The following is a 55,498-nucleotide window of genomic DNA, read 5'->3' on the forward strand; positions in this document are numbered from 1 at the left end:
TACGCAAGTATATGGCCGAGCACCCCCAGGTAACGCTGCCCCAGCTGATGGCTGAGACCGACGCCCAGCGGATCCTCACCGCCTCCAAGTATCGCCCCAAGCGGAAATAATTAGTAATTAACAATTAGCAATTAAGAATCGCCTGGTCCGAATTGTCGGATCAGCTGTATCTGTAGTCTCAATTCTTAATTACTAATTGTTAATTCTTAATTGACTTCAGGTGCACATTGCCGTTTTCAGCCAGTATCACACGAATCCTGATTGCCCGGCCACCAGCCGGCACTATTCGTTGCTGACGCACCTGGCCCGGCGGCACCGCGTCACACTTATCACCAGTCGGGCCTGGGAAGGGCAGCGCCTGACCGCATCCTTCCCCTGGCTGCCGGAGGGTGTGGAAATGCGGGCAGCGGGTATTGCGTATGGCAATCAGATGGGCGTGCCGCGCCGCCTGCTGGCGTTCGGACAGTATGCCGCCTTCGCTCTACGGGAAGGAATGCGCATCGAGCGTCCGGATGTTGTCTGGGGCATTTCAACCCCGCTCACGGCGGCCTGGGCCGCCGCGCAGGTAGCCCGCCGCCGCCGCGTGCCCTGGGTGTTTGAGGTGCAGGACCTCTGGCCTTCCTTTCCAATTGCCATGGGCGCAGTGCCCACGGCCTGGGCCCGGCAGCGGCTGTATGCGCTGGAAAAAGGGCTCTACCAAAGTGCGGCCCACATCCTGCCGCTTTCACCCGACATGACCAGCTACGTGGCCGGGCTGGGTATTGCTGACAGTAAGATTACCACCGTCCTCAACGGCACCGACTTGGACTTAGCCGCTCAGGTCACTACCGGAGCAGTAACCCAGCTGCGGCAGGAGCACGGGCTCGATGGAAAAAGGATAGTGCTGTATGCCGGCACCTTTGGCCGGGCCAATGACATTCCGACCCTGGTAAAAGCCGCCGAGCTGCAAACCAGTAGCAATCCCGATACGGTCTGGCTGTTTATGGGCCATGGCTATTTTGAGCCGCTTATCCGGGAAGCAGCTGCGCGCACGTCCGGCATCCGATTGGTTGCCCCGCGGCCCCGGCACGAGGTGTTTCGCTGGTTTGCGTTGGCGGATGTATCAGTTGTTTCCTTCCTGGACCTCCCGGTGCTGGACGCCAACTCACCGGCCAAGCTCTACGACAGCCTGGCAATGGGCACGCCCGTAGTGGTGACCAACCAAGGCTGGACCAAAAAGCTCGTTGAGGAAAATCAGTGCGGATGGTTTGTGCCGGCCGGGCAGCCCGAGCAGCTGGCTTACCGTCTGACCGAGCAGCTCTCTGATCCGCTGGCGCTGTTAGCGGCCGGGAAGCGGGGCCGGCAGCTGGCCTTTAATGAATTTGACCGCACTCAGATTGCCGAAGTCATAGAACAGGTGCTGCTGGATGTGGCCCAGTAGTCCACGAGCTTAGTACCGACTAGTACCAATTTTGTACTGTGGTATACTCTCTGGTCTAAGGGGCTCAAGAAATTGCCTGTTACGCGTCGGTAGACGCATCGGCTGCAGGGCCCTGGAAGTTTTGGGCGTAGAACTTACAGAAATCGGTGAGGGGGCAGATGCTGCACTTGGGCTGCCGGGCCACGCAGATGTAGCGCCCGTGCAGGATCAGCCAGTGGTGGGCCTTGGCTACTTTCTCTTCCGGAATGTATTTCAGCAGCTCTTTTTCCACGGCCAAGGGCGTCGTGGCCTGCCGGCTCACGAGTCCAAGCCGGTGCGAGACCCGAAACACGTGGGTATCCACCGCCATGGCGGGCAGATTGTAGATAACCGACATGACCACGTGGGCCGTTTTGCGCCCTACGCCCGGCAGGCGCTGCAGGTCTTCTTCCTGGCTGGGTACTTCGGAGTCGAACTCTTCAACCAGCACCCGTCCCAGGCCCGCCAGGTGCTTGGCCTTGTTGTTGGGATAGGAGATGCTGCGGATGTAGGGAAAGATTTCTTCGGGTGTGGCCGCCGCCAGATGCGCCGGGGTCGGGAACTGCCGCAGCAGCTCGGGCATAATCAGGTTTACCCGCTTGTCGGTGCACTGGGCACTGAGAACCACCGCCACAATCAACTCATAGGCGTTGGTGTAGTGCAGCTCGGTCTGGGGCTCCGGAAAGTGGGTGGTAAAGTAGTCGAGAAAGCGGCGGAACCGTTCGGGCTTGCGCATAGAAGCAGGCATAAGCAAGCCCGCCGGTCAGCAACTGCCGGATGAAAGACTCATCGGGGCAGGCGCTAACCGGCGGGCACTGAAAAAAGTCAGGAAGCCTTTAGGAAGGTCCGGGAGTATTGTAGAATTGAGCTGGTCGTGCGCTCACTGGGGCCGCGGTTGAGGCCATCCAGGCAGCGCTGAGCCAACAGCAGGTCGGCACAGCAGGAGGCCAGTTCCGGGTCGTGCACCAGGGCCTGCTCCAGCTCGGCCTGTTCGTCAGCCGGCAATTCGTTGTACACGTACCGGAGCAGCTTCTCTTGGGTAAAGGTTTTGATCATAGAAAACGGGTTGCGCGGCCATCTTCTTCCGCAGGTTGATCAGGGCGTAGCGCATCCTGCCCAACGCCGTGTTGATACTAACCCCCGTGGCGTCCGCAATCTCCTGGAAGCTCATGTCGCCGTAGTGGCGCATAACCAGAACTTCCTTTTGGGCCGCCGGTAGGTCTTGTATTAACTCCCGAAGACGAGCATAGGTTTCCTCCCGCGTCATTGCGGCTTCCACTCCTTCCTCGGCCAGCGAGAGAGAGTTGAACGCATAGCTGCTCGTATCGAGGTTTTGGGTGGGGTTGCGCTTCTCCCGTCGGAAAAAGTCGATGGCCAGGTTGTGGGCAATGCGGCAGATCCACGAAGAAAATTTCCCCTCTTCGTTGTAGCGGCCGCTTTTCATGGTGTGAATAGCCTTGATAAAGGTATCCTGCAACAGATCTTCGGCCACGTCCTCATCGCGCACGATTAGCATAATCGTGGTGAAGACACGGCTTTTGTGCCGATCCAGCAAGAGTGCGAAGGCATCTTCTTTGCCGGCAATGTAGAGCGAGATTAAAGCGGAGTCGCTCGGCTGCATGGTTTCCATAAAGGCTACGGGTTAAAGGAACGTAGAGCTTTAGGCCATATTGTGCAGTTGCCGGTGAACAGGAATTTTCCTGTAGAAAAAAGAGAAGGGAGGGAAGAACCAAATGTAAATAAGTGCCGCATCAAACACAATACTGAACAAAGAAAAAATGACAAAATTTTTTAGTCGCAATTCCCCCGGCCAGAAGCCGGTTGGACGAGCACTATAAAAATGAAAAGGCCAGCCGCAGCTGACCTTTTCTGATCTGGGAACGTGCTTTCTTCAGCTCAGCGGCGCAGCTGAGCGTCAAGGTCCCGGAGCTGGGCATCAATAGGAGCGGTGCCGGGGGCCGAGCCTGCCGTGGCAGCGGCCCGCTCTGCCAGCAGGGCTGCTGCCTGCTGCAGAAAGTCCAATCGCTGCTCGGCCCGCAGCAGCTTGGTGGTAAGGCTACTGGGCACTGTGCCGTAGCCGGGCAGGGCAATGCGGGTTTCGGTTTCGCCGGTTACCTGCTGCCTTCGTGCCCGGATGGCTTCTTCAGAGCGCATATCATCACTGAAGCGCACCACGAGGCCCTGCTGGTTTACGGCCTGCCCTTCGCGGAGCTGCTGCCGGGTACCATCCCGGCCCACCAGGTTGCCATCCGGATTGACAACCAGGCCGTTTTCCATCGTAACAGGGGTCAGCAGAGGCGAGGCTTTGCCCCCCTGCATGCGCATTACCTTGCCGTTTTGCAAATACACGCCATCCCGGAATGCGGGCGTTGCACCAGCCCGGTTCTGGGCCAGCCCGGAGGAAACCTGGAAAAGAAGGAATAGACAGAGAAGCAGAGTGCTGCGCATGGCGGTGAAAGCTGGGAAAGTGAAAAAGATGGGCTAGGCGCCATTCCGCTTCTACGCAAAACCGGTGCAGGATGCTGAATCTGCAACAGGAGTTACCTGTCCGGACGGCTTGCCTGAACCTGCCGGGCACCCGCTGCGGCCGGCAGCCCGCGGAAGGCGTTTCACGTACCTGGTCCTACCTTTGCCCGTTCCAGTCTTTATCTGCCCGCATGTCTGCAATTGCTACTCCCCACGACCCGTACGCCGCGCTACGCCTTCCCGAGTTTCGCCGCCTGATTTCGGCCCGGGTGTGTCTTACGGTTGCCACGCAGATGCAGGGAGTGGTTGTAAGCTGGCAGATCTTTCAGCTGACCAAAGACCCCCTGGCCCTGGGCTTGATTGGGCTGGCCGAGGCTATTCCCAGCATTGTGGTGTCGTTGTACGCCGGGCACGTGGCCGACTCAGTGAGCCGAAAGAAGATTATCGTGGCCGCTGTAGGCGTGCTGGCGCTGTGCTCGGCCGCCCTGCTTTGGCTGTCGATGCCGGCGGGGTCCTGGCTGCTGGCCCGGGAGCAGTTCCACACCCTGCCCTTATACATGGTTATTTTTCTAAGCGGCATTGCGCGGGGCTTTCTGGGTCCGGCGCTGTTTTCGTTTATGCCCCAGCTGATGCCCGACCGGGAGCGGCTGGCGAATGCCATTACCTGGAACAGCACTACCTGGCAGGCTGCCGCCGTACTGGGTCCCGCTATTGGCGGACTCGTGTTTGCCAAAGCGGGTATTACCACGGCCTATGCAGTGGATGCCGTGCTGATGACGTTGTCTTTGTTGCTGTTCACCAGCATTGCGGCCCGGCCCCTGCCCCCGGTGGAGGGAGAGCGGCTCACGCTGCGGGAAAGCATCCTGTCGGGGGTGCAGTTTATCTTTCATAACCAGATTGTGCTGGCGGCTTTGTCCCTCGATTTATTTGCGGTGCTCTTTGGCGGAGCGGTGGCGCTGCTGCCCATCTTTGCCAGCGACATTCTGCACACCGGGGCCGACGGGCTGGGTTATCTGCGGGCGGCCCCGGCGGTGGGCTCGGTGCTGATGGCCGTTACGCTTACCTACTTCCCGCTGCGCCGTAAGGCCGGCCGCAAGCTGCTCTGGGCCGTGGCCGGATTCGGCCTCGCCACCATCCTGTTTGCCCTCTCGCGCAATTTCTGGCTTTCCCTGTTCCTGCTGTTTCTGACCGGGGTGTTTGACTCAGTTTCGGTAATTGTACGCTCCACGCTGCTGCACACGTTCACGCCCGAGTATATGAAGGGGCGGGTATCGGCTGTCAACAACATCTTTATCGGGTCCAGCAACGAAATCGGGGCGTTTGAGTCGGGGGCCGTGGCCAAGCTGATGGGGACGGTGCCGTCGGTGATTTTCGGGGGACTCATGACCATGCTGGTAGTGCTGGTAACCGGGCTGAAAGCCAAAAAGCTGGCGAACCTGGATCTGACCCCTAAGCCAGCAGAAGCAGAAAAGACCAGTTAGCGTACCCCTTTTCTTTACTTGCCGAAAGGCAGGCCGGATTCATCGGGCCTGCCTTATAGCATGTCATTTTATTTCGTGAGGGCAACCTTTCGACCCGATCCGGACTCAGGTATGCAACCAAAAGTTTGGTGGGGTAGAACAGACCTACCGTTTGTCATATATGCGCTTATTCACCCTAAACGCGGTTTCTGCGCTTGGTTAGAAACGCAGAAGCAGATACGATTAATTGCTTACATTGTGTCTTCAGGAACGCTGAGATTGTTCGGGAAGTAAGGAATTTAAGTAGTTGTCTAATAGTCAGTAGTTTGTAGTTATCAGCCCTCCTGCTTTCCGTATGCACCTGCCGCTTTTCAACCTCACCGCCCAACCCGGTTCCGCTCAGTGGGCGCTGCTGCTGTGGGCGGTGTTGTTGTCCGGAGCGGTGGCCGGCCAGCAGCCGAAGAAAAACACGGTGTCGGGAGTAGTAGTGGAGGCGGCCAATGGGGAAGGTATTCCGATGGCCAGCGTGTATTTCCGTCAGACGCCCCAGAAGGGAACCAGCACCGCGGTAGACGGGCAGTTTGTGCTGGAACGCAGCGCCATTCCCGGCGACACGCTGCTGATTGTCTCCTCCATTGGCTTTAAGCCCGAAACCCTGGCGGTAAGCCGGCACACGACTCGCCTGGCTAAAATCCGGCTTAAAACCACCGCTACCGAGCTAAAAGAGGTTGTGGTAAAAGCGGGCGAAAACCCTGCCTACGCCGTAATCCGCAACGCCGTCGCCAACCGGGACCGAAACCACATTGAGGCCCTGGCCTCGTACGAGCTCGAAAGCTACAATAGCCTGGCCGTGTACCTGACCAATGCCGAGAAGGTCCAGAACTCCTCGGCCATGCGGGAAGTGAAGAAGCTGATGCAGCGCCAGGGCAAGTCGTTCCGGGACCGGCAGGGCCGGGTCATCATTCCGCTGACCGTGACCGAAACGGTGTCCAACAACTATTACCTGCGGCAGTCCCGGGCCCGGAAAGAGCAGATCGTACGCACCAAAACGGCGGGCATTGGGCTGGAAACCGATGATGGCCTAACCCAGCTGATGAGCGGCAACGGGTTCCGCGACTACAACTTTTACCAGAACCGGCTGCGCATTCTCGACAAGAGCGTGCCCTCGCCGCTGGCCGACGGCTGGCGCTTCAACTACGAGTTCTGGTTGGAGGACAGCGTGCGAATCGGTAACGATGAGTGCTACCGGATTGCCGTCGTGCCGCGCCGGGCCACCGATATAGTTTTTCAGGGCACCATCTGGGTGAGCCGGGACGGCTTTGGCCTGCGGAAGGTAGACCTGCGCTTGGCCCCTGACGCCAACATCAACTACGTGCAGTCCCTGCACATCCGGCAGGAGGGAGAGCACCAGGGCAGCGGCGTCTGGCTGGCCAAGTGCACCGACTACGAGGTAGAGCTGAACCTGGCCAGCATCAACCCGTCGATGCCCGGGGTGCGGCTAAACCTGCGGACCATCAACACCCACCTCGTCGCCAAGCCGATTGACGCTTCGTTTTTCGAGGAAAGCCGGCCTACGCTGCCACCGATCCTGGCCGCGCCGGCTGTTGCAGCGGTGGATACCGCCTACTGGCGCTCCTTCCGCACGGTGCCTTCCGACAGCATTCCCGCGGAGCCGGCTCCATACGAGCTGATTGACTCTATCAAGCAGCTGCCTTCCATCCGAAAATATACGTTCTGGGGGCGGGTACTGGCTTCCGGTTACGTGCCCATGGGTAAGTTAGACTTTGGCAACATCCTGAACACCTACGCCTGGAACAACGTGGAAGGGCACCGCATCGGGGTGGGGCTGCGCACGAACGAGACCTTCAACCGCAACCTGAACCTGGACGGAATGGTGGCTTACAGCACCCAGTTGCGGCGGTTCAACTATAACGCCTCGGTAGCGCGGGTGCTCAGCCGGGAGCATTTCACCCAGGTGGGAGTACGGACCCGCTCCGACGTCGAGCCCCTGGCATTGCTGGCCTCGGGATTGTCGCCGACGGCCGGGCTGCTGGCGTTCAACCACATCGGCAACCTACGGCGGCGCAACCCTTTCGACTACTCCGAAACCTCCGCGTGGCTGGAGCGGGAAGTCCGGCCCGGCCTGACAACCCGCCTTGCCGGCAACTATCGGTCCATGACCGGGCTGTACCGCCGGGGACCAGTGTTTGACGACGATGAGCGCAAAGGAGAAGAGCGCAGCAGCACCGTTACTACCACCGAGCTGGAGCTCGGTCTGCGCTTCAACCAGCAGGAACGCAGCATGCGCACCAAGAACAATAAGCTGAGGATGATGCGCCGGCAGGTAGCTCCCACGCTCAACGTGGTCGGCGTAGTAGGCTTCCGCAACGGCCGGGGAGATGGCCCGGTACACTCTTACCAAAAGCTCCTGGCTAGCCTCACGCAGCGGCAGTTGTCCGTTTTCGGCTTTGGCACGGCCGACTACGTGCTGCAGGCTGGCTACGTATTCGGCCGGGTGCCGTACTCCTTACTAAAGATCCACCAGGGCAACGGCACGCCGTTCCTGTTCCGCAACGGCAGTCAGACGATGCGGAGCTTCGAGTTTGCCAGTGACCATTTCATGGAGCTGCATTACACGCACTACTTCAACGACCTGATTCTGGGTCAGATTCCGGGGGTGCGCACCGTCAACAAATTTCTCGACTGGCGCCTGTTGGCCACCACCAACGTGGTCTGGGGCGGTATGCGGGAAGAAAACGTACGACTCAATGAACTCACGCTGCCTTCGGGCCGGGTAATCACGCCCTTCCGGACGCTGGGCCTGAAGCCCTACGTGGAAGTCGGCTACGGCGTGGAGAACATCCTGCACATCCTGCGCGTCGACTTTGTACACCGCCTTACCTACCGCGACCTGCCCGAAGGGGCCAGTCGTAAGATGGAGACCGGCAACTTCGTGGTCAAGGTATCGGCAGCCTTCAAGATGTAAGCAGCTTTTCATTCCGCTTAACGCAAACGGGGCCCGGCAGAATCTCTGCCGGACCCCGTTGCTTTTTCTAGAGTAAAAAAGCGCTTAGCGTGCACTGCCTTTGGCCAGCACCGGGCTGCCCGCAGGGGACGGTGCCTTTTCTACTTTGCAGGTAGCTGCCAGCCATTCCTGAATGGTAACCAGGGCCCGGGGCGAAAAAGTCGGCTGGCGCTGCCCGTCCACAATCGTCCATTCCGACGGGTCGGGCTGAAACCAGTGGTTGACGCCGGGCAGCTTCTGGCTTGCTACGCGGCGGTTGGCCCGCAGGCCACGCTTCAGGAGCGGCAGGTTCTTGCTGGCACCGACCTGCAGGTCAGCCAGGCCATTGAGTACCAGTACCGGGCATTTTACCTGAGGCAGGGTGCGCGTCGGGTCAAAGTCAAGGAAATAGCGGTACCAGGGCGAAGTCAGCTGATTGGCGCGGGCCTTTACCATCGTATAGTCGATGTCGGTGTTGTTGCGACGCAGCAGTACGCCCACCTTGGCGCGGGCCAGGTCGTTGTTAGGCGTCTGGCGAATGATGTTCACCATCTCATTGTGCAGCTTCAGGGCCGCTGCCACCTGAGTTGGGGTTGCGCCAATCAAGCGCATGATTTCGCCCTGCTGCCGGCGCAGCACTTCCACACCCTGCAGGCCGTAGCCGGCCAGAGAAACCACGAAGTCGGGGCCTTTCGAGTGGGCCGCAGTCAGCAGCGCTACGTTGGCCCCTTCGCCGTGCCCGATCATCCCCACCTGGGACCGGGTAACCCGGGGCTGCAGCCGCAGCCAGTTCAGCGCGGCCTGGGCATCGGTGGCCAGGTCGGCGGTGGTGGCGGCGGCGTAGTGCCCGGTCGACTTGCCGGTACCCCGGTCGTCGTAGCGCAGCACGGCAAAGCCGCGGCGGCTGAGGTAGTCGGCCAGGGTGCCAAACATCCGGTAGCCTTCCACGGTCACGTCGCGGGTATGAGGGCCGGCATCCGACACCAGGACCACGGCCGGAAACGGTCCGGGGCCATTGGGCACGGTGTAGGTGGCACTGAGCTTCAGCTTGCCGGCCCGGTTGGGAATCGTAACGCTGTGCTGCTGATACGGGCCGGTGGGTTTGCTGCTGCCCTGGAAGCTCACTGCCGGGGCCGCGGCGCTTTTCTCGAGCAGGAGGGGCGACGTCAGCCCCGGCTGCTTCCAGGTGCCCTGGAGCTGCTTGCCATTGCTGCTGAGCTTGCCGGCAAAGCTGCTGCCGGCCTGCTGAATGCTGAAGCTGACATCGGAGCCGGCTACCGTAACCTGCACCGGCATCCGGCTTACTTTCTGCTGCGGTACGTCGAGGGCGGCGTAGAACGTGCCGTTAGACAGGGGTACGATGGTAATGAAGATATTCAGGCTGCCACCCGGCACCTTCAGGGGACCTTTCCACTGCCCGTTCAGCGGAGATTCCGCCGCTCCGCGCTGACCTATCGTCAGCAAGGGGAGCAGCAGGAAAAAGAGAAAGGCCAAAAGTGAAGAGGGTAAATATTTCTTCATAAAGTTTAAATATGTGCTTGTCTGGGAAAGGGTGTTATACAAAAATGCTATAAAAAGTCATAAAATGCTATAGTACGTTGGCTTAAATTTTATCTCGGGCGCCTTTGCCCGCAGGGCTGATAATTTGGCCGTTGCGGTAGGCGCCCCCGCTTCGGTCGTCGTACCTTCGTAGCCGCATCCGCAGCCCGCCGAAACCTTACCGGGCGGCTTCGGTGTTACTCCACTCTATGGCCTCCAAGAACACCCTGCAAGTAGCTGCCCCCGCGGCCGACCCGATTGACCAGCTGGATCCGCGCGAGTTTATTCTGATTAAGAACGCCCGGGTGCACAACCTGAAAAACCTGAGCGTGGCCTTGCCCCGCAACAAGTTTATCGTCGTCACCGGTCTGTCAGGCTCGGGGAAGTCGAGCCTGGCGTTTGACACGCTGTATGCCGAAGGCCAGCGCATGTACGTGGAAAGCCTGAGCTCCTACGCCCGGCAGTTCCTGGGCCGCATGGACAAGCCTGACGTCGACTACATCCGGGGTATTTCGCCGGCCATTGCCATCGAGCAGAAGGTCAGCATCAAGAACAACCGCTCTACGGTTGGCACCAGTACCGAAATCTACGACTACCTCAAGCTGCTCTTTGCCCGGGTCGGCCGCACGTTCTCGCCCGTATCCGGGGAGCAGGTGCGCAAGGATACCGTGGCCGATGTAGTGGATTTCTTGTTCACCCTGCCCGACGGCACCCGGGCCATGATTCTGGCCCCGCTGCTGCCGTCGGAAGACGGCCGGCCGATGAGCAAGGAGCTGGACCTGCTGCTGCAGAAAGGCTATTCGCGGGTGGTGGTCGGCGGAGAAACGTCGTTTATCGAAGACCTAATCGGGGAAGGCAAGCCGGAAGTGAAAGGTGACGTCTACATCATGATTGACCGCGCCGTGGTGCATCCCGGCGACGAAGATCTGCAGTTCCGTCTGTCGGACTCGGTGCAGACGGCGTTTTTCGAAGGCCACGGCACCTGTATCGTCCGGCTCGACAACGAGACGCGCACGTTCTCGGACCGGTTTGAGCTGGACGGCGTGAGCTTCGAGGAGCCCAGCGTCAACTTCTTCTCGTTCAACAACCCCTACGGCGCCTGCCAGACCTGCGAAGGATTCGGCTCGGTGCTGGGCATTGACGAGGACCTCGTTATTCCCGATAAGAGCCTGACGGTGTACGAGGGCGCCATTGCCCCCTGGCGCACCGACAAGCAGAGCGAGTGGCTGAAGCCCCTGCTGAAAAACGGCATCCGCTTCGACTTTCCGATTCACCGGCCCTACAACGAGCTGACCGAAGCCGAGCGCAGCCTGCTGTGGAAGGGCAACAAGTACTTCGAGGGCCTCGACGACTATTTTAAGTGGGTGGCCACGCAAAGCCACAAAATTCAGTACCGGGTGCTGCAGAGCCGGTACCGGGGCCGTACCACCTGCCCCGACTGCCGCGGCACCCGCCTGCGCAAGGACGCGCAGTACGTTAAGATCAACGACCACAGCATCACCGACATCGTGCTGCTGCCCGTGAGCAAGGCCCTGGAGTTTTTCGAGACGCTGACCCTGACCGAACACGAGGCCAAAGTGGCTGACCGCCTGAGCACTGAAATCACCAACCGCCTCGGCTACCTGCACCGCGTGGGCCTGGGCTACCTGACGCTGAACCGCCTGAGCAGCACGCTTAGCGGGGGCGAAAGTCAGCGCATTTCGTTGGCAACATCCCTGGGTTCGGCCCTGGTCGGCTCCATGTACATCCTCGATGAGCCCAGCATTGGCCTGCACCCCAAGGATGCCGAGCAGCTGATCGGCGTGCTTCGCTCCTTGCAGCAGCTCGGCAACACCGTCATTGTGGTGGAGCACGAGGAAAAGATGATGGAACAGGCCGACCAGATTATCGACATCGGGCCCGAAGCCGGCTCCGGCGGCGGCCATCTGATGTTCCAGGGCACGTATCCCGAGATTCTCAAAGACACCAAAACCTACACCGGGCAGTACCTGAGCGGCAAGATGGAGGTGAAGGTGCCCACGACCCGCCGCCCCTGGCGCAACGCCCTGGAAATAACCGGAGCCCGCGAAAACAACCTGAAGAACGTCAGCGTCAAATTCCCGCTCGACGTGATGACCGTCGTAACCGGCGTATCGGGCTCGGGGAAGTCGACGCTGGTGAAACGGATTCTGGCTCCGGCCCTGGCCAAGCAGCTCGGCGGCGGGGCCGGCGAAGCCACCGGCAAGTTTGACCGCCTCACCGGCGTAAACGGGCAGGTGACGCACGTGGAGTTTGTCGACCAGAACCCGATTGGCAAAAGCAGCCGCTCGAACCCGGTCACCTACGTGAAGGCCTATGACACCATCCGCAGCCTGTTTGCCGACCAGCCGCTGGCCAAGGCCCGGGGCCTGAAACCCTCGCACTTCTCCTTCAACATCGAGGGAGGACGCTGTGAGGTTTGTCAGGGCGAAGGCCAGGTCAAGATCGAGATGCAGTTTATGGCCGACATCTACCTGACCTGTGAAAGCTGCAACGGCCGCAAGTTCAAGCAGGACATCCTCGACATCAAGTTCCAGGACAAAGGCATCGACGAGGTGCTCGACATGACCATTGCCGACAGCATCGAGTTCTTTAAGGGGCAGCCCAAGGTGGCTGAGCGTCTGAAGCCCCTCGACGACGTGGGCCTGGGCTACATCCGGCTGGGGCAGTCGGCCAATACGCTTTCCGGCGGCGAGGCCCAGCGCGTAAAGCTGGCTTCGTTTCTGACCAAGGGCGCGACGCTACAGCAGGACAAGATTCTGTTCATCTTCGACGAGCCTACCACCGGTCTGCACTTCCACGACGTGAACAAGCTGCTCAAGGCCCTGAATGCCCTGATCGAGCAAGGCAACTCGGTGCTGATTATCGAGCACAACACTGAAATCATCAAATGCGCCGACTGGATTATCGACCTCGGCCCCGAGGGCGGTACCAACGGCGGCCACCTGCTGTTTGAGGGCACGCCCGAGGAGATGGTGAAGCTCAAGGATACCAACCACACGGCCCGCTTTCTGGCCGAGAAGTTATAAGCTAAACATTAAGCACAAAAAAGGCCCGTGACAGATGCCACGGGCCTTTTTTTGTGCTGTCGGTCTACTGGCCGTCGGTGGTCGTCGTGGTCGTGGTACCCGTGTTGGTGGTGCCGTTGGTGGTCGTGGCGGGCTTGGCTTTGCGGCCCCGCATCTGAGCGCCGGCGCCAGCCTGCTGGGCGCTACGCTTGCTGGTCGGGTCTACCGGGTTGGCCGTAGTGCCGGCTGTGTGGTTGCCGCTGGGCGTACGCGGGGTCGTATGGCCCTGGCCGCCGCTGTGGGCCCGGCCGCGGGTGTCGCCGGTACCGCCGGGGTTAGCCGCGCGGCCCTTTCCTCTGCGGAGCTGGGCACCGGCATCGGCCCGCTGGGTGCTGGTCTTGCTGGTAGGGTCCACGGGCTGGTCGGTGGTACCGGCCGTGCGGTTACCGCTGGGGGTGCGCTGGGTGGTGGGAGTGGGGGTGTTAGCCGGCGTGGTCTGGGCCTGGGCAGCAACAGAGAGCACGAGCGAAAAGGCGAAAACGGAAAGCAGAGGCTTGAACATCGGAGTGGAAGTGAGAGATGAAAAACAATAGAAGTCAAGGGTATACGACGGAGTGGCAGCGGTGTTTTCAAGCTGAGCAGTAGAATAGTGGGTTTTCACGCCGGGCCGGGCCGCTTTCTTTCGCGTAGAACGGGCAGGACGGCGCCGGGCGGTGTCGCCTTTTAAGTTTGGAACTATGATCCTAGGAGCCGAAGAGCAATTCCGGGTGGGCGTACCCGCCAAAGGCCAGGAAAACCGCCTGATCAGCAGCGTGGCGGCCAATAACGAGTTTCAGGTGCTGTTTGAGGACGACGGCACCACCGGCTACTTCTATGCCCTGCGCGACGCCGGGGAACTCGAACTGCTCGACGCCCTGCACGTCTACAACGTGGCCGACATCGAGGACCGGGCCATTCCGGTGTCCCTGCAGATCTTCTGGGATGCTCACCAGACCACAGCGGTGCTGCTGCTCAACGGGCAGAGCCACGCCCTCTATGATTTCCCGCGCCAGGCCGGCTTTTGCCGCAATGCCTTTCCTCCCGCGAAAAACGGCCAGCCCGGCTCTCGGGAGCTGACCGATGAGCTGGTAGAGAAATACTTTGCGGCCTGAGCCGGGAAGAAAACGATGCTGCGCGGTTGCTCTGAGATGGAAACCCCTGTTGCTCCAGCCCCCACGTCCGCATTCCCTTTTTGGCGCTGGTTTGCCAGCTTTGCCATCGTGGGCAACATCGCCCTGAACTACTGGGCCAACACCCATCCGTTCAATGGGCAGACGATGGGCGAGGTATCAGCCCGCTACCCGACGCCCCTCACCCCAGCCGGCTATGCTTTCAGCATCTGGGGACTGATCTTCCTGACCCTGACCATCTACGCCGTCTGGCAGCTGCTGCCCGCCCAGCGCGCTTCTCCGCTCCCGGATGCCATTGCCCCGCCGCTTACCCTGGCCAGCGTGGCTACCGCCGGCTGGGTGGTGCTCTTTGCCTTCGAGCTGATTCTGCTCAGCGTACTGGTGATGCTGCTGATTCTGGGTTGCCTGATAGTGGTGTATGGGCGCAGCCGCCGCCTGGTGCTCTGCCGGCAAGTGCCCGGCTGGACGAGCGTGCCGTTTGCGCTCTATTTGGGCTGGATTTCGGTGGCTACGGTTATCAATGTCACTATTGGCCTGCGCGTACTCGGCTGGCAGACTTCCGCTGGGGTAGCCTCCGGGCTGGCAGTTGGGCTGCTGATCGTGGTCGTACTGCTGGGGCTGGTCATCAGCCGCAGATTTTCGGAAGCGGTATTTCCGCTGGTTGTAAGCTGGGCGCTGGTGGCCATCTGGATGGCCCAGCGGGGCCAGTACCCGGTTTTGGGCTGGGCGGCAGTGGCCGGGGCAGTGGTCGTCGGGGGCGGGGGCGTGCTGCTTAGCGTTCGGGCTTCCCGACAGCTTCTCTGAACGTGCTCTTAGTGGCTGTGTCTGCGCGGATAGCGCGTGAGCAGGTTGGGGCGTGGGAATGGGTGTTACCTTGCAGGCGCTTTTCCCAACCCAACCCCACTTTATATGCGCAAGAATATCGTCGCCGGCAACTGGAAGATGAACCTTACCCTTTCGGAAGCCCAGGCGCTGGTCACTGAAATTACGAGTCTGGTTGCTGCCGAAGCGGCCGGTTCCACCGTCGAAGTAGTTGTATGTCCGCCGTTCCCGCTGCTTTCCGCAGTTGGGCAGCAGCTGCCCCAGGGCGGCATGCTCCACCTGGGCGCGCAGAACTGCCACCAGAAGGAGAGCGGTGCCTACACCGGCGAGGTGTCGGCCCGGTTGCTGGCCTCGGTCGGCTGCGAGTACGTGATTCTGGGCCACTCCGAGCGGCGGCAGTATTTCCGCGAAGACGACGAGCAACTCAGCCAGAAACTGAAAGCTGCCCTGGCAGCCGGCCTGAAGCCAATCTTCTGCGTGGGCGAAAGCCTGGAAACGCGCGAGGCCGACGACACCTTCGACTACATCGGCCGCCAGCTGAAGGATGGCTTGTTTCACCTCTCCAACGAGGAGTTTGCCCAGGTCGTAGTGGCGTATGAGCCCATCTGGGCCATCGGTACCGGCAAAACGGCCACCAGCCAGCAGGCCCAGGAAGTACACGCCTTTATTCGGGAGCAGATTGCCCGCGCCTACTCGGCTGAGGCCGCGCTGAACACCACCATTCTCTACGGCGGATCGGCCAACGCCCAGAACGCCCGGGAACTGTTCGGCCAGACCGACGTCGACGGCGGCCTTATCGGCGGCGCCTCGCTGAAAGCCCGCGACTTCACCGAGATTATCAAGTCATTCTAACGCTTCGGTCAGCTGCGGGCGGGCAGTGCTTTTCCCCCGAACAGGGGAGAAGACCAGCCCGGCCGTAACTGAACTAAAAGGGGCACTCTATTTGTCAGGCAGGCGGGGCCCGGTGGGCGCCATTTCCCGTTCCCATGTTCTACTCCCTGATCCTCGCCGGCCTGCTGGGCTGGCTGCCCGCTGCCCCGGTTGCCAATCCGTTCGCGGCCGCTCCGCTGGTACGTCTGGTGGGCTCTGTTGAGCCCTGCCGCATCTACGGCTCCGTCTATCTCGAAACCGACCCGCGCCGCCGGGGCCTTTGCTTTGCCACCGTATATGTGGAAAAGGAGGAGGCATTTGCTGATGTCGTCGTCTTTCGGGAAGACAACAAGCTCTTCGCCGACAAGGCCGGGCTCTGGTACCTGACGCCCACCCGCGACTTTGCCGATTACACCTTGTTCGTGACCACGAACCGCGCCCTGGCGGACTTCGCTATTACCTATTCCGACATCCGTTCCTTTGCGGGCTGCCGGCAGCAGTAGGCACATACGAAAATTGTCGTACTCTTCGTTGGTAACAGCCCGGCGTCTGGCTTATTGCGGAAGCAGGCTGGTCGGCCGGGCTTGCCTGATTAGGCCGGGCGCTTTTTTCCGGCGGCAGAACCGCTGCATCTTTGCAGTTTGATTGACTGTTGATTTAACGTTCCGAAAATGGATTTTGTAGAAGTACGCGTGCAGGTTGCTCCTGAGCTGGCGGATATCCTGGTGGCCGAGCTGGGAGAAGTTGGGTTTGATACGTTCGAGGACAACGACGAGGGCTTCTGCGCCTACATCAGCGAGCCGGACTTCAACCCGGAAGCGGTGCAGGAGGTGATAACCCGGTACGCAGGCCTGGGTGAAATCCGGCACGAGCACCGCGTGATTACGCGCCAGAACTGGAACGCCGAGTGGGAAAAGAACTTTCAGCCCCTCATCATTGCCGACCGCGTGTCGGTGCGGGCCCCGTTTCATCCCAAGCCCGAGGGCATGGACTACGACATCGTGATTATGCCACGGATGTCGTTTGGCACCGGCCACCATGAAACCACGGCGCTGATGATTGAAAATCAGCTGACCCTCGACCACCAGGGGTTGCGCATTCTCGATATGGGCTGCGGCACGGGCATCCTGGCCATCATGGCGGCCCAGCTCGGTGCCCGGGAGGTGCTGGCCGTGGACGTGGAGCCCTGGACGGCCGAGAATGCCGCCGACAATGCCGCCGAAAACGGCTGCGCCAACATCGAGGCCCGCCTTGGTGGGGTGGAGGTTTTGGCGGGAGAAGCTCCTTTTGATATGATTCTGGCCAACATCAACCGCAACGTGCTGCTCGAGGATATGGGGGCCTATGCCCAGCTGCTGCCCGTCAGCCGGCCTATCCTGTTCAGCGGGTTCTACCAGGAGGATCTGCCCAAGATTGACGCCGAGGCCCAGCGCCACGGCCTGCGCTACCAGTCGCATCGGACAAAGAACAACTGGGTATCAGCGATTTTTACGAAATTGTAGGCCTATCATCAGGTCCTGACAGAGTTAGTATGAAGCACTTTGCTTTTCGATGGGTTTGCGCGGTACTGCTGGGACTGAGTATGCCCGCGTGGTCCCAGACCAAACCCCAGCAGCAGCCACCCGCCGGCACGCCCGCGCCGCCCCCCAAATACCAGGGTAAGCTCTCCAAGGAGCCGGCCCAGTTTATGGTGGACGTGCAGTCCATGATGGCCAGCATCAACAGCGCCGCATCCCGGCAGCTGGGCACCAAATTCCAGCAGCTCTGGGCCAGCAACAAGCTTACCGCTACCCAGCAGGGACGCATCGTTGAGCTGTCGCAGCAGATGCTGGCCCGCAAGTTTAAGCCCCGGCCGCACTTCGAGTCCCTGTTCCGGAGCGTGGTGGCAGGAGCCACCGTGCAGGCCTTCACCGACCAGCAGATGGACGAGTTCCTGACGGTGGCCGGAAAGTCCATTGCCCGGGACCAGTACAAGGAAGTAGAAGAGTTTCTGGCATCGTCGGCGCAGTTTCTGGACACGAAAGTTCTTTACAAGTCGGGCTACAGCCGGCTGCGCGTGCTGCGCGGCACCTTCTCGTTTGCCTACAACGAAACCGACCAGCCCTTTCCGGCCCCGGTAGCAACTCCCAAGCCCGCCGACCCGGCCCCGGCGGCCACCGGCGCCACGCCCGCTAAGCCCGCCGCTAAGCCGGCTCCCAAAAAGAAAAGCAGCGACGGTTGGGATACCGGTGACATCTGGAGCGGAGCGGACGACGGCTGGGGCAACACCGGCAAGAAAACGCCCGGCAAAACCACGCCCGCCGGTACTGCTCCGGCGGCACCTCAGTCGGGGGGCTTCAGCTCGGCACCGTCCTATGGCTACTACCAGTCGCCGCCCACGCGCGGCCCCGTGCTGCTGCTTAAAGACGCGGACCTGTTCATTTCCACGGCAGCCGACTCGGCTCTGATTCAGAAAACCAACGGAATTGTAGTAGCCAGCACCAAGCGGTTTGTGGGGCAGGGCGGGCAGTTTGCCTGGAACGTGAGCGGCAACCCCGTCACGGCCGACCTGACCAGCTACGACTTCGACATGACGAGGCCGGAGTTTACGGCTCAGCCCGTAACGCTCACTTACCCGGCTGTACTGGAAGCCCCGATTCAGGGGGCGGTATCGTACAAGAGCGTGCGCAAAAAGGCCGGCTCCACCGATTCGGGCTACCCGCGCTTTATTTCCCTGACCAACGACGCCCGCGTCAAGAACATTGGCGAGAACATCCGCTACCAGGGGGGCTTCTCCCTGGCCGGCGCCCGGATGCTGAGCGCCAGCCTCGATGGCAGCCTTTCGCGCATTACGGTGAATGTAGACGGCAAAACCAAGTTCCGGGCTACCTCGGGCGCCTATGTGCTCGGCGACTCCGTGATTACGGCCGCGCGGGCCGCAGTAACCATCTTCGAGGACAAGAGCGACTCGCTGACCCATCCCGGCGTAAAGCTGAAGTACTCCAAGCCCCGGCAGCTGCTGCAGCTGGCCCGGGAAGAGGGCCTTTACAAGACCACGCCCTACTACGACTCCTACCACCAGATGGAAATCACGACCGAGCTGCTGACCTGGCCGCTCCGGACGCCCTACATCAACTTTTCCATCATCACGGCCAAAAACCAGGTAGCCGCCAACTTCGAGTCCCGGGAATTCTACACCAACACCCGCTACCAGCAGCTCAAGGGCATCAACCGCCTGCACCCGCTGCAGATGGTCGTAGGCTACAGCAACCTGCACGAGGGCCGCAAGACATTTACCGTTAACGAGATTTCGACGGAGCTGAAGGTAAACCCCAACAACGTGCGCTCGGCCGTGGCCGGCCTGGCCCGGGACGGCTACGTGAAGTGGAACCCCGATACCGAGCAGATTACGTTGCTGCCCAAGGCCTCGCACTACGTGAACTCCTCCCGGGGTAAAAAAGACTACGACCACATTGCCATCAAGTCGTTGTCGCCAAGCGGTAAGAATGCCACGCTCAACCTGGCCAGCAACGATTTGATTGTGCGTGGGGTCGAGCGTTTCAACTTCTCCGACGACTCCGTCACGGTGTTTGTGAAGCCCGACAGCAGCATTATCCGGATTCAGAAAAACCGGGCTGTTACCTTCAACGGAACCGTGGTGGCCTCGGCCTTTATCTTCAAAGGCAAAGAGTTTAAGTTCGACTACGACGGATTCTACGTGGATCTGGTCAAAATCGACTCCATCATCGTGCGGGGCAAGGGCACCCGGGGCAACGCCCTGCGGGCCCGGCGCAACACCGACTTCGCGCTGACCAACAAAAACAAGACCTCTACGGGCCGCCTCTACATCAACGCGCCCAACAACAAGTCGGGCCGCAAGAAGCTGGGGGCATACCCCACCTTCGAAGCGTCGACGGGTGCCTACGTGTTCTTCAACAAGCCCGAAGTGCTGGGCGGGGCCTACGACACCACGGTGTATTTCGATATTCCGCCCTTCAAGCTCGACTCGCTGAACAACAAGAACCGTTCGGCGGTGGGCTTCAAGGGTACCTTCATGTCCGGAGATATTCTGCCGCCTTTCCAGACCAAGCTTTCCTTGCAGGACGATGGGTCGCTGGGCTTCGTGTACAACCTGCCCAAGAGCGGGGTGCCGGTGTACGGGGGCAAGGGTCGGGTCTTCAACCAGATCCGGATGAGCAACCGCGGTATTCAGGGCGTGGGGGAGATGAAGTACCTGACCGGCACGTTTGCCAGTGAGCAGTTTATCTTCTACAAAGACTCGGTAGTAACCATCGGCAAGAGCGCCGACATTGCCAAAGGTCCGCTGAATGGGGTCGAGTTTGCGGCCGTGTCGCTGCAGCCGGGCTACGGGATGAAGTGGGTGGTGAAAGCGGACTCCATGTACCTGAGCACGCCCAATGCCAGCACCATGAAGTACTACGCGGGAGCTTACACGTACCGCGGCACCACCATCCTGACGCCGGGCGGCCTGTACGGCTCCGGCACGCTCGATGGCCCGCAGTCGTTTATCCGCTCCAAGCTGTTTGTCTTCCGACCCGACAGCTACTCGGGTAAGCACGCGACGATCAACATTAAGTCGGCGGAGGCCAACAAGCCGGCACTGACCGCGAACGATGTCTCCTTCGACTTTGAGGTGAAGAAGGGCTACGCCGACTTTGCCCGGGAAGAAGGCAGCAAGGCCAGCATTGAGCTGCCTTACACGCAGTACCGCACCACGCTGAGCGGGGGGCACTGGGACTTCAAGAAAAAGAACGTGCAGATGAAGGTGGCCGCCGGCGCCGACTCCACCAAGGCATTCTTCTACTCCACCAAGCCCGATCAGCATAACCTGCGCTTTCCGGCCACCAACGGCAGCTACGACCTGAGCCGCTACCGCCTCATTGCCACCGGCGTGCCCCGCATTGCCTCGGCCGATGCCTGGATTGAGCCCGACAGCAACAAGGTGTACGTACTGCCCAATGCCCAGATGAAGACCTTCCAGAACGCGGGTATCATTATGGACACGCTCACCAAGTTCCACCGCCTCTACAAAGGCGAAATCAAGGTGCTGGGCCGCACGGCCTTTACCGGCAATGCCCTGCACAGCTACAAAAACGCGTCCGCCGACTCGTTCGCCATCAAGTTCTCCAACTTCACGGTTGATTCTCTGGCCGCCAAGGGCGGGAAGAAAGGCAAGAAGCTGCGCAAAGGCGACGAAGACACGTTCGCGCCGCCAACCATTGCCCAGGCCAATGTTCTGCCCGCCGAGAAGTTTCACTTGGCGCCGCGCATTGCGTACCGGGGCGGGGTAAATCTGAACTCCCAGCGCCGGGGCTTCACCTTCGACGGACAGTCGCGGCTGGAGTTCAGCAAGCAGCCGGCTTCAGCCGAATGGTTTACGGTGCAGGACAGCATCGACCCGAAGAATGTGCGCATCAAGCTGATTGACCCCAAAGCAGAAGACGGCTCCCCGATGGTTACCGGCCTGTTTATGTCGGACGTCAGCAACAAGGTCTACCCGCTGTTCGTGGCCACCAAGCCCGGTATTACCGACCTGAACCTGTTTCAGGTGGATGGCTACCTCTCCTTTGATGCCAAGCGTCGGGAATTCACCCTGTCGCGCAACGACCTGAGTGACCCCAACCTGTACGAAGGCAGCGTCATGACCTTCAACGACTCTACCCAGGCCATGACGTTCCGGGGCAAGTTCAACCTGATCAACTCCAACAAGGACTATACCCTCACGGCGGCCGGGCTGGGTACGGCCAAAACCGACAGCGCCAAATACTCCCTGGACACCTTCATGGCCTTCGACATCAACATGCCGGAGAAAGCCCTGGAGGCAATGGCAACGGACATGGCTACCAACACCAAGGGCGCCCCCGAAGCCCTGGATGGCTCTATGGGCCAGCTTTACAAGATGGGTGAGTTTGTCGGCAGCAAGACCGTGCAGAGCTACTCTAACCGCAAGGGCGGCTACACACCCCTGCAGAAGGTGTCGCCCAAGTTTATGCACAGCATCGTGCTCAACAAGGTAGACCTGCGCTGGTCAGAGAAAAACCGGGCCTGGTACTCCGTGGGTAAGATTGGCCTGGTGAGCATCCTGAAGAAGGATCTGAACGCGCTGATTGACGGCTACGTGGAAATCCGCCGCGAGAACGGAGTCGACAACGTGGAGCTGTACCTGGAAGCTGAGCCGCAGACGTGGTACTACATCAAGTACAGCAACAACGTGCTGCTGGCCAAGGCCCAGCACGGCTCGTTCGACGAAATCCTGAGCTTCAAGGCCAAGGGGGACTACAACACCGCCACGCAGTACGGCTTCTACCTGGGCGACGACCAGGAGGTGCAGGGCTTCCTGACCCGCTTCCGCAAGCTCTACCTGGGTGCTGCTGCCGCCAAGGCCGCCGCTCCGGTGCGGTCCGCCGCTCCCGGCAGCTACGACATCATTGACGAGCCCGGCAAGAAAAAGAAAAAGAAGAAGGAGGATGAAGTAGAAGACGGCAGTCAGCCCGCCGCTGATGCTACGCCGGTAGAAGAAGAGTCGAAAAAGAAGAAAAAGAAGAAAAAAGACGACGACCCCTTCAGCAACAGCGACGGCGCAACCGACCCGGAGCCTACCAAGGCTGCCGCCGCGGCTCCTGCTCCGGCCAAGCCCGCTCCGGTAACGCCTCAGCCTGCTCCGGCTGCCACTACCCCGGCTGCCACCGCCCCGGCCAAGGCTGCCGACCCCACGCCCGCTGCTACGACTCCCGCCACTCCCGACCCGGCCGATGCCGCCAAGGCGGCTGCTGAGTCGAAGAAGGAAGAGGAGAAAAAAGCCAAGGAAGCCGCCAAAGAAGCCGAAAGGCTGAAAAAGGAGGAAGAGAAGAAAGCCAAGGAGGCCGAAAAGCTGAAGAAGGAGGAAGAGAAGAAAAAGAAAGCCAAGGAAGACGACCCCTTCGGCGACTCCTAACCTGCTCTGCCCCTGTAGTACCCGCAGCCTCGCCCGATTCGTCGGAGCGGGGCTGTTTTTTGGCCCTGACGCAAACGGAAGGGGTTTCCTATCTTTGGCAGGCTACCTTCCCCGCGCTGCTTACCCATGAACCTACCCCTCGTCCTTGGCCTGCTGGCCGCCGCTTACCTGATTGGCTCTATCCCGACGGCCCTGTGGGTGGGCCGCCGCTTCTACGGGCTCGATATCCGGGAGCACGGCTCAGGCAACGCCGGGGCCACCAACACCTTCCGGGTGCTGGGTAAAAAGCCGGGCTCCATCGTCATGGCCATCGACGTGCTTAAGGGCTGGGCCGCTACCATGATGGCGACGGTAATGCTCCACCAGCACGCTATTCGGCCCGACCAGCTCTTGTACTTTCAGCTGGCCTGCGGGGTACTGGCGGTAGTAGGTCATATCTATCCCATCTTCGCCCAGTTCCGGGGCGGCAAGGGCGTGGCTACGGTGCTGGGCATGATGCTGGCCATTGCGCCGGCAACCGTGGGCGTCTGCATCCTCGTTTTTCTGCTGATGCTGGTCTTGTTCCGCTACGTGTCCCTGGCGTCGATGACGGCCGGGGTAGCTTTTGCCCTGCTGCAGCTGCTGCCCGCCTTCCGCCCCGATAACAACCTGCTGCTGTACTTCGGCTTCGTGCTGGCTGCCCTGCTCATCTACACCCACCGCGCCAACATCGGCCGGCTCCGGGCCGGCAATGAAAGCCGGGTGCCCATGTTCGGGCGGAAGTAGATTATAAGCTGGTACCAGGAAATAACGTAGCCAATGGGCTTGTTCAACCTATTCGGTAAGTCCCGCCCCATTCTTGATCAGGAAAAAATAACGTCCCGGGCCTTTGTCCAGGTCCAGGAGCTTATAAAGCCTGCATCCATTGCTCAGCTTAGTGAGACCAAGCCATCGGGTCGCGCTACTGCCTCGCGCTTCTCCGGTGACTTTGTGCTGGTTCCCGAACAAGCCTGGCCCAGCTACCAGAATCGTCCGCTCCAGGCTTTTCTACAGATCAATGTAGCGGAACTGCCCTTCGTGCCGGTTCCTTTAAGACCGTATAAGCTAATCACTGTTTTTATTGACGAGCAGGATATTCCTTTTGACAAGCCACACGGGCAGGGTTGGCAAGTCAACTGCTATACCAGCTTGGAAGGATTGAAACTCGCTGAAAACCCAATTTCTAGTCCTTCAATCAAGCCTTGCGAAATCAGCTGGCAACTGGCGCAAGACGAAGCACCCGCTTGGGAAGATGCTATAACTGCTGTTGACCTGTCTGAATTTGACACGCTGTCCAATGCCGGGGACGTGTTTTATGAAAGGTTTACCAACCATGAGTTCACCAAGGTCGGCGGCTGGCCCAGTCTGATTCAGCATCAGCTCACAATGTCACCCGCTGATTTTGTATTGCAGATTGGGTCCGAAGTCAAAGCAAACTGGCAATGGGTGGATGCCGGGACGGTTTACCTGGGATGGCACGGTGGGAAATGGCTATTGGAGTGCCAGTGCTATTAAACCCTGACTCTCGCTTGTCCGCATTCCTTGGCTACTTTTACCTCCGAATCCAACAAACCCCGCCCGCATGGCTTCCTACCTCGAAGAAAACCAAGACCGTTTCCTGAGCGAGCTGCTCGACTGGCTGCGCATTCCCTCCGTTTCCGCTGACCCAAAGTTTCACGGCGACGTGCTCAAGGCCGCCGATTACCTGAAAGCCCGCTTCGAGGAGCTGGGTGTCGAGAATGTGGAGCTGTGCCAGACGGCCGGCAACCCCATCGTGTACGGTGAGAAAATCGTAGACCCCAGCCTGCCCACGGTGCTCGTGTACGGCCACTACGACGTGCAGCCCGCCGACCCCTACGAGCTGTGGACCTCGCCCCCGTTCGAGCCGGTTATCAAAGACGAGAAGATCTACGCCCGCGGGGCCTGCGACGACAAAGGCCAGGTGTACATGCACGTGAAGGCTTTTGAGGTCATGATGAAGGAGGGCGGTGTACCCTGCAACGTCAAGTTCATGATTGAGGGCGAGGAGGAAATCGGGTCCAACAACCTGGGCATCTTCGTGCGCGAAAACAAGGAGAAGCTGAAAGCCGACGTCATTCTGATTTCCGACACCGGCATGCTCGCCAACGACGTACCGAGCATCGAAGTGGGTCTGCGTGGCCTGAGCTACCACGAGGTAGAAGTAACCGGCCCCAACCGCGACCTGCACTCCGGCCTCTACGGCGGCGCGGTGGCCAACCCCATCAACGTCCTCTGCAAGATGATTGCCTCCCTGCACGACGAAAACAACCACATCACCATCCCCGGCTTCTACGACCAAGTCGATGAGCTGTCGGCCGAGGACCGCGCCGAAATGGCCAAGGCCCCGCACTCCGACGACGAGTTCAAGAAAAGCATCGGCCTGACCGACATCTACGGCGAGAAAGGCTACAGCACGCTGGAGCGCACCAGCATCCGTCCTACGCTCGACGTGAACGGCATCTGGGGCGGCTACACCGGCGAAGGCGCCAAGACGGTTATTGCCTCCAAGGCTTTTGCTAAAATCTCGATGCGTCTGGTACCGCACCAGACCTCCGAGCAGATCAGCCAGCTGTTCCAGGACCACTTCCAAAGCATTGCTCCCTCCGGCGTTACGGTGGTCGTGAAGCCCCACCACGGGGGCGAGCCGGTGGTAACCCCCACCGATTCGGTGGCTTACAAAGCCGCGGCCGACGCCATGGAAACCACCTTCGGCAAGCGGCCCATTCCCACCCGGGGCGGCGGCTCCATCCCGATTGTGGCCATGTTCAAGTCGGAGCTGGGCCTTGACACAGTTTTGCTCGGCTTCGGTCTTGATTCCGATGCTATTCACTCACCCAACGAGCACTACGGCGTATTCAATTTCCTCAAAGGCATCGAAACTATTCCGCACTTCTACCGCAACTACGCTGCGGCCATGAAAAGCTAAGCCTGAACGAATAGGACGCAGAAGCCCGGCCCCTGGAAGGAGGCCGGGCTTTTTTATGGTTTGTGAGCAAGGCAGCCCCTAGCGGGCCTTAAAGGAATAGGTTAGATAAAGCTGCACGGCACTGTTGCGGATGTCATTCTGCTTTCGAACGCCAAGAATGGTAAGCGGCTTCTCCGCTTTGCTGATTCCCCCGCTGTAGCGTACCCCAAGGCCGGGCCCACTCTTCACCTGGTACCCCAGCCCAAACACATAGCCAACGTCTACGACCTTATAAAGCCCCTTTACATTCCGCGAATACGTGTCGCTCTGATCCTTGGCCCCCAGCAGCAGGCCAATCTGGGGTCCGCCCTCAAAAAACACCTCCCCGGCCCTGGCATGCAAAAGCAGGGGCACCTCCAGGTAATTCACTTTCGTGGTCAGGTCCAGGGCCGGCACCTCACCCCCTTTCTGTGAGTAAAGCACTTCTGGCTGAAACGCCAGCCTGTCGGTAAAGCCAATGTTGGCGAAAAGGCCGGCGTGAAAGCCAAAGTGACTTTTGTAGTTAGTGGCTTGCTTACCCAGGAAAGAGGACAGCGTGCCCCCGGCTTTCAGGCCCCCGGTCACCACCGTCTGCGCCCGCGTCGTGATGGTCAGACTCATCAGCAGGATCAGGATAAATAATGCTCTCTTCATGTCCGGCAGGAAATCATGTAACAGCATGACCACCAACAACGGCAAAGTACACCCGAAAGTCATGCGAACCGGCCCCAAAGCAAAAAAGCCCTGCTTCCCGAAGGAAACAGGGCTTTTTAATAATGACTGAGCTACTTACTTGCCTGGAATCAGGTAGCCAAGCGAAACCTGGAAAGCCGAGTTGCGGGCATTTTTCAGGTCGCCGTTGAAGTAGGTGCCGTCGTCACTCTTAACGAAATCGTTGAAAGCCCCGGTGTAACGCAGGTTCAGGCTCACGCCATTCTCCGCCTGGTAGCCTATGCCGGTCACATAGCCCAGCTCGTTGCGGTTCAGGCCACTCAGGTCTTTCTGATCGTGGGTGGTCGAGGAGCTCGTAGAGCCGGTCAGGCCGGAGGTATTGGTGACCTTGGTTTCGTCTTTTACGCTTAGCAGATACGAGTACTGTGGACCAGCCTCTACCACAAAGCCATCCGCGTTAATCTTAAACAGCACGGGCACGTCAAGGTAGTTGTAATTAACTTTGCCTTCCCGCTTCTGGGTAAAAGTGAGGTACTTGTACTCATCGGGCTTGTTCTCAAAGCCCTTCTGGGAATATAGCAGCTCCGGCTGGATGGAGAAGAAGCCGTCGTCGGAGAGGCCTATGTTCAGCATGGCGCCCCCAACAAAGCCCAGTTTGTTGTTGTAGGTACTTTCATTCTGAATGTTACCAGCCAGATTGGAGTAGTTGGCACCAGCACGAAGGCCAATGCGCACATCCTGGGCTTGCGCCGAAGTGGAAACTAGCGCCGCTGCCGATAAGAGGCCAGCTACCAGAAAAGATGTCTTTTTCATGGTGCAAAGGGTTAGGTTGGAAAAGAGTTGCACCCCAGCGCCTTTACCAAAACTATGCCAGTAGGCAGAATTCTGTAATTCCGCAAACACAAAAAAAGCCTCGTTCCAGCGTTGGAACGAGGCTTTTTGTTAGCTATTCAGCTGGTTTACTGACCAAACGGCAGCAGGTAGCCAACTTGCAGGGTGTAGGCATTGTTGTATGCTCTCGGCTCGTTGTCGGTGTCTTTCGAGTCGATAAGGGAGTTAAAACCACGGGCATAGCGCAGACCGATGCTCAAGCCATTCTCGGCCTGGTAGCCTACGCCGGCTACACCACCGATATCGAACTGCGACAAATCAGACTTATAGGCTTCATCCCGGCTTACACCGGTGTAGTCCATAAAGGTGTCTTTGGTTTCTACCTTGTCCTTGTCACCGTTGGTGTACTTGGTCGTGGTTTGCTGCGAAGTGCGCGAGCCAAACAGGTAGCTGAACTGGGGGCCCAGTTCGAAGAACAGCCCACCGGCGTTGATCTTGGCGAGTACCGGCACGTCGAGATAGTGCAGAACGCGCTCCTGCTCAAACTCTACTTTCGATACACCAGCGCCGAGGTTGGTGTTGGTAGATTTCGAGTCGGACTCGATCTGGTAGCCTTTCCGGTTGTACAGCAGTTCGGGAGCAATGGAGAAGAAGCCGTCGCTGCTGATGGGCAGCGTAGCCGAAATACCGGCGTTGTAGCCGAACTTGTACTTGCCAAGGGCAGATTCGTAGCCGGAGCCGGTGAGCTGCGTTACGTTATCGCCGGAGATATTGGAATACGTGCCACCTACTTTCACGCCGAGACGGAAACCGCCGGCGTCCTGAGCCTGGGCGAAGGAAACAGTGGCGAGGCTCAAAGCCAGTATTGCAAGTTTTTTCATGATGAGTTCGTAGTTGAAGTGATGAATGGGGTGGTGTTGAGAAGTGTAAAAGCCAGGTATTGTCTGGCGATTACAGGGCTCTTATCGCAGGAGTGTATAAAATTGTTGCATCGTTGTGAGGAATTCATCTAAAATTTATACCTTAACGCGGTTATGCCCGGCAGAGAGTGGTGTAATACGCTGTGGCCGGTCTGGCTGGGGCAGGAGGCTCTACTGAAAGGGTCTGTTATTTTTGAGGTTCTGCTCTTCTCGCTTGTATGGCCTCTATGCGCCAATTCTTACCCGGGTGCCTCATGCTGCTGGCTGGCCTGCTCACTGCACCGGCTCAGGCCCAGCAGCCGGGTAAGGACCCGCTGATTCTGGGAGCATACGTGCAGGGCAGCTTCATTATCGCCCACACCCCTTCCATAAAGCATCTGGCAGTGTCGCATCCCACGGGTTTCGAGCTGAACCTGCAGAAGCAGACGTCGGGCACCGCGCCCTGGCACGCGTGGTACAAGTATCCCAAAGTCGGGCTGGCCCTGGTGTACTACGACTACCACAATCCGGTGCTGGGGCAATCCTACGCGGCCAGCGTGTACATCAACAAATCGTTTCTGCGCACCCGTCGGCAGGAGCTGAACTTCCGGATCGGTACCGGCATTGGTTTCTTTCCCGTGCGCTACGACCTGGCCACCAATCACAAGAACACCATCGTCAGCTCCCGCCTCAATGCTACTCTGCAGGCCCGGCTGGAATACGACGTGGCCGTATCGCCCCACCTGGGGCTCCTGCTGGGCCTGGGGCTCAACCACTACTCCAACGGCGCCACAACCAAGCCCAACTTCGGAATCAACCTGCCTACGGTACTGGTGGGGATTAACTATCACCAGCAGCGGCCGTTTTTACCTACTCCGGGAGAAACGCTACGGGGAGAGCCGGCCGGCATCGGCAGCAACTTCCTAAACCTGAGTGCCAGCCTGGGCTACAAGCAGCGCAACGAGTCCGACGATACCAAGTACCTGGTTAACTCGGTTTCGATCATGGGAGGGCGGCGCGTAAACCGCAAAAGTAATCTGGTACTAGGGCTGGAAGGATTCTATGATCGGTCGTTGGCGGCTCAGCTGCGCGACACGGCCCGAAACCAGGACCGTTTGCCCGATGTAAAGAAGGCCGGGGCCTTTGTGGGACACGAGTTATTGTTCGGCCAGCTGGCCTTTACCTCCCATCTCGGCTTCTACTTGTATAATCCCTACAAGTCCAACAAGTTCTACTACGAGCGGCTGGGCCTGAAATACCACTTCTCCGACCGGCTGTTCGGCTCAGTCGACCTCAAAATTCACCGCGGCGCGGCCGACGTCATTGAGTGGCGAGTGGGCGTAAAGCTCTAGGCAGCTGCCGGTAAAGCTCCGTTACACATCAGCGGCGGGCTGCTCGGCGTTTCGCCCGCGCAGGGCCTGATTGATTTGCCTGACCAGAGCAGGGCCTTCGTAGATAAAGCCGGTATACAGCTGAACCAGACTGGCCCCGGCGTCCAGCTTTTCCAGCGCATCTGCCGCCGAGGCTATTCCGCCAACGCCGATGATGGGCAGGCTGCCCTCCGACTGTTGATACAGGTAGCGGATTACTTCCGTAGCCCGGGCCCGCAGCGGGCGGCCGCTCAGCCCCCCGGGCCCGTAGCTATTCACGGTATCAGCTGGCGTTTTAAGGGAATCCCGACTGATGGTCGTGTTGGTCGCAACCAGTCCGCTGAGCTTTGTTTCCCGGGCAATGGTCAGGATGTCGTCGAGCTGGCCGTTGGTGAGGTCGGGCGCAATCTTCAGCAGCAGGGGTTTGGGAGTCGGCTGCGTCAGGTTGTAGTCCTGCACCTGCTGGAGCAGGCGGATCAGCGGCTCTTTTTCCTGCAGCGCGCGCAGGTTAGGCGTATTGGGGGAGCTGACATTTACCACGAAATAGTCGACTACGTCGAACAGCTCCCGGAAACAGACCAGGTAGTCGGCGGCGGCGTGCTCGTTGGGCGTGTCTTTGTTTTTGCCAATGTTGCCCCCGATGATAACTCCGGGCGGGCGGTGCCGCAGCCGCGCCGCTACCGCTGCCGCCCCCTCATTGTTAAACCCCATCCGGTTGATAAGTCCCTCGTCGGCCGGGAGGCGAAACAGGCGGGGAGCCGGATTGCCCGGCTGGGCCCGGGGCGTGACGGTCCCGATTTCGATGTGACCAAAGCCCAGACAGGCCAGCTCCGCTACCAGCGCCGCATTCTTGTCCAGCCCTGCCGCCAAGCCCACCGGGTTCCGGAACTTCAGCCCGAACACGTCCCGCTCCAGGCCCGCCTCGGCAACCTGGTACAGCGTACGCAGGAGCGCCTGGGCTCCGGGAATGCCACTGGCCCGCCGCAGGTTATCAAATACCAGGTAATGGGCCCGCTCCGCATCGAGGCGGAAAAGCAGGGGCTTAAGCAGGCGTTGGTACATAGCAAGACAAAGCTACGCAACGGCCGGCGGGTGACCAGTGAAGAAGCAGCTAATACGCTGAACGGTGAGCTGGTCTGGCTACCCCGCCCAGCCTTCGCGGTCGAGGGAGCGGTACTGGATAGCTTCGGCAAGGTGCTCGATGCGAATCTCGTCGGCTCCGCCCAGGTCGGCAATGGTGCGGGCTACTTTCAGAATCCGGTCGTAGGCCCGGGCGGAAAGTCCCAGTCGCTCCATCGCCGTTTTGAGCAGCACCCGCCCCGGCGCGTTGATCTGGCAGATGTCTTTGACCATCTGGGCCGGCATCATGGCATTGGAATGAATGTCGGGAAAGTCCTTGAATCGGATGGCCTGTACTTCCCGGGCCAATCGTACCCGCTCCTGGATGTCGTGGCTGGTTTCGGATTTCCGGGTTTCGGTCATCTGGTCGAAGGTGACGGGCGTCACCTCCACGTGCAGGTCAATTCGGTCGAGCAATGGGCCGCTGACCTTGTTGAGGTACTTCTGCACCACGCCCGGCCCGCACACGCACTCTTTGTCGGGGTGGTTGTAGTACCCGCAGGGGCAGGGGTTCATGCTGGCAATGAGCATGAAGTTGGCCGGAAACTCGATGCTGACCTTGGCCCGGGCAATGCTGACCCGCCGCTCTTCCAGGGGCTGGCGCATCACCTCCAGGGCGGTGCGCTTGAATTCGGGTAGCTCATCGAGGAACAGCACGCCGTTGTGAGCCAGGGAAATTTCACCGGGCTGGGGGTTGCTACCCCCGCCCACCAAAGCTACGTCGGAGATGGTGTGGTGGGGCGCACGGAACGGCCGCATGTTAAGCAGAGAGGCATTTGAGCCCAGCCTGCCCGCCACCGAATGAATCTTGGTCGTTTCCAGAGCCTCCAGCATCGTGAGGGGCGGCAGGATGCTGGGCAGACGCTTGGCCAGCATCGTCTTGCCCGCCCCGGGCGGCCCGATCATAATCACGTTGTGGCTGCCAGCCGCGGCAATTTCCAAGGCCCGCTTGATATTCTCCTGGCCCTGCACATCGGCGAAGTCGGCCGCGTACTGGTTGGCGGTATGCTCGAAAATATCCCGGGTATCGACCTTCAGGGGCTCAAGTGCCAGGCGGCCTTCGAAAAAGTCGATGGCCTGCTGCATGGTGTCGACCGGAATGATGTCGAGGTTGTTCACAATGGCGGCTTCCTGGGCGTTTTCCCGGGGCAGCAGAAACCCTTTGAAGCCTTCCTTGCGGGCCTGGATGGCAATGGGCAGCACCCCGCGAATGGGCCGGAGGGCACCGTCGAGGGCCAGTTCGCCCATGATGACGTAGCGGCTCAGCTCTTCGGTATTCAGCTGCTGGGAGGCGTGCAGGATGCCCAGGGCAATGGGCAGGTCGTAGGCCGAGCCTTCCTTGCGGATGTCGGCCGGGGCCATGTTTACCACAACCTTGGTGCGGGGCATCTTATAGCCCCGGAACTTCAGCGCGGCCTCAATCCGCTGCTGGCTTTCCTTGATAGCATTGTCGGGGAGGCCCACCACGTAAAACGAGGTGCCCTGGGTGACGACTACTTCAATGGTAATCGTGTAGGCGTTGACGCCCTGCACGGCGGAGCCGTAAGTTTTCGTTAGCATAAACCACTAGGGATAGAAACAATTAGAGCGGCTAATATAAAAGGCGCCGTCTGTTACCCGCTATACCCGGTTTATGAATCGGCCGGCTTTGCTGTCAGCTGCTCAATCAGTAGAATCAGAATGTGAATGACTTTGATGTGGATTTCCTGAATCCGGTCGGCAAAGCCGGCGTGGGGCGCCCGGATTTCCACGTCGCTCACCCCGGCCAGCAGCCCGCCGTCCTTGCCCGTCAGGCTCACTACTTGCATTCCGGCAGCCCGGGCAGCTTCAGCAGCCCGCAGCACGTTGGGCGAGTTGCCGCTGGTGCTGATGGCCAGCAGCACGTCGCCGGGGCGGCCCAGGGCTTCCACGTAGCGGCTGAACACATGGTCGTAGCCGTAGTCGTTGGCCACGCAGCTCATGTGCGACGCTTCCGTGAGGGCAATGGCGCCCAGGGCGGGCCGGTCGTGGCGGTAGCGGCCGCTGAGCTCCTCGGCAAAGTGCTGGGCGTCGCAGAGGGAGCCGCCATTGCCGCAGCTCAGGATCTTGCCCCGGGCCCGCAGCGCATCGGCCATCAGCCGGGCCGCTGCCTCAATGCGGGTGAGCGTGGCGGGGTCGGCCAGAAAACGGTCGAGCACGGTGCGGGCTTCGGTCAGCTCCGCCTGAATCAGGTCGGCAAAGGAAGGAGTCACAGGAAAAAGAAAAGGCGGGACCTGCTACCGCGCCGCTCGGTCGTCGGCCGGGGCGGAAGGGTCGATGATGTGGTTGGGGTGGCTGAGCGGAGCGTTGGCCAGGCCGGGGTCCGACTGCGGAAACACCGGAGCATGCGGCGCGTGCGGATAAGCGGCATTGGAAACGTCCGTAGTCGAGCCGTCGCGGTTCTGGCCGCCGACGGAGGGCGAAGGGGCCGCCGTTACGGGCGTAACCACAACCGGCGTGGGTTGTACGGGCGGGGCCGTGGGCTGGGGCGCCGGTACTACGCGGCTGGCCGGAGCTGCTACCGGCTGCGTTACCGGTGGGGCCACGCTACGCGTCTGCAGGTCCCGGTCGCGCTGCTCCATCTGGTGGTCGTAGAGGCGGGCTTTCAGCTCGTTGACTTTGCCCTCGTGCCGGGCCATTTCCCGGCTCAGCGTCATGTGGTGCAGGTTTTCGGTGAGCAGCTGCAAGGCCAGCAAGACCGCGCCCACTAGGAACAGCGTGTAGTAGAAGCTTTCCAGCCGGCCGCTCATTCCAAAGGTGGACATCAGCGCGTCGCGGCTGCCGGGGCTCACAATAAAGAGCAGCGCCAGCAGCAGGTACACCATGGAGAGGATGTTGACGAAACGTTTCAGGACAAGCATGTTTTTCAGAGCTAAGGGTGCAAAGAGCCGGTGGCACATCCACGCGGAGCCTGAAGGGCGGCTAAATATAGTCGTTTCCCCATTCGACGGGCCGCGGGGCCGCTCGGTAGGCGCCTAAACGCATATTCCGGCTGCCGCGTTGGCGCATCAGGCCAGCACCCCGTTGGTTTGCATCATGCTCAGGCGCTGGTAGAGTCCGCCTTCCCGGCGCTGCAGCTCCTCGTGGGTGCCACGCTCCACGATACGTCCCTGCTGGAGCACGATGATTTCGTCGGCGTGCTGCACGGTGCTCAGGCGGTGGGCAATAACCAGGGACGTGCGGTTCTGCATGAGCCGGGTCAGGGCTTCCTGCACCAGCTTCTCGCTCTCGGTGTCGAGGGCCGAGGTGGCTTCGTCCAGAATGAGGATGGGCGGGTTGCGCAGAATGGCCCGGGCAATGCTCAGGCGCTGCCGCTGCCCGCCCGAAAGCCGGGAGCCCCGGTCACCGATGACGGTCTGGTAGCCGTCGGGGCTTTGCACGATAAACTCGTGGGCGTTGGCAATCCGGGCCGCCTCGATTACCTCGGCCTCGGTAGCCTCGGTGTTGAAGCGGATGTTGTTGAAGATGGTGTCGTTGAACAGGATGCTTTCCTGGGTCACGATGCCCATCTGGTCGCGCACGGAGTGTATGGTACAGTCGCGCACTTCCACGCCGTCGATGAGCAGCTGTCCGCCGGTGGGGTCGTAGAAGCGGGGCAGCAGATCGGCCAGAGTAGATTTGCCCCCGCCCGACGGACCCACTAACGCCACCGTCTTGCCCTTGGGAATAATCAGATTGATGTCCTGAAGCACCGGCTGGTCGCCGTAGCTGAACTGCAGGTTGCGCAGCTCGATCTGGTGATGGAAGGGCGGCAGCACCCGGGCGTCGGGCTTGTCGCGGATGGTGGGCTCGGTGTCGATAATGCTCAGGGCCCGCTCCCCGGCCACCAGGCCGCGCTGAATGTTGCCGAATGCCGACGACAGCGCCTTGGCCGGCACCAGCACCTGGGAAAACAGCACGATGTACGTCACGAACGAAGCACCCTTCAGGTCCGAGGTGCCGCTCAAAATCAGCATGCCGCCGAAGTACAGCAGGCCGGCTACCACCAGCACGCCGGCAAACTCCGAGAAGGGCGAGGCCAGGTCGCGGGTGTTGTCGATGGCCCGGGACGTGCGGGCGTACAGGCTGTTCTGATCTTCAAACTTACCTTTAATGTACTGCTGGGCGTTGAAGGCCTTGATAACCCGGATGCCGCCCAGCGTCTCGTCAATCACCGACAGCATGGAGCCGAGCGTGGTTTGGCTGGTTTCGGCTTGCCGGCGCAGGCGCTTGGCCAGGCTGGCAATAATGGCCCCCGACACCGGCAGCAGAATCAGCGTAAACAACGTCAGCTTTACCGACATGTAAAACAGCACCGCGAAGTAAGCGAAGATGTAGAGCGGGTCGCGCACTACGCCGGTCAGGGTGTTGACCACGGATATTTCCACTTCCTGCACGTCGTTGGTAAAGCGCGACATCAGGTCGCCTTTGCGCTCGGAGGCGAAGTAGCCCAGGGGGAGCTGAATCACGCGGTGGTACAGGTCGCGGCGCAGGTTGCTGATAACCCGGGCCCGGATGCGGGCAATCAGGCGTAAGCTCAGGTAGCGGAACAGGTTGCTCAGAAACACCGACGCGACCAGCACCAGGCACACAAAGCTGAGCGCGCCCTGCTTGCCCCGCTCGGCCAGCACCTGGGCAAAGTAGTAGTTGAAGGTATTGGTGATGTAGTCCAGCGTCAGGGCAAAGCTGGGCAGCTGCGCCGGGGCCTGCACCTGCACCGTGCCGTTTTCATCGAACAGCACGTTCAGCAGCGGAATAAGCAGGGCCAGGTTGCCGATGCTGAAAAAGATACCCAGGACGGTATACAGCAGGTACAGCGGCAGAAAGTCGGCGTAGGGCCGGGCGTACTGCAAAAGGCGGAGGTAGGTTTTCATCGGAACGGCAAAGGTAGCGCATCTGCGAAGCTCCGGACTCAGGCGGGTCGCAGACCCGCGCGGCCGGGTACCTATTCAGACTTGAAAACCGCTACAACCTCGATCCTGCCCAAAATATGGCGGTTGAATTCGGCCAGCTCCTCGGCCGGCACCCACAACTCCTCATGCTCCCGGTTACCTACATTCTGCACCTCAAATGAAGCGGCATAGTCCGCTTCCACCGCAAAGCGAAGCACGTAGCCCACGCTGTAATAAGGCACGTTCCAGTCGCGGGCAATCTGGGTGGCATACTGCTCATTCAGCACCGGGTAAAAGATAGGCTGTTCCGGCAGGCGCGGCGGAAACTCCGTCCACCCCGACGCAGCTATTAAATCCAGTTCCTGCTGGTTTACGGGACGGTAAAGGAGCATGGCTTCCGGATCGTGGCGCATATTTTTTAGCGGCAGCCTGCAGGCCCCAAGCCGCAAGCTTTTTTGGTCGGGTTTAGTCCTAAGCTGACGTACGCTCCGCAAAGGGGCTGCCGCTACGAACGACAGATAAAGGACGACAGCAAAAAGCTTGCGGCTTGGAGTTTACTGCCTGCCGCTTAAACTCAAAACTCGTGCAGGCGTTGGGCAATGTTCCACCGGAGCCCCACCGACGTAAAGGCCTCGTTGTTGGTGATACTGCTGGACGAGGTGCTGCGGCGGACAATCTGCTTGGCATCGATCCAGAGGTTGTGCCGCAGCTGCCAGGTGGCCGTCAGGTCGCCGTGAAACAGGTTGATTTTCTCGCCCTGGCCCACCCGGTTGCCAAAATCCATCGGGTGCGGCGAGTAGGGCAGCAGCACGTTGCCGCCGTAGTTGATGACGTTACGGGCCGAGTCGCGGGTGTCGTGGCCCTGCACGGTGTAGAAGCCCTTGGCCACCACGTTCAGACGGGGCAGGGGCTGGTAGCTCACCACGCCCAGCAGCTCGTAGAGGTTGGCTCCCATCGGGTGGGCCAGGGGCTGGGCGTAGTGCTGGTAGTTGCGGTACTGGTCGGCGTGCTGGTAGGTGTAGGGCCGGATGTAGTTGAACTCGGCCTGCACATCCAGATTGCGGATGCCGGCCACGTCGAGGTACTTGGCACCCAGCTGCACGGCCTGCTTGTTGGACCACCAGCCGTTGCCGGAGCGCACCTGGCTCACGACCAGCTCGTCGAGCACCACCTGCCCGTAGATCTGGGCCGTACGCCGGATATTCCATTTGAAATCAAGACCCAGGATGGCGTTATCAGCCGAGCCGATGGCCTGTTCTACGCTCCGATAGAAGATGATCGGGTTCAGGTACTGCACTTCCAGATGGCCGCTGCGCCGCCCGAACATGACCGACTCAAACACGCCGACGTTGAAGGTAGGCGTAAGGTCGAGGCTGAGGTGGTGCAGCACCATGAATTTCTTCATATACACCGTGTCGCGTCCACTCCGCTCCCCGGTCATGTCGGCAAACAGGTTCTGGTAGTTGAACTTCCAGATCCGGGTGTTCAGCTTGAGAAAGAAGTAGGGAGCCGCGTAGTCCGACAAGATCAGGGAGCGGTAGCTGTTGCCGATGAAGTTGCGGTCGTGGCCCAGCTGCACGTTGATGTGCTTGGTGGCCGCGTAGGTGAGGTAGCCCCGGGCCGAGAGGAAGTCGTATTTGTTGGGTGCTTCGGCGGCCCCAATCACCTGCTTGTAGTACTTCCAGTAGCCTTCGTGCGGCACGATATCGTCGCGCTGAATGCGCTGCTGCACGTAGTAGGGAACGGCCATCTGGTTGTCGGCCACGAACGTGTAGAAGCCCAGGCGCCTGTCGATGGTGCCCTCCACCTGCAGACCACGGGTATTGATATACCGCAGCCCGTCGATATCCGAGTCGTAGCCGGCCTGCACCCCGATAACCGGGTTGATGCGCAGGGTAAAGCCTTCGTCGTTGACGTGAAAAAGGTCGGTCTGATTGCGGTAGTAGTTTTTCAGGAATACCCGGCGGCTACGGTTGCTGGGCAGGGTACTGTCGGTGGCCGCGTAGTTCCAGTTATCGTGCAGCAGGTACGTGGCGTTGAAGCGGTCGGAGGCCGAGAGAGACGCCAGGCCGGCACTGTCCTGCAGGATCCGCTGACCCAGGCGGGCCATGCTGGCCCGGGTAAAGGGCCGCACCGAGGTGTGCGGGTCGCTGAGCGTGTCGGGGCCGTACTTAATGGTGTAGCGGTCCATCATGCGGTACACGTCGGCATCGAGGGGCACGTAGGTGCCGCCCTGGGTTTCGCTGTAGCCTTGGCTGCCTTTGGTGGTAACCGGCGGCAGGGGCTTGTCATACACCACCCAGTTGCCGTCGCCGGTGGGCGTCTGGGCCACGGCCTGGTGGGCCAGCAGGAGGGAAGCGGTAAAAGCGGAGAGGAGAAGCGGCTTTTTCATAGGCGGTACAGCCCCGTACGCAAAAACTGCGGCCAGGTGTGCAAACCTACGCAGTTGCCCGCTATCCCAGCGCCCGGGCCGGTTCCTGCGCCCTGCATCAGCCATCTTCCGGCGTGCTGGTCGAAGCGGCAGCGTTTTTCTTGCCATTTTTAGGCTCCTGATTCACTATCCTGTGCCGCTTCGCTACCTGCGCTATTCCGAACTTAACCTCGCTGCCTGGGACGCGTGCGTGGCTTCTGCCCGGGAGGCCGTGCCCTACGCGCACTCTTGGTGGCTGCATGCCGTGGCGGGGCGCTGGGATGCGGTGGTGGAAACTGGCCCGCAGGGACAGTACGTGGCTTTGCTGCCGTTGCCGTACAAGCGCCGGCCCTGGGGCCGCGAAGCCTACCAGCCCGCTTTCACCCAGCAGCTGGGTTTGCTGAGCACCGCATCGTCGCGGCACGAGCTGCCCGAGTTCCTGACGCTGGCGGCCGGCCACTTTCCCCGCTTCTACCAGCAGCTGAACACCGGCAACGCGCTGCCCGCCCCTCCGCCCGGCTTCACCCTAAATGAGCGCCAGACGTATCTGCTCGACCTCTCACCCGCTTATGAAACGCTGCTGGCCGGTTACGCGGCCGACTACCGCCGCCGTCTGCGCCAGCTTCAGCAGCGGGCCGAGCTGCAGGTAGTCGGGACGAACTCCCTGAAAGAAGCGGCCCGGCTGTTTAAAGCCGAGAGGGGCCGGGCCGCCGGGCTCCACAAAGGGCACTACCGGCAGCTGGAATACCTGTACGGGGCATTGCGGCCCCGACACGAAGTGCAGATCTGGGAGGTTGAGCAGCCGCAGACCGGAGAGCTGCTGGCCAGCGCCCTTTTCGTGCGCCACCCCCGCCGGCTGATCTATCTGTTTGCAGCAGCTTCGGCGGCAGGCAAGCAGGCCGGAGCCCCGCTGTTGCTGCTCGACCACGAAATCCGGCTGCACGCCGGTACACCCGGACTGGTGCTCGACTTCGAAGGCAGCATGATACCGTCCATTGCCCGTTTTTTCGCCAACTTCGGCGCCACGCCGGCTTCTTACGCGGCGGTTTCCTTTCATCATAAGCCCTGGTACCTGCAATGGCTGTCCTAACCCCCGCCGACCCGCTTTCCAACCGCGTCCACGTCGTGTGCGCCGAGCCATCCATTGCCAACCACTTTCTGGCCGAGCTGCGCGACGTGAACGTGCAGAGCGACTCCCTGCGCTTCCGCCGCAACCTGCAGCGCCTGGGCGAAATCATGGCCTACCGCATCAGCGCCCACCTCAGCTATACCGACCAGACGGTAACGACGCCACTGGGGGAGTCGGTGAGCAAGCAGCTGCACGACTTCCCGGTGCTGGCCACCGTGCTGCGGGCCGGGCTGCCCTTTCACCAGGGTTTTCTGAACTACTTCGACCAGTCACCCAGCGCGTTTGCCGCCGCCTACCGCATTGAGGGCACGGCCCAGGTGCAGGTGCAGGTCGACTACCTCTCGGCTCCTTCCCTGAATGAGCGGGTGCTGATCCTGGCCGACCCGATGCTGGCCAGCGGCAAGTCGCTGGTGCAGACGTACCGGGCCATGCTGCGCTTCGGGCAGCCCCGGCAGGTGCACATTGCCGCCGTCATTGCCAGCCCGGAGGGCGTGGCGTATGTGACCCGCGAAATTCCCGAAGCCACGCTCTGGGTAGCGGCCATCGATGACCACCTGAACGAGCACGCCTACATCGTGCCGGGCCTCGGCGACGCCGGCGACCTGTCGTACGGCAGCAAGCTGTAGGGGCTGGTTTTTGGTTGTTCGTTTTTTGGTTTATGGTTATTGCTGGCGGTTTCCAGCCGCCGGGTGGACGTGCCAAAAACCGATAACCATAAACCAAAAACCACCTTACTCCCCGCCGGAAGTTGTAAATTGGTACCCGCCTTCTGCAGCAGGGCGTTGTTTCACCCAACCTGTTTTTCGCGGTCGTGCTACCTCATGTCTTAAAATACGCCTCGGTGTTCCTGCTGAGCATGGTCAAGTTTTTTGGCGGCCCCATTGCCGGGGCCGCCGCGGGGCTGCCGTTCTGCTTTACCTGGGGCCTGACGGTAGCGGGCATGATGACGACCGTGCTGGTTGTGTCGGGGGTAGGGCGGATGTGGGCCCTGCACCAGCGCAAGCGCCGCACCGAAAAGGGTAAGCCCCTGTTCAGCAAGAACAGCCGCCGCATCGTAGGCGTGTTCCGGCGCTTCGGCATGGCCGGCATTGCCTTCCTCACCCCGATTCTGTTCAGCCCCATCGGCGGCACCGTCATTGCCACCCAGCTGCACGTGCCCCGCTTCGAAATTATGCTGCACATGCTCTGGAGCGCCGTTTTCTGGGGCCTTGTGCTCACCTTCGTAGCCGTCAAGTTCAGCCACCTGCCGATTTTTCATTGAATAAGCGGCAAGCTTTTTTGGTCATTCTGATATCAGCCGTCTGCCTCTGATAGGGCAGGTTACTTTGTTTGAAACGCAAAAGCCCTTTACCAGCAATGGTAAAGGGCTTTTGCATGATTTGGCTTTTGCAGGTAGTCAGTGGGAGGTCCTTCGCAAGCTCAGGATGACAACGACAAAAAAGCTTGCAGCTTGTAGCTGATAAAAGCTATTTTTTTCGGCTGTTGCGCAGTTTGGCTGCTCCCTTGGCGGCGGGCGACTGGCTGCGGCCCTTCGAGGGGTTTTTCTTGGTTCCCTTCACGCTTCGGTTCGGGCCTTCCACATACGCTCTGCCGGTCCGCTTGTCAATATCCTTTTGAAGCGGCGTCTTCTTTTCGTGGAACGCGCCTTTGTACTCCGGGTCAGTCTTGCGGCGGCGCTCATCCACCTCCCGGTCCATGTTCTGCTGCTCCTCGAAAGGCGTTGGCATCACCTTTACTACCTCGGGCAGGGGCAACTCCTCGATTTTCTGCTGAATCAGCTCCTCGATACGGCCGATGTGGTGCATCTCGGCGTCGTTGGCGAAGGTGATGGCCGCCCCGGTGTGCTGGGCCCGGCCCGTGCGCCCGATACGGTGCACATAGTCGTCGTACATCAGCGGCACGTCGAAGTTGATGACGTGGCTGACCAGCGGCACGTCGATGCCGCGGGCGGCTACATCGGTGGCTACCAGGAAGCGCAGGTCGCCGGCCCGGAACTCGTCCATGGCGTTGATGCGGGCGTTCTGGCCCTTGTTGCCGTGGATGGCCCGCACCTCGCCCACCACTTTACGGTTCAGGAAGTGCGCCACGTTGTCGGCGTGCTCCTTGGTACGGCAGAAGATCATGACCCGGGTAAAGGTGTCCCAGTCCAGCATCAGGTACTCCAGCAGGTTGATCTTGGTGAGCAGGTTCGGCACCCGGTACAGCGTCTGGGTTACCGTCTGCGCCGGGGCGGCCGAGGGCGTCACTTCAACGCGCATCGGGTCTTCCAGGAATTCTTCGCTCAGCGTCGTCACCCGCGGCGACATCGTGGCCGAGAACAGCATGTTCTGGCGCTTGCGCGGAATCACCTCCAGGATGCGGTGGAGCTGGGGCATAAAGCCCATATCCATCATCTTGTCGGCTTCGTCCAGCACCAGCGTCTTCAGCTCTTTCAGCACCAGGTCGCCCTTCAGGTACAGCTCCAGCAGGCGGCCGGGCGTGGCAATGAGCACGTCGAGGCCCTTGGCAATGGTCTCAATCTGCGTTTTCGGCCCCAGGCCGCCGTAGATGGCGTAGATGCGCAGGTCGGTATTGACGGCCAGGGTCTTGAGGTGGGTCTCGATCTGCATGGCCAGCTCCCGGGTGGGCGCCAGGATCAGGGCGCGGGGGTGCTGGCCCTGGGCGTACTTCACCTTCATCAGCAGCGGCAGGCCGAACGCGGCGGTTTTGCCGGTGCCGGTCTGGGCGATGCCCAGCACGTCGTGGCCCGCCAGCAGCAGCGGAATGGTTTTCTGCTGCACCGGGGTTGGCGTTTCAAAGCCCGCTTCGGCCACGGCCGTCAGCAGCTGCTTGTTGAGCTTGAAATCGGCGAAGGAAACGGGGGCAGGCGACTCGGACATGACACTGAAAGGATATTGCGAATCACAAAGGTACGGTTTCGGATTCCCGGAAAGTTTCCGGTAGCTTGTCAAGCCTGAAATCAGGCGACTCAGCAACTCATTTCAATGAAAATAGATTTTACTCTCAACGACCCCCACAGCCCCAGCCTCCGCCTGGACCGCTCGGTGTGGACGGGCCGCACCAAATTGTACGCCGATGAGCAGGAGCTGCGTCAGGAGCCTAAATACGGCGCTTTTGACCAGGAATTGGCCTTCGTTGTGCCCATGTCGGATGGTAGCCGGCGCCGGCTGACTCTGAAAACCCGCTTCTACGACCCTGTGCCGGAAGCCGCAGCCCGTGCAGCTGAGCAAGCCGCTGGCGAAATGGGAGTACGTGGTAGCCTGCCTGCCCATGGTGCTGCTTATTGCCGGTGGCCTTTTAGGGGGCGGCATTGGCGCTGCCGGCACATTTGCCAACCTGAGCATCATGCGCAGTGAGCGGCCCCGGGGGCTGCGGATTGCTCTTTGCGTGGGCCTAACGCTGTTTGTCACGGCCGTGTGGGGGGCGGTGGCGGGGGTAACCCAGCAGTTGCTAAAGGCCTGAGGCGGCAGGAGTAGGGGAAGGGCAGCGTAAAAAAAAGCGGCTTTCCTTTGAAAAACCCGCCCGGAATTCTACTTTTGTCGCTCCAATACCCCACACGGTAGGTATAGCTCAGCTGGTTAGAGCGTCGGATTGTGATTCCGAAGGTCGTGGGTTCGAGCCCCATTACTTACCCCACTGAAAAGTCCCCGGCGCCCCGGGGACTTTTTTTTGTTTCTTGTGCTGTTGTTAGCACTGCAAACCTGCATGACCCCCACTTTACCCATCAGTCTATGAGCTTGGTCGTAATCGGCTCAGTGGCGTTCGACGCCCTGGAAACCCCCTTTGGCAAAACCGACAAAATCATCGGTGGCGCCGCCACCTACATCAGCCTGTCGGCTTCCTACTCGCTGAAGCCGGTGAAGCTGGTAGCCGTAGTCGGCGACGACTTTCCCCAGTCCGACATCCTGCTGCTGCAGGAGCACGGCGTCGATACCGAAGGCCTGCAGATCAAGCAGGGCGAAAAGTCGTTTTTCTGGTCGGGCATCTACTCCAAGGACCTGAACTCGCGCGAGACGCTCGTCACCGAGCTCAACGTGCTGGCCGATTTCGACCCCATCCTGCCCGATTCCTACCAAGACTGCAAGTATTTGATGCTGGGTAACCTGGCGCCCCAGGTGCAGCGCCTCGTGATTCAGCGCCTCGTGAACCGTCCCAAGCTGATTGTGATGGACACGATGAACTTCTGGATGGACATTGCCCTGGAAGAGCTTATTGCCACCATCGAGATGGTAGACGTGCTCAGCATCAACGATGAGGAAGCGCGGCAGCTGTCGGGCGAGTACTCCCTGGTAAAGGCGGCCAAGAAGATCATGGAGATGGGCCCCAAGTTTCTCATCATCAAGAAGGGCGAGCACGGCGCCCTGCTGTTCCACAAGGTCAAGGACAAGCTGAAACTGTTCTACGCCCCGGCCCTGCCCCTGGAAGAAGTATTCGACCCCACTGGCGCCGGCGACACCTTCGCGGGTGGCTTTATCGGCTACCTCGCCGCCACCGACGACATCACCTTCGATAACATGAAGCGTGCCGTGGTGCACGGCTCGGCCATGGCCTCGTTCTGCGTGGAGAAGTTCGGCACCGAGCGGCTCCTGAACCTGTCGACCGAAGAAATTGAGGCCCGGGAGCAGCAGTTTGCTGACCTCGTGGCGGTGGTACCCGTTTCGGCTGTGCAGAACGCGCAGTAAGCTGCTAATCCACTTTTTAGGATCAACCCCGCTGGCCCGTTCTGGGGCCGGCGGGGTTTCTTTATGAATAGCCAACCACAACCATTTGCCAGCCGGCCCGGTACAACGCCTAAGAACTTTCCCACTTAAGCCCCTACCGCTATGAGCAAGCACCAAGATAAAGCGCCTACCAACTCGGAGAAGTCCCACCAGCGCGCCCAGAACAAGGAAAATCAGCAAAACCAGCAGCAGGACGGCTCGGGGGCTGACCCGCAGCTGCACAAAGGCGAGCCCCACTCCAACAGCGGTGGCACCCAGATGCAGAACGTAAACCAGAACGGCCTCAACGAAGCCGGTAACCCCACCAAGAACAACACGCCGGGCGGCGGCAACAACGAGGAGCAGCGCACCTCGCCGGTCAACAAGCCCCGCAACAACCCGCAGGGCAACAACCCGATGTCGCTGGACAAGACCAACGCCGAGAAAGGCCCCGGCAGCCGAGCCGATTAATTTTAGCTCTTAGCTGATAGCCGTTAGCTTTTTGGCCTCGGATAAAACAAAAAGGTCCCGTCAGATGATTCTGATGGGGCCTTTTTTGTGCATTGATGATTAGCTGCCTGGCCGTGCCAGACAGTTGAAAGCTGACGGTTGTCAGCTACTAGCTAATAGCTTAAAACGCCTGCTTTAGCCACTTGGTGAAGCTGGCCTGCTGTTCGGGCGTGGCGTCAGGGTTCTTTTCTACCGTCAGCTTCTGCCAGTAGCGCTGCTCCGGGTTGGCCGTGAGGGTAACGGTCAGCAGGCGGTTCTGGCGAAATACGCTCAGCTCATAGGTGTCCTGCTCATCGGCCAGCAGGGTTTGCAGGTTCATGGCGACCTTGCGGCCATTCACGGCTATAATCTCGTCGTCCACGGTCAGAGCCGCGGCGGCAGGGGAGTCGGGCAGGATGTCGGTAACCTCGGTCCGCTCGTTCTTGACGGTAGTGCGGAAGCCAAACGTGCCCTCGGCCTCCGAGGCGTTTTCCTCGACCAGCAGCACGCAGCCCACCAGCTCCAGGGCCTTGCTCAGCGGCTCTTCCAGCGGGGCTGTGCCGTACACGAACTTGTCGAAGTAGGTTTTCATGTCGCGCCCGGCTACCTCATTCACGATGCGGACGTAGTCTTCTTCGGTGTAGCCGATGCCGGGCTGTCCGAATTCCAGCCACAGGCGGCGCATCACGTCGTCGAGGCTGCGCTGGTGCTGGCTCAGGCGACGCAGCGTCAGGTCGAGCAGCAGCGCCACTAGGGCGCCCTTGTGGTACACTGATACCTTGCGGTCGGGCACGCCGGGCTTGTAGCCGTCGAGCCACAGATCCATCGAGGCGTCGGCCAGCGACAGGTTGAAGCGGCCGTAATCGTCGTAATGCTTGCGCAGCACGGTGTTCAGCTCGGCAAAGTACTGTTCGGCCGTCCGCACGCCGGCCCGGGCCAGCAGGTACTCGCCGTAGTAGGTGGTGATGCCCTCGGCGATGTAGCAGGTACGGAAGTAGTTTTCCTTGGTGTAGTCGTAGGGCAGCATCTCGGCGGGCCGGATGCTCTTGATGTTCCAGGTGTGAAACAGCTCGTGGCAGCTCACGCCCAGAAACTCCTTGTACAGCCCTTCGGTCATCAGCAGCTCGGCCGGCCCCAGCGTGATGACGGTCGAGTTGGAGTGTTCCACGCCGTGGTAGTGCTTGTACGGCAGGATCTGATTAAGGAAGTGGTAGTCGGCCACCGGAAACGAGCCGAACAACGCCAGTTGCTCCTCGCTGAAAGCCGTGAAGTCCCGAATCAGCCGTGTCCAGTCGGGCGTGCACTCGCCCTGCATCCAGACGTAGAAAGGCAGGCCCTGGGCCGAGTACGTGCGATGGTCCAGCGTGGGACTGGCAATCAGCGGGCTGTCGACGAGCTGCTCGAAGTCCTGCGCCAGCAGCGTGTTCGGGCCACTCTGCGGCATTCCGCAGGCAATCTGCCAGTTTTCCGGCAAGTCCAGCGTCAGCTGGCATGGCTCCTGCTGGCGGCCCTCCACGTACATAAAGCACTGCACCCCGTTCAGGTACAGCTGGCTTTCATCGAGCCAGGAACCCCCGGCGTCCATCTGGTGGGCGTAGAAATTGTACTGCACCTGCACCGTAAGGCCGGCCGCGCCGCTGACTTCCCACCGGTCCTTGGTGAGCTTGCGCAGGGGCAGGGCGTTGGTCGAGCCGGCCCGTATGGCTGTCACGCGTTGAATCTTCTGGGCGAAGTTCTGCAGCTCGTAGCGCCCGGGCCGCCAGGCGGGCAGCTGCAGCTCCACTGCCCCGGCTTCAGCCGGCACGTCGAAAGTCAGCTGCACCTGCACGTAAAAGGTGAGCGGGTTGGCGAAGGATACGTGGTAGTGAATCATGGAGAACAGAGCGCAGAGCGGGACAGACGGGTAAAGCTAGCAGGAAGAGGCTGGAAAGGCAGCGTAGATCATACGGCGCGCAGGGGCTTGGTGATAGGGGAAACTGCCTCAATACCGCGCAGAAAGCCGCCCCGCTGAAAAACCGCGCTCAAGCATTGCCTTTTCCAAATCAAGGTCTTACCTTTGCCGGCCTTACCTGTCACTGAGTCCTTCAATATATCATGAAACGTACTTTTCAACCTTCGCAGCGCAAGCGCCGCAACAAGCACGGCTTCCGCTCCCGCATGGAGACTGTAAACGGCCGTAGCGTAATCGCCCGTCGCCGTGCCAAAGGCCGCAAGCGCCTGACCGTATCCGACGAAGGCCGTCATAAGCGCTAAGCCGCTGACGGCTACTGCCGAGCCGTTCCTGTCTGCTCCCATGCCAGGTGCGCGCCGTTTCTCGTTTCCGAAAGAAGAACATCTGTGCCGTAAGAAGCTCATCACTGAGCTCTTTGCACAGGGTTCTTCTTTTGGTTTATACCCCCTGCGGCTGATCTGGCTGCCGGCCCCAGCACCTACTGCGGCCCCGCCCCAGGTACTGATCAGCGTCTCGAAGCGCACCTTTAAGCGCGCCGTTGACCGCAACTATCTTAAGCGCCTGATTCGGGAGGCCTACCGCCTCAACAAGCACCGGCTCACCGAAGCCCCTGACGGTCACGGCGTAGGGCTGCTTGGCATTATCTATACCGGCAAGGAAAAAAAGCCTTTCTCCTTGGTGGAAAAAAAATTAATTTCAGGGCTGGAGCGTTTACTACCCGACGCAACCTCCCAGCCGGGAATGGCGTCCGTATTGTAAGCAGTATATTCCGTTTTCCGCCCCTTTATGCGTAAAAAGTATCTTGCCGGCCTCGTGCTGGGTAGCTCCGTGCTTCTGGCCTCCTTCCGAAGTGCTTCCGACAACGAGCGGTATTTCGAGATTGCGAAGAACCTCGACATCTTCGCTACGCTGTTCAAGGAGGTGAATACGTACTACGTGGACGAGATTACGCCCGCCAAGCTGGTCAAGACGGGCATCGACGCGATGCTCAAGTCGCTTGACCCCTATACCAACTACATTCCCGAGGACGATATCGAGGACTTCCGCACCATGACGACCGGGCAGTACGGCGGCATCGGGGCGGTGGTCGTGAAGCGCAACGGCAAAACGGTGGTACAGGCTGCTTACGAAGGCTACCCGGCCCAGAAAGCCGGCCTGCTTCCCGGCGACGAAATCCTGACCATCAACGGCATCGTGGTCGACAAGAAGTCGAATTCCGATATCAGCAAGCTGCTGAAGGGCCAGGCCAACTCGATTGTGAAGCTGGAAGTGACGCGCTACGGGCAGGAAAAGCCGGTACAGGTCGACATCACCCGCGACAAGATTCAGGTGGACAATGTGCCGTACTACGGTATGCTGACGCCGACTATCGGCTACTTCCAGCTGTCGGGCTTCACGGTGGATGCCGGCAAGGAAACCCGAATGGCCGTAACCAAGCTCAAGGAGATGGGCGCGAAGAAAATCGTGTTCGACATCCGCGATAACCCCGGCGGACTGCTCAACGAGGCTGTCAACATCTCCAATATCTTCGTGGACAAGGGCCTCGACGTGGTAAGCACGAAGGGCAAGGTCACGGAGTGGAACAAAACCTACAAGGCCCTGGACCAGCCCCTCGACACCCAGATTCCGGTCGTCGTGATTACCAGCAACCGTTCGGCTTCGGCTGCCGAAATCGTGTCGGGTGTGCTGCAGGACTACGACCGCGCCGTGATTGTGGGCGAGCGAACCTTCGGCAAGGGCCTCGTACAGGCCACCCGGCCCCTGTCCTACAACTCCCAGCTAAAAGTAACGACGGCCAAGTACTACATTCCGAGTGGGCGCTGCATTCAGGAAATCGACTACTCTCACCGGGCCGATGACGGCACCCTGGGCAAAGTGCCCGATTCGCTGCGCACCGCCTTTAAAACCCAGAGCGGCCGCGCCGTGTACGATGGGGGAGGAGTAGCCCCGGACGTGGAAGTGGTGGAAAAGGAAATTGCCGACATCACCCGTGTGCTGCTCACCAAGAGCTACGTATTCGACTTTGCTACCCGCTACCGGTCGGAGCACCCCTCCATTGCCCCAGCCCGGGAGTTTCAGCTTTCCGACGCCGATTACCAGAAGTTTGTGCAGTACCTGTCCGGCAAGGACATCAACTACAGCACCGACATGGAGAAGAGCCTGGCCGACATTGCCAAAAAAGCCAAGGCCGAAAAGCACTACGACGACGTGAAAAACGAGCTGGAAGCCATGCGCAAGAAGGTCTCGACCAACAAAGCCAACGACCTGACCCGCTTCAAGCCGGAAATCCGGGAGCTGCTGGAGCAGGAGATTGTGTCGCGCTACTACTTCCAGAAAGGCCAGATTGAGGCTACGTTCGACGACGACCCCAACATCCTCACGGCGCTGGCGGTCATCAATGACACGCCGCGCTACACTGCCCTGCTCAAGCCCGGCACCCCGGAAGCCAAGACCCGCCCCGAAGCCAACCGCAAGACGGCTGGCGGCAAACAATAGCTCCGCCCCGATAAACCAAGAAGCAGCCTCCGACCGGGGGCTGCTTCTTGGTTTATAACCGGTTTGAAACGAACCCAGGCAAAAGGGCGCTATACCAGTGTTAGGGTGCCGCCTACGAAGCGGTTCACGTAATCTAGGATTTCGGAGGCTACGCGGTAGCGAAACTCCTTTTCCCGCTTGTCGGTGGCGGCGACGCCCGTCTTCTTTTCCCGGACCAGGTCACTGATGCGGTCCATCGAATAATGCAGGGCATCGTAGGCCAGCTGAAGCTGGGCATTGTTCGCGTTAACCTGCTGCTTAGCGGCCAGCCGCAGCTCAATGGTGCGCATGGTAACGGCGGCCAGGCGGGTCAGGAGTTCGGTTTCCTGCTCAGTAAACTTGCGCGCTTCCCGATCAATCACGCACAAGCTGCCCAGGGTATGGCCCTGGGGGTCACGCAGGGGCACTCCGGCATAGAAACGCAGATTCAGCGACTGAGCTACCTGTGGGTTAACCAGGTCGCAGGGCTTTTTATTTAGGTCTTCGTACACCACGGGCTCTTCCTTCAGAACAGCCACCGAGCACATACTGTCTTCCCGCGGTACCTGTACCGCCCCGGGCAGGCCATAGTTGGCTTTAAAGAATACCTCGTCCTGGGTGACAAGGGAAACCAGCGCAATCGGAGTCTCGAACAGCTTGGCTACCAGGCAGGCCCAGTCGTCAAAAAGCTTTTCCGGCGCGGTGCCGGCAATAGAGTAGCGGGCCAGTGCCTGCAGCCGTTGGGGTTCGTTGGCGGGGACTAGCTTGGATTTATCAACTGGCATTTTACTTCTGGCTGGAAGCTGAGCGGCCGGAGCTACGCTCAGTACGAGGCGCCGGTACCACCGCAGCGGGGTATTTCCCGTGGGCTACAGAGCGCTGATACGGTCAGGTGTACTGTCCAGCCACTAAGGATTTGCTCACTACGGTAAACAAGAGCAAAAGTTGGGGCAAACGGATTCGAGGAAGTTTTCTCAACCTATCCGCTTCGGGCGGCCCATGCGCAAGACTGCCAGCACCGGCGTACCTTTGCCGTATGTCCACGCTGATTCTCTCTCTCGAAACCTCTTCTCCCGTTTGCTCCGTGGCTTTGCACCGCGACGGAAAGCTGCTGGGGCAGTCGGAGCTGCGGCTGGAGAAGTCGCACTCAACTCACCTGAGCGTGCTGGTTGAGCAGCTGCTCGCCAACACTCAGCACGGGCTGGCGGACCTGGCCGCGGTGGCTGTTTCGGATGGCCCAGGCTCTTACACCGGGCTCCGCATCGGGGCGGCGGCAGCCAAGGGGCTTTGCTTTGCGCTTAACATTCCGCTGCTGGCCATTAGTACGCTGCAGGCCCTGGCGTACCAGGTAGCTCAGGTTACGGCAGAAGCCGACCGGTACCGCTACTGCCCTATGCTCGATGCCCGTCGGATGGAGGTGTACAGCGGGCTGTATTCCCACACCGGCGAGGAACTGCTGGCTCCGGCCCCGCTCATTCTTGATTCCGAAACGCTGAGCGAACAATTAACCCACCACCGTTTGTTATTCTTTGGGAATGGCGCTGGCAAGTTTCAGCTCTTGGTAGCCGGGCAGCCCAATGCGGGCTTTCTGAAAGGCATAGAGCCCTCTGCCAGTGCGGTAGGAGCTCTGGCGCAGGGGGCATTCGAGCGTCAGGAGTTCCACGACGTTGCGTACTACGAGCCATTCTACTTAAAGGAAGTTCATACCACGACGCCGAAAGCCCGCTAGCTCCTGATTGGGGCCCAGGCGCCAACTGATACTAAACGTGGGTTTGCTGCCCGCATTTTCACCTTACAATTATGGAAGATCTTATCAACCGCGTTGCGCAAAGTGCGCTTACTACCTTCAACCTGGAAGAACTGATTCATCCTGGTGAGCGGGTAGTCTACGATATCAAGGACAACCTCTTCCACGGCCTGATTCTGCGGGAAAAGGACTTTCGGGAGTTTATCAAAACCCACGACTGGAGCCAGTTTGATGGAAAGAACGTGGCCATTATCTGCTCCGCCGATGCCATTGTGCCGACCTGGGCCTATATGCTGCTGGCTACCAAGCTGCAGAACCACGCCCACCGCTACGTATTCGGCAACCTCGAAGCCCTGGAGCAGGAGCTGTTCCACGAAGCCATTGCCCAGATAAATCCGGAAGACTACCGCGACGCCAAAGTGGTGGTAAAAGGCTGCGGCTCGGTTCCGGTACCTACCTACGCCTACGTCGCCATCATGCAAAAGCTGCTGCCGGTCGTATCAAGCGTAATGTACGGGGAGCCTTGCAGCACGGTACCCCTCTACAAGCGCCCGAAAGCCCAGTAAGCCGATAATTCCTGCGTGGGAAAAGTCAGTGCGCCGGTTTCCTGCCCCTCGGGTAGAAAGCCGGCGCACTGACTTTTCCGGCTTCCGATCGAGCTACATGCAAAAGGTCCGCATCTTTAGGCGCGCAAACGCCTTTCTATGTCCCAGTCATCTGCTCCCGTCTATAAAATCGGCTTGTACACGGGAGCGGCCATCGTCATTGCCAACATGGTGGGCACGGGCGTATTTACCAGCCTGGGCTTTCAGGTACTGACCATCAAAAGTGGGTTTGCCCTGCTTATGCTCTGGGTAGTGGGCGGACTTATTGCCCTGTGTGGAGCGCTTTGCTACGGTGAGCTGGCCGCGGCCATGCCCCGCTCCGGCGGGGAGTACCACTATCTGTCCCGGATTTACCATCCCGCCGTAGGCTTTCTGTCGGGTTGGGTTTCGGCTACGGTTGGTTTTGCGGCCCCCACGGCCCTGGCCGCAATGGCCCTCGGACGCTACGCCAATAGCGTGCTGCCGCAGCTGAATCCCCAGTTGCTTTCGGTGGGCGTGGTAGTGGCGCTTACGCTGGTGCACGCCTCAAGTCAGCGCGCCGGCAGCCGCCTGCAGGTAGCCTTTACGGCGGTCAAGGTAGTCGTGCTGGTCGTATTCATCGGCGCCGGATTCCTGATGTCTGCGCCCCAGCCGGTTTCCTTTGCTTCCCAGGCCCCGGCCTGGTTGGAGGTGCTGAGCCCGGCATTTGCGGTTTCGCTCGTGTATGTGTCCTACGCCTATTCGGGCTGGAACGCGGCGGTGTACATGACCGGGGAAGTGGACGCGCCCCAGCGCAACCTGCCCCGCATTCTGCTTATCGGCACGGTGGTCGTACTCGTATTATATGTCGGCCTCAACTTTATCTTTCTATACTCGACGCCCGTCGCCCGGCTGGCCGGTCAGCTGGAGGTGGGCTACGTGGCGGCTACCAGCATCTTTGGCCCTGCCATTGGCCGGTTGATGGGGGGCGTTATAGCCGTGCTGCTGGTTTCGACCGTCAGCGCCATGATTTTTGCCGGCCCCCGCATCGTGCAGGTGATGGGGGAGGACCTGCCGGGGCTGCGGGCCCTCGCGCATCGTAGCGCCCGGGGCATCCCGGTCCGGGCCATGGTGCTGCAGACCGCCCTTTCCCTGGCTTTTATCCTGACGGCAACCTTCGACCAGGTGCTGCTCTACGCTGGCTTCGTGCTCAGTCTTTTTACTTTTCTGACGGTGCTCGGACTGTTTATTCTGCGCTGGCGGCAGCCGGAGCTGGACCGACCCTACCGGGCCTGGGGCTATCCGCTCACGCCCCTGCTCTTTCTGCTGCTCAATGGCTGGACGCTCGTGTTTATTCTGCGCGACAAGCCGGTTGAGTCCCTGGCCGGGCTGGGAACGGTGCTGGTAGGGCTGGCTGTGTACTACCTGAGCCGGGGTCCGGTTGCTGGCCAACAGCCGAACGCATAGGGGAAAGGCAGTATATTTCGGCCCCTTGAAGCAAGCCGCCCGGCTTGGCCTTGTTCTTCCTTATTCTATGCACTTTTCTATCCGCTGGCTGCTCGTGCCGGCTTTAGTGGCTTCGTTTACATCCTGCTCCGAGCAGCAATCAGCTCAGGAAAACCACCAGCCTGCTACTGTTGCTGCCCTGCCCGACACTACCCGAGCTGCAGCCCCTGTACCCACCCCACCGGCTGCCCCGGATACAGCCTACGTGCACGACGTAGCCGCATTTCTGGCCGGAATGAAGCCCAGCCGCCAGAGTGAGTTGCAGGAAATAGCCCGGCAGCCCGGTTGGATGGCGTTTGCCGCCGATGCCGATAAGAGCTGGGCGCAGTACCACCGCACCCGCACCGACCGGATCCAGGAGTGGGCCACCCAGGAGCTGGATTCCGTGCGCCAGGCCAGCCCAACGGTATTTTACCCGTTCAGCGGACCTGATTTCCTGAATGCGGTAACCATGTTTCCGACCAGCCAGACGTATGTGCTGGTAGGGCTGGAGCCGGTCGGCACGGTACCAAGCCGCCAGGTTCTCGGGAATCCCCGGCTTTTCTCGGCGGTAAAAGCGTCGATCTGGTCAGTGCTCGAGTTCAGCTTTTTCCGGACCAACGACATGGCCAAAGACCTGAAGTCGGTGGAGCTGGATGGTGCTCTGCCTTTGATGATGCTCTTCGCGGCTCGTACCGGTAACCAGGTAACCGAGGTGAAGTATGTGCACCTCGATGCCCAGGGCCAGCTGCAGCCAGCTGATACGGCCAGCCATCAACCCAATCCCAAGCTTATTCCCGGCGTTGAAATGACATTTCGCGCTCCGGATGGTCAGGAAAAAAAGGCCTACTACTTTTCGGCCGACCTGAGCGACTGGAAGCTGGGCGTTACGAAGGAGGCCATCCTCACCTATGTGAAAAGCCTGGGCCCGCTGCTGACTTATGTCAAGTCGGCCACCTACCTGATGCACAAACCCTACTTCTCGAAGGTGCGCAACCTGATTCTGGAGCGCAGCCAGTACATCCTGCAGGACGACTCCGGCATTGCCATGAAGTATTTCCGCCCCACCGACTGGCAGCTGATTTACTACGGCAACTACCGCCGGCCCATCAACCTGTTCGCCAAGCACTACCAGCCCGAACTGACCAAGATCTACTCCGATACCGTGCACCGCCCGCGCCCCCTGCCGTTTGGAACCGGCTACAACTGGCGGCAAAACGATTCCAACCTGCTGCTGGCCCGCCGTCGGAATGCGCCGTCAAGCTAGCAGTATATAATAGGAGAGTCTGTGGGGGCCGGGATGTGGACATTCCAGCCCCCGCTGCGTTTACTGACTCTGGCTTTCTTTCCCTGCATTATGGCTTCTGTTCGGTTGTTGGGCTTTTACCCGCTGGTAGTGCTGTTGTACGAGCTGCTGGCTGCCGGATTTTTTGTCTCGTCACCCGTTGCTGCCCAGGCGCCAGCGCCGAATCCCACCCCAACGGATAGCCCGCTGCTCGATAGTCTGCTGCATACAGATGCGCAACTGACGGCTGTAGCGCGTCGGGCCGCTTCTTACGAGCTGCAGATTATCTATACCCAGATCAACCGGGATGCCCGAAACCAGCCTGCTTTCGTGCGCCACACCTATCGACTGGATGCCCGGCAGTATTTCAACCCGGCTAGCCTGGTAAAGCTGCCGGTCGTGGCGCTGTCGCTCGAAAAACTCAACCAGCTCCGCCAGCCGGGCCTTTCGCTGAATTCCCCTATGGCTACCGGCGTTGCTTTCCGCTGTCAGACCCCCGCGCCTCACCGGCCGGGTGCCGACGCCGAACGGGTGAACAACGTGGGGAACTATGCTCGCCGGATGCTGCTGGTTAGTGACAACACGGCCTATAACCGCCTGTATGAGTTTCTGGGGCAGCGCCCCCTGAACGAGCGGCTGTGGGCCCTGGGCTACCCGGCCGCACGGATCGTCCGCCGCTTTGCTCCCTGCGACACCGCAGCCAACCGCCACACCAACCCCATCAGCTTCTATAATAAGGACGGTGAAAAAGTGTATCAGCAGCCTGCGGCTGTTAACACCCGCTCCCTGGGCTATCCACTGGGGAGCATTCGAAAGGGGAGGGGTTATCAGTCTGGGGGACGTATTGTGGCGGAGCCCTACGATTTCACGACGGCGAATTACCTGCCTCTGGCTGACATCACCGGTATGCTACAGGCCGTGCTTTTCCCCGAAACAGTTGAGGCCAGCCGCCGCTTCAGCCTGACTTCCGCCGATTATGCGTTTCTACGCTACTACCTGCAGGCCACGCCCCATGGTTCCGGGTACCGGCCGTATGCCGCTGCGGGCTATTTTGATGCTTACAAGAAGTACCTGTACTATGGTCGCCGCCCCGAGGCCAAGGCTCAACCCGGCCTGCGTGTCTATAATATAGTAGGGATGTCCCACGGCTATCTGGCTGATGTAGCCTACTTCGCCGATTCCGTCCGGCAGACCGAGTTTATGCTGAGTGCGGTGCTGTACGTTAATAAGGATGGTATCATCAACGACGGCAGGTATGAATATGCATCAGTCGGGCTGCCTTTTTTGGCCAGGCTCGGACAAGTGGTCGGTGAGTATGAGAACCGTCGTAAACGCGTGTTTAAGCCCGATTTTGGAGCTCTGTTTACCTTCCCGTGAGCTGTTCGCAGAAAACCATTGAAATTTTTTAGATGCCCGTGAACTATCCGGGGCCGTCAAATGGTTGTATCACAGTGCGCTGAAGGGGCGGCTACGATAGAGGGGCATGAAAGGTTGAAAATATTTTTGTGCAGCCCTTGCAATCGTCAGATTCAACCCCCACTTTTGCACTCCCAATCCGAAACGCGGTGCGGAAAAAAAGACATCAACGTCTTTGAACTTCTTTCCCGGGATGGTTTGTTAAGCCCACTGTCAACGAAGCGCAATCTTCAAAAAGTTGAAAAAAGACTTGACAAACTCGACAATGGTTTCGTACCTTTGTCCTCCCGAAACGAAAGCCGCTTCCGGTAGCAAACG

Annotated in this window: 48 protein-coding genes and 1 tRNA gene (1 of these 49 only partly in view); 30 read left to right on the plus strand and 19 right to left on the minus strand. The window is 60.0% G+C overall.

The window, feature by feature from the left end:
* Window positions 1–110, plus strand: the end of a protein-coding gene (gene gldB / locus LJY25_RS06875; RefSeq protein ID WP_227607558.1) for a gliding motility lipoprotein GldB. Its footprint begins 889 nt before the window's first position; 110 of the gene's 999 nt are visible here — the last part of the coding sequence; its start codon lies off the left edge, out of view; the stop codon is at window positions 108–110.
* A 110-nt stretch (window positions 111–220) separates the two neighbouring features.
* Complete coding sequence (locus LJY25_RS06880; RefSeq protein WP_227607559.1) at window positions 221–1,420, plus strand: glycosyltransferase family 4 protein; 1,200 nt, start codon at window positions 221–223, stop codon at window positions 1,418–1,420.
* A 79-nt stretch (window positions 1,421–1,499) separates the two neighbouring features.
* On the opposite strand, the gene nth is transcribed toward LJY25_RS06880, so the two are convergent.
* The 4 genes from nth to LJY25_RS06900 form a co-directional block, all read right to left on the minus strand.
* Window positions 1,500–2,174 (minus strand): endonuclease III, encoded by a 675-nt coding sequence (gene nth / locus LJY25_RS06885; RefSeq protein WP_227607560.1) that lies wholly within the window; start codon window positions 2,172–2,174, stop codon window positions 1,500–1,502.
* An 89-nt stretch (window positions 2,175–2,263) separates the two neighbouring features.
* Entirely contained in the window at window positions 2,264–2,494 is a 231-nt protein-coding gene (locus tag LJY25_RS06890; protein WP_227607561.1) for an anti-sigma factor, read from the minus strand.
* Window positions 2,433–3,068 carry an RNA polymerase sigma factor gene (locus LJY25_RS06895; RefSeq protein WP_227607562.1) on the minus strand — a complete coding sequence of 212 codons (636 nt, stop codon included), beginning with the start codon at window positions 3,066–3,068 and terminating at the stop codon, window positions 2,433–2,435. The genes LJY25_RS06890 and LJY25_RS06895 overlap by 62 nt, the downstream gene beginning before the upstream one ends.
* Before the next feature lie 266 nt (window positions 3,069–3,334).
* Window positions 3,335–3,886: a DUF3659 domain-containing protein gene (locus LJY25_RS06900; RefSeq protein ID WP_227607563.1), complete on the minus strand. Its 552-nt coding sequence runs from the start codon at window positions 3,884–3,886 to the stop codon at window positions 3,335–3,337.
* A 209-nt stretch (window positions 3,887–4,095) separates the two neighbouring features.
* Between LJY25_RS06900 and LJY25_RS06905 the strand changes: the two genes are divergently transcribed.
* Both LJY25_RS06905 and LJY25_RS06910 read left to right on the plus strand, forming a co-directional pair.
* Window positions 4,096–5,385, plus strand: a complete 1,290-nt coding sequence (locus LJY25_RS06905; RefSeq protein ID WP_227607564.1) for an MFS transporter — start codon at window positions 4,096–4,098, stop codon at window positions 5,383–5,385.
* A gap of 334 nt (window positions 5,386–5,719) precedes the next feature.
* Window positions 5,720–8,350, plus strand: a complete 2,631-nt coding sequence (locus LJY25_RS06910) for a DUF5686 and carboxypeptidase-like regulatory domain-containing protein (protein ID WP_227607565.1) — start codon at window positions 5,720–5,722, stop codon at window positions 8,348–8,350.
* A gap of 84 nt (window positions 8,351–8,434) precedes the next feature.
* Here LJY25_RS06910 and LJY25_RS06915 read toward each other — a convergent pair whose 3' ends face one another.
* The gene (locus tag LJY25_RS06915; protein ID WP_227607566.1) at window positions 8,435–9,862 is read right to left on the minus strand and encodes an alpha/beta hydrolase family protein; all 1,428 of its coding nucleotides are present in this window, start codon (window positions 9,860–9,862) and stop codon (window positions 8,435–8,437) included.
* A 254-nt stretch (window positions 9,863–10,116) separates the two neighbouring features.
* Here LJY25_RS06915 and uvrA point away from each other — a divergent pair, with 254 nt between their 5' ends.
* The gene (gene uvrA, locus LJY25_RS06920) at window positions 10,117–12,954 is read left to right on the plus strand and encodes an excinuclease ABC subunit UvrA (protein ID WP_227607567.1); all 2,838 of its coding nucleotides are present in this window, start codon (window positions 10,117–10,119) and stop codon (window positions 12,952–12,954) included.
* Between the two features lie 64 nt (window positions 12,955–13,018).
* On the opposite strand, the gene LJY25_RS06925 is transcribed toward uvrA, so the two are convergent.
* Entirely contained in the window at window positions 13,019–13,495 is a 477-nt protein-coding gene (locus LJY25_RS06925; protein ID WP_227607568.1) for a hypothetical protein, read from the minus strand.
* A 175-nt stretch (window positions 13,496–13,670) separates the two neighbouring features.
* Here LJY25_RS06925 and LJY25_RS06930 point away from each other — a divergent pair, with 175 nt between their 5' ends.
* The 9 genes from LJY25_RS06930 (at window position 13,671) to LJY25_RS06970 (ending at window position 25,693) form a co-directional block, all read left to right on the plus strand.
* Window positions 13,671–14,084 carry a DUF2251 domain-containing protein gene (locus tag LJY25_RS06930; RefSeq protein ID WP_227607569.1) on the plus strand — a complete coding sequence of 138 codons (414 nt, stop codon included), beginning with the start codon at window positions 13,671–13,673 and terminating at the stop codon, window positions 14,082–14,084.
* A gap of 36 nt (window positions 14,085–14,120) precedes the next feature.
* Window positions 14,121–14,906, plus strand: coding sequence for a tryptophan-rich sensory protein (locus LJY25_RS06935; RefSeq protein WP_227607570.1), 786 nt, complete (start codon window positions 14,121–14,123; stop codon window positions 14,904–14,906).
* 105 nt (window positions 14,907–15,011) lie between these two features.
* Entirely contained in the window at window positions 15,012–15,776 is a 765-nt protein-coding gene (gene tpiA, locus LJY25_RS06940) for a triose-phosphate isomerase (RefSeq protein ID WP_227607571.1), read from the plus strand.
* Between the two features lie 134 nt (window positions 15,777–15,910).
* Window positions 15,911–16,297, plus strand: a complete 387-nt coding sequence (locus tag LJY25_RS06945; protein ID WP_227607572.1) for a DUF6150 family protein — start codon at window positions 15,911–15,913, stop codon at window positions 16,295–16,297.
* A gap of 168 nt (window positions 16,298–16,465) precedes the next feature.
* Window positions 16,466–17,296, plus strand: coding sequence for a 50S ribosomal protein L11 methyltransferase (gene prmA, locus LJY25_RS06950; RefSeq protein ID WP_227607573.1), 831 nt, complete (start codon window positions 16,466–16,468; stop codon window positions 17,294–17,296).
* An 80-nt stretch (window positions 17,297–17,376) separates the two neighbouring features.
* Window positions 17,377–22,728, plus strand: coding sequence for a hypothetical protein (locus LJY25_RS06955; protein WP_227607574.1), 5,352 nt, complete (start codon window positions 17,377–17,379; stop codon window positions 22,726–22,728).
* A gap of 126 nt (window positions 22,729–22,854) precedes the next feature.
* A complete protein-coding gene (plsY, locus tag LJY25_RS06960; protein ID WP_227607576.1) occupies window positions 22,855–23,493 on the plus strand; it encodes a glycerol-3-phosphate 1-O-acyltransferase PlsY in 639 nt (212 codons plus the stop codon).
* 39 nt (window positions 23,494–23,532) lie between these two features.
* Window positions 23,533–24,261, plus strand: a complete 729-nt coding sequence (locus LJY25_RS06965) for a DUF1963 domain-containing protein (protein ID WP_227607577.1) — start codon at window positions 23,533–23,535, stop codon at window positions 24,259–24,261.
* 67 nt (window positions 24,262–24,328) lie between these two features.
* On the plus strand, window positions 24,329–25,693 hold the full coding sequence (locus LJY25_RS06970) for a dipeptidase (protein ID WP_227607579.1): 1,365 nt from the start codon (window positions 24,329–24,331) through the stop codon (window positions 25,691–25,693).
* 78 nt (window positions 25,694–25,771) lie between these two features.
* On the opposite strand, the gene LJY25_RS06975 is transcribed toward LJY25_RS06970, so the two are convergent.
* From LJY25_RS06975 to LJY25_RS06985, 3 genes are all read right to left on the minus strand, one after another.
* Entirely contained in the window at window positions 25,772–26,365 is a 594-nt protein-coding gene (locus tag LJY25_RS06975) for a porin family protein (protein ID WP_227607581.1), read from the minus strand.
* A 135-nt stretch (window positions 26,366–26,500) separates the two neighbouring features.
* On the minus strand, window positions 26,501–27,196 hold the full coding sequence (locus tag LJY25_RS06980) for a porin family protein (protein WP_227607583.1): 696 nt from the start codon (window positions 27,194–27,196) through the stop codon (window positions 26,501–26,503).
* A 146-nt stretch (window positions 27,197–27,342) separates the two neighbouring features.
* On the minus strand, window positions 27,343–28,095 hold the full coding sequence (locus LJY25_RS06985) for a porin family protein (protein WP_227607584.1): 753 nt from the start codon (window positions 28,093–28,095) through the stop codon (window positions 27,343–27,345).
* Window positions 28,096–28,388: 293 nt separating this feature from the next.
* Between LJY25_RS06985 and LJY25_RS06990 the strand changes: the two genes are divergently transcribed.
* Complete coding sequence (locus LJY25_RS06990; protein ID WP_227607586.1) at window positions 28,389–29,465, plus strand: acyloxyacyl hydrolase; 1,077 nt, start codon at window positions 28,389–28,391, stop codon at window positions 29,463–29,465.
* Window positions 29,466–29,486: 21 nt separating this feature from the next.
* On the opposite strand, the gene LJY25_RS06995 is transcribed toward LJY25_RS06990, so the two are convergent.
* The 7 genes from LJY25_RS06995 to LJY25_RS07025 all read right to left on the minus strand — a co-directional run bounded on the left by LJY25_RS06995 (window position 29,487) and on the right by LJY25_RS07025 (window position 37,883).
* A complete protein-coding gene (locus LJY25_RS06995) occupies window positions 29,487–30,545 on the minus strand; it encodes a quinone-dependent dihydroorotate dehydrogenase (protein ID WP_227607587.1) in 1,059 nt (352 codons plus the stop codon).
* 78 nt (window positions 30,546–30,623) lie between these two features.
* On the minus strand, window positions 30,624–32,162 hold the full coding sequence (locus LJY25_RS07000) for a YifB family Mg chelatase-like AAA ATPase (RefSeq protein WP_227607588.1): 1,539 nt from the start codon (window positions 32,160–32,162) through the stop codon (window positions 30,624–30,626).
* A 71-nt stretch (window positions 32,163–32,233) separates the two neighbouring features.
* Window positions 32,234–32,833: a D-sedoheptulose 7-phosphate isomerase gene (gene lpcA, locus LJY25_RS07005; protein ID WP_227607589.1), complete on the minus strand. Its 600-nt coding sequence runs from the start codon at window positions 32,831–32,833 to the stop codon at window positions 32,234–32,236.
* Between the two features lie 24 nt (window positions 32,834–32,857).
* Window positions 32,858–33,481 carry a hypothetical protein gene (locus LJY25_RS07010; protein ID WP_227607590.1) on the minus strand — a complete coding sequence of 208 codons (624 nt, stop codon included), beginning with the start codon at window positions 33,479–33,481 and terminating at the stop codon, window positions 32,858–32,860.
* A 147-nt stretch (window positions 33,482–33,628) separates the two neighbouring features.
* Entirely contained in the window at window positions 33,629–35,473 is a 1,845-nt protein-coding gene (locus LJY25_RS07015) for an ABC transporter ATP-binding protein (protein WP_227607591.1), read from the minus strand.
* 71 nt (window positions 35,474–35,544) lie between these two features.
* Entirely contained in the window at window positions 35,545–35,904 is a 360-nt protein-coding gene (locus tag LJY25_RS07020; protein WP_227607592.1) for a hypothetical protein, read from the minus strand.
* Between the two features lie 161 nt (window positions 35,905–36,065).
* Entirely contained in the window at window positions 36,066–37,883 is a 1,818-nt protein-coding gene (locus LJY25_RS07025; protein WP_227607593.1) for a capsule assembly Wzi family protein, read from the minus strand.
* Window positions 37,884–38,055: 172 nt separating this feature from the next.
* On the opposite strand from LJY25_RS07025, the gene LJY25_RS07030 reads away from it, so the two are divergent.
* The 3 genes from LJY25_RS07030 to LJY25_RS07040 all read left to right on the plus strand — a co-directional run bounded on the left by LJY25_RS07030 (window position 38,056) and on the right by LJY25_RS07040 (window position 40,291).
* On the plus strand, window positions 38,056–38,991 hold the full coding sequence (locus LJY25_RS07030; protein WP_227607594.1) for a GNAT family N-acetyltransferase: 936 nt from the start codon (window positions 38,056–38,058) through the stop codon (window positions 38,989–38,991).
* The gene (gene upp, locus LJY25_RS07035) at window positions 38,979–39,656 is read left to right on the plus strand and encodes a uracil phosphoribosyltransferase (protein WP_227607597.1); all 678 of its coding nucleotides are present in this window, start codon (window positions 38,979–38,981) and stop codon (window positions 39,654–39,656) included. Before LJY25_RS07030 ends, upp begins: the two co-directional genes overlap by 13 nt.
* Window positions 39,657–39,886: 230 nt before the next feature.
* Entirely contained in the window at window positions 39,887–40,291 is a 405-nt protein-coding gene (locus LJY25_RS07040) for a hypothetical protein (protein ID WP_227607598.1), read from the plus strand.
* A gap of 205 nt (window positions 40,292–40,496) precedes the next feature.
* Here LJY25_RS07040 and LJY25_RS07045 read toward each other — a convergent pair whose 3' ends face one another.
* Window positions 40,497–41,909 carry a DEAD/DEAH box helicase gene (locus LJY25_RS07045; RefSeq protein WP_227607600.1) on the minus strand — a complete coding sequence of 471 codons (1,413 nt, stop codon included), beginning with the start codon at window positions 41,907–41,909 and terminating at the stop codon, window positions 40,497–40,499.
* A gap of 337 nt (window positions 41,910–42,246) precedes the next feature.
* Between LJY25_RS07045 and LJY25_RS07050 the strand changes: the two genes are divergently transcribed.
* The 4 genes from LJY25_RS07050 to LJY25_RS07065 all read left to right on the plus strand — a co-directional run bounded on the left by LJY25_RS07050 (window position 42,247) and on the right by LJY25_RS07065 (window position 44,201).
* The gene (locus tag LJY25_RS07050; RefSeq protein WP_227607602.1) at window positions 42,247–42,492 is read left to right on the plus strand and encodes a hypothetical protein; all 246 of its coding nucleotides are present in this window, start codon (window positions 42,247–42,249) and stop codon (window positions 42,490–42,492) included.
* A 97-nt stretch (window positions 42,493–42,589) separates the two neighbouring features.
* A tRNA-His gene (locus LJY25_RS07055) sits at window positions 42,590–42,666 on the plus strand.
* A gap of 95 nt (window positions 42,667–42,761) precedes the next feature.
* Window positions 42,762–43,712: a PfkB family carbohydrate kinase gene (locus LJY25_RS07060; protein WP_227607603.1), complete on the plus strand. Its 951-nt coding sequence runs from the start codon at window positions 42,762–42,764 to the stop codon at window positions 43,710–43,712.
* Between the two features lie 141 nt (window positions 43,713–43,853).
* On the plus strand, window positions 43,854–44,201 hold the full coding sequence (locus tag LJY25_RS07065; RefSeq protein ID WP_227607604.1) for a hypothetical protein: 348 nt from the start codon (window positions 43,854–43,856) through the stop codon (window positions 44,199–44,201).
* Between the two features lie 160 nt (window positions 44,202–44,361).
* On the opposite strand, the gene LJY25_RS07070 is transcribed toward LJY25_RS07065, so the two are convergent.
* Window positions 44,362–46,092, minus strand: coding sequence for a M61 family metallopeptidase (locus tag LJY25_RS07070; RefSeq protein WP_227607607.1), 1,731 nt, complete (start codon window positions 46,090–46,092; stop codon window positions 44,362–44,364).
* 221 nt (window positions 46,093–46,313) lie between these two features.
* On the opposite strand from LJY25_RS07070, the gene rpmH reads away from it, so the two are divergent.
* Genes rpmH through LJY25_RS07085 form a run of 3 tightly spaced genes read left to right on the plus strand, consistent with a single transcriptional unit; the run spans window position 46,314 to window position 48,666 of the window.
* Window positions 46,314–46,472, plus strand: a complete 159-nt coding sequence (rpmH, locus tag LJY25_RS07075) for a 50S ribosomal protein L34 (protein WP_044000868.1) — start codon at window positions 46,314–46,316, stop codon at window positions 46,470–46,472.
* A 40-nt stretch (window positions 46,473–46,512) separates the two neighbouring features.
* The gene (locus tag LJY25_RS07080) at window positions 46,513–46,929 is read left to right on the plus strand and encodes a ribonuclease P protein component (RefSeq protein ID WP_227607608.1); all 417 of its coding nucleotides are present in this window, start codon (window positions 46,513–46,515) and stop codon (window positions 46,927–46,929) included.
* 27 nt (window positions 46,930–46,956) lie between these two features.
* Window positions 46,957–48,666: a S41 family peptidase gene (locus tag LJY25_RS07085; protein WP_227607609.1), complete on the plus strand. Its 1,710-nt coding sequence runs from the start codon at window positions 46,957–46,959 to the stop codon at window positions 48,664–48,666.
* Between the two features lie 89 nt (window positions 48,667–48,755).
* Here the strand turns inward: LJY25_RS07085 and LJY25_RS07090 are convergent, their stop codons facing one another.
* Window positions 48,756–49,469, minus strand: a complete 714-nt coding sequence (locus LJY25_RS07090; protein ID WP_227607611.1) for a GAF domain-containing protein — start codon at window positions 49,467–49,469, stop codon at window positions 48,756–48,758.
* 251 nt (window positions 49,470–49,720) lie between these two features.
* Between LJY25_RS07090 and tsaB the strand changes: the two genes are divergently transcribed.
* The 5 genes from tsaB (at window position 49,721) to LJY25_RS07115 (ending at window position 55,141) form a co-directional block, all read left to right on the plus strand.
* Complete coding sequence (tsaB, locus tag LJY25_RS07095) at window positions 49,721–50,413, plus strand: tRNA (adenosine(37)-N6)-threonylcarbamoyltransferase complex dimerization subunit type 1 TsaB (protein ID WP_227607612.1); 693 nt, start codon at window positions 49,721–49,723, stop codon at window positions 50,411–50,413.
* 71 nt (window positions 50,414–50,484) lie between these two features.
* Window positions 50,485–50,997, plus strand: a complete 513-nt coding sequence (locus LJY25_RS07100; RefSeq protein ID WP_227607613.1) for a DUF2480 family protein — start codon at window positions 50,485–50,487, stop codon at window positions 50,995–50,997.
* Between the two features lie 138 nt (window positions 50,998–51,135).
* Entirely contained in the window at window positions 51,136–52,461 is a 1,326-nt protein-coding gene (locus LJY25_RS07105) for an APC family permease (RefSeq protein WP_227607614.1), read from the plus strand.
* 67 nt (window positions 52,462–52,528) lie between these two features.
* Window positions 52,529–53,746 carry a hypothetical protein gene (locus LJY25_RS07110; protein WP_227607615.1) on the plus strand — a complete coding sequence of 406 codons (1,218 nt, stop codon included), beginning with the start codon at window positions 52,529–52,531 and terminating at the stop codon, window positions 53,744–53,746.
* A gap of 90 nt (window positions 53,747–53,836) precedes the next feature.
* A complete protein-coding gene (locus tag LJY25_RS07115) occupies window positions 53,837–55,141 on the plus strand; it encodes a serine hydrolase (RefSeq protein ID WP_227607616.1) in 1,305 nt (434 codons plus the stop codon).
* Window positions 55,142–55,498: the final 357 nt, after the last annotated feature.

Origin of the sequence: Hymenobacter translucens (assembly GCF_020685205.1) — a bacterium.
Classification (GTDB): domain Bacteria; phylum Bacteroidota; class Bacteroidia; order Cytophagales; family Hymenobacteraceae; genus Hymenobacter; species Hymenobacter translucens.

Bases quoted from the DNA above. Each gene is read 5' to 3' on its own strand.
- uvrA (WP_227607567.1), top strand. From the start codon at position 10,117: ATGGCCTCCAAGAACACCCTGCAAGTAGCTGCCCCCGCGGCCGACCCG.
- LJY25_RS07020 (WP_227607592.1), bottom strand. From the start codon at position 35,904: ATGCGCCACGATCCGGAAGCCATGCTCCTTTACCGTCCCGTAAACCAG.
- LJY25_RS07045 (WP_227607600.1), bottom strand. From the start codon at position 41,909: ATGTCCGAGTCGCCTGCCCCCGTTTCCTTCGCCGATTTCAAGCTCAAC.
- LJY25_RS07010 (WP_227607590.1), bottom strand. From the start codon at position 33,481: ATGCTTGTCCTGAAACGTTTCGTCAACATCCTCTCCATGGTGTACCTG.
- LJY25_RS06975 (WP_227607581.1), bottom strand. From the start codon at position 26,365: ATGAAGAGAGCATTATTTATCCTGATCCTGCTGATGAGTCTGACCATC.
- rpmH (WP_044000868.1), top strand. From the start codon at position 46,314: ATGAAACGTACTTTTCAACCTTCGCAGCGCAAGCGCCGCAACAAGCAC.
- LJY25_RS07025 (WP_227607593.1), bottom strand. From the start codon at position 37,883: ATGAAAAAGCCGCTTCTCCTCTCCGCTTTTACCGCTTCCCTCCTGCTG.
- LJY25_RS06945 (WP_227607572.1), top strand. From the start codon at position 15,911: ATGTTCTACTCCCTGATCCTCGCCGGCCTGCTGGGCTGGCTGCCCGCT.
- LJY25_RS07110 (WP_227607615.1), top strand. From the start codon at position 52,529: ATGCACTTTTCTATCCGCTGGCTGCTCGTGCCGGCTTTAGTGGCTTCG.
- LJY25_RS07090 (WP_227607611.1), bottom strand. From the start codon at position 49,469: ATGCCAGTTGATAAATCCAAGCTAGTCCCCGCCAACGAACCCCAACGG.
- LJY25_RS07085 (WP_227607609.1), top strand. From the start codon at position 46,957: ATGCGTAAAAAGTATCTTGCCGGCCTCGTGCTGGGTAGCTCCGTGCTT.
- LJY25_RS07000 (WP_227607588.1), bottom strand. From the start codon at position 32,162: ATGCTAACGAAAACTTACGGCTCCGCCGTGCAGGGCGTCAACGCCTAC.
- LJY25_RS06895 (WP_227607562.1), bottom strand. From the start codon at position 3,068: ATGGAAACCATGCAGCCGAGCGACTCCGCTTTAATCTCGCTCTACATT.
- LJY25_RS06935 (WP_227607570.1), top strand. From the start codon at position 14,121: ATGGAAACCCCTGTTGCTCCAGCCCCCACGTCCGCATTCCCTTTTTGG.
- LJY25_RS06910 (WP_227607565.1), top strand. From the start codon at position 5,720: ATGCACCTGCCGCTTTTCAACCTCACCGCCCAACCCGGTTCCGCTCAG.
- LJY25_RS07115 (WP_227607616.1), top strand. From the start codon at position 53,837: ATGGCTTCTGTTCGGTTGTTGGGCTTTTACCCGCTGGTAGTGCTGTTG.
- LJY25_RS07015 (WP_227607591.1), bottom strand. From the start codon at position 35,473: ATGAAAACCTACCTCCGCCTTTTGCAGTACGCCCGGCCCTACGCCGAC.
- LJY25_RS06980 (WP_227607583.1), bottom strand. From the start codon at position 27,196: ATGAAAAAGACATCTTTTCTGGTAGCTGGCCTCTTATCGGCAGCGGCG.
- LJY25_RS07080 (WP_227607608.1), top strand. From the start codon at position 46,513: ATGCCAGGTGCGCGCCGTTTCTCGTTTCCGAAAGAAGAACATCTGTGC.
- LJY25_RS07100 (WP_227607613.1), top strand. From the start codon at position 50,485: ATGGAAGATCTTATCAACCGCGTTGCGCAAAGTGCGCTTACTACCTTC.
- LJY25_RS06990 (WP_227607586.1), top strand. From the start codon at position 28,389: ATGCTGCTGGCTGGCCTGCTCACTGCACCGGCTCAGGCCCAGCAGCCG.
- tpiA (WP_227607571.1), top strand. From the start codon at position 15,012: ATGCGCAAGAATATCGTCGCCGGCAACTGGAAGATGAACCTTACCCTT.
- LJY25_RS07105 (WP_227607614.1), top strand. From the start codon at position 51,136: ATGTCCCAGTCATCTGCTCCCGTCTATAAAATCGGCTTGTACACGGGA.
- LJY25_RS06890 (WP_227607561.1), bottom strand. From the start codon at position 2,494: ATGATCAAAACCTTTACCCAAGAGAAGCTGCTCCGGTACGTGTACAAC.
- nth (WP_227607560.1), bottom strand. From the start codon at position 2,174: ATGCGCAAGCCCGAACGGTTCCGCCGCTTTCTCGACTACTTTACCACC.
- LJY25_RS06900 (WP_227607563.1), bottom strand. From the start codon at position 3,886: ATGCGCAGCACTCTGCTTCTCTGTCTATTCCTTCTTTTCCAGGTTTCC.
- LJY25_RS06930 (WP_227607569.1), top strand. From the start codon at position 13,671: ATGATCCTAGGAGCCGAAGAGCAATTCCGGGTGGGCGTACCCGCCAAA.
- LJY25_RS06985 (WP_227607584.1), bottom strand. From the start codon at position 28,095: ATGAAAAAACTTGCAATACTGGCTTTGAGCCTCGCCACTGTTTCCTTC.
- LJY25_RS06905 (WP_227607564.1), top strand. From the start codon at position 4,096: ATGTCTGCAATTGCTACTCCCCACGACCCGTACGCCGCGCTACGCCTT.
- prmA (WP_227607573.1), top strand. From the start codon at position 16,466: ATGGATTTTGTAGAAGTACGCGTGCAGGTTGCTCCTGAGCTGGCGGAT.
- LJY25_RS06970 (WP_227607579.1), top strand. From the start codon at position 24,329: ATGGCTTCCTACCTCGAAGAAAACCAAGACCGTTTCCTGAGCGAGCTG.
- LJY25_RS06995 (WP_227607587.1), bottom strand. From the start codon at position 30,545: ATGTACCAACGCCTGCTTAAGCCCCTGCTTTTCCGCCTCGATGCGGAG.
- LJY25_RS07060 (WP_227607603.1), top strand. From the start codon at position 42,762: ATGAGCTTGGTCGTAATCGGCTCAGTGGCGTTCGACGCCCTGGAAACC.
- LJY25_RS07065 (WP_227607604.1), top strand. From the start codon at position 43,854: ATGAGCAAGCACCAAGATAAAGCGCCTACCAACTCGGAGAAGTCCCAC.
- LJY25_RS06955 (WP_227607574.1), top strand. From the start codon at position 17,377: ATGCCCGCGTGGTCCCAGACCAAACCCCAGCAGCAGCCACCCGCCGGC.
- tsaB (WP_227607612.1), top strand. From the start codon at position 49,721: ATGTCCACGCTGATTCTCTCTCTCGAAACCTCTTCTCCCGTTTGCTCC.
- upp (WP_227607597.1), top strand. From the start codon at position 38,979: ATGGCTGTCCTAACCCCCGCCGACCCGCTTTCCAACCGCGTCCACGTC.
- LJY25_RS07070 (WP_227607607.1), bottom strand. From the start codon at position 46,092: ATGATTCACTACCACGTATCCTTCGCCAACCCGCTCACCTTTTACGTG.
- LJY25_RS07040 (WP_227607598.1), top strand. From the start codon at position 39,887: ATGGTCAAGTTTTTTGGCGGCCCCATTGCCGGGGCCGCCGCGGGGCTG.
- plsY (WP_227607576.1), top strand. From the start codon at position 22,855: ATGAACCTACCCCTCGTCCTTGGCCTGCTGGCCGCCGCTTACCTGATT.
- LJY25_RS06925 (WP_227607568.1), bottom strand. From the start codon at position 13,495: ATGTTCAAGCCTCTGCTTTCCGTTTTCGCCTTTTCGCTCGTGCTCTCT.